We start from the raw sequence: 57671 nt of genomic DNA, 5'->3' as shown, positions 1-57671 counted from the left end.
GTCCTGCGCGGTCTGACCCTTCCCGGGCTGGCCAACACCCACTCGCACGCCTTCCACCGGGCTCTGCGCTCCACCGTCCAGGTGGGTTCGGGGACCTTCTGGACCTGGCGTGACCTGATGTACCGGACGGCCTCCCGGCTCACCCCCGACTCCTACTTCGCGCTGGCCCGTGCGACGTACGCCGAGATGGCGCTGGCCGGCATCACCTGCGTCGGCGAATTCCACTACCTTCACCACGCGCCGGGCGGCACCCCGTACGACAATCCGAACGCGATGGGTGAGGCGCTGATCGCGGCGGCGGCCGAAGCGGGCATCCGCATCACGCTGCTCGACACCGCCTACCTCGCCGCCGGCTTCGGCCGGAAGCCCGACCGGCACCAGCTCCGCTTCTCCGACACCACCGCCGAGGCCTGGGCCGAGCGCGCCTCCCTCCTCAAGGCCGACGGCCAGGCGCTGATCGGCGCGGCCATCCACTCCGTGCGCGCCGTCCCGGCCGCGGAGCTGGCCACCGTCACACGATGGGCGCGGGAGCGCGGCGCCCCGCTCCACGTGCACCTGTCCGAGCAGACCGCGGAGAACGAGGCCTGTCTCGCCGCGCACGGGCGCACCCCCACCCGGCTCCTCGCGGACCACGGGGTCCTCGGGCCGCACACCACGGGCATCCACAACACGCACCTCACGCCCGGGGACATCGAGCTGCTGGGCTCCTCCCGGACCGGCACCTGCATGTGCCCCACCACGGAACGCGACCTCGCCGACGGCATCGGCCCCGCCGCCGCGCTCCAGCGGGCGGGTTCCCCGCTCTCGCTGGGCAGCGACAGCCACGCGGTGATCGACCTCTTCGAGGAGGCCCGGGCGATGGAACTCAACGAACGGCTCCGCACCCACGCCCGGGGCCACTGGACCGCGGCCGCCCTGCTCAGGGCGGCCTCCGCCGACGGTCACGCCGCCCTGGGCCGTCCGGACGCGGGCACGCTCGAACCCGGAGCTCCGGCCGACCTCACGACCATCGCACTGGACTCCGTCAGGACAGCGGGACCGGCGCCCCGGCTGGCAGCCGAAGCGGCTGTATTCGCCGCCTCCGCGGCGGATGTCCGGCACACCGTCGTAGGAGGCAGGCACATCGTCCGGGACGGTCACCACACCCTGGTCGAGGACGTGCCCGGAGCGCTCGCTTCGGCCGTCGCTGCCCTGCGGGCCTGACCGGCCACACGTACCGTGCGAGCCCGCACGCCCTCGTGGGGCTGATCCGCCCCACGCCTCCGACCCGCCCCTCGCGACCGGCCGAACCCGCCGGCACGGCCCGCCCGTCGGGCCGTACGATCCGCCCCGGGACCCGTCCGGCATCTCGGCCGAGGGCCCCCACCCACGACGAAAGCAGCGCCCGGATGACGACGACCGCGGTCACCGACATCGCCGTACTGGTCACCAACGACCCCTCCCTCGACACCGGAACCCCCCTGGGCCTGATCCGCGACGCGGCCGTCGTCATCGAGGGCGAGCGCATCGTCTGGACCGGTGAATCCAGCAAAGCACCCGCCACCGACAACGCCGTCGACGCGGGCGGCCGGGCCATGATCCCCGGCTTCGTCGACTCGCACTCCCACCTGGTCTTCGCGGGAGACCGCACCGACGAGTTCAACGCGCGGATGTCGGGCCGCCCCTACTCCGCGGGCGGCATCCGCACGACCGTGGCCGCCACCCGCGCCGCCTCCGACGAGGAGCTCTCCGCCAACGTCGCCCGCTACCTCGCCGAGGCGCTCCGCCAGGGCACCACCACCCTGGAGACCAAGTCCGGTTACGGCCTCACCGTCGAGGACGAGGCACGCTCCCTGCGCGTCGCCGCCCGCCACACGGACGAGGTGACCTACCTCGGCGCCCACATCGTGTCCCCCGACTACGCCGACGACCCCGCCGGGTACGTCGACCTGGTCACCGGGCCGATGCTGGACGCCTGTGCCCCGTACGCCCGCTGGATCGACGTGTTCTGCGAGCGGGGCGCCTTCGACGGCGACCAGGCCCGCGCGATCCTGACCGCCGGCCTCGCCCGGGGGCTGAGCCCGCGCGTCCACGCCAACCAGCTCGGCCACGGCCCCGGGGTCCAGCTGGCCGTGGAGCTGGGCGCGGCCTCAGCCGACCACTGCACCCACCTCACGGACGCCGACCTCGACGCGCTCGGCCAGGGCGACACGGTCGCCACCCTCCTGCCCGGCGCGGAGTTCTCCACCCGCGCCGACTGGCCCGACGCCCGGCGCCTGCTGGACGCGGGCGCCACGGTCGCCCTGTCCACGGACTGCAACCCGGGCTCCTCCTTCACCTCCTCCATGCCCTTCTGCGTGGCCCTCGCGGTACGGGACATGGGGATGACCCCGGACGAGGCCCTCTGGTCGGCCACCGCCGGGGGCGCCGCCGCCCTGCGCCGTACCGACGTCGGCCGCATCGCCCCGGGCGCCCGCGCCGACCTCGTCCTCCTGGACGCGCCGAGCCACGTCCACCTCGCCTACCGGCCGGGGGTCCCGCTGGTCCACTCCGTGTGGCGGTGCGGCGAGCGGGTCCCGGGAGGCCGGTGACGGCGATCCGCGGCGCGGCGCGGGGGCGGGGCGTACGCGTCGCGCACGGCCCCGCGGCATCGGTGGCGGCGGGGCCCGCCCCTTCCCGAGGAGCGCTCGGACACGCGGAAGGACCCGCCCTTTGCCGGGCGGGTCCTTCCGCGTGGCGCGCCTGTGTGTCCGGGCGCCGGGTCACTCCTCGACGGTGAGACCCTTCCTGAGCTTGACGAGCGTCCGGGAGAGCAGCCGGGACACGTGCATCTGCGAGATGCCGAGCTCCTCGCCGATCTCCGACTGCGTCATGTTGTCCACGAACCGCAGCGAGAGGATCGTGCGGTCGCGCAGCGGCAGGGAGGCGATGAGCGGCTTGAGGGACTCGACGTACTCGATGCCCTCGATGCCGTGGTCCTCGTAGCCCATACGGTCCGCGAGCGCGCCCTCGTGGTCGTCGCTCTCGGACGTGGCGTCCAGTGAGCTCGCGGTGTACGCGTTGCTCGCCGTCATGCCCTCCACGACCTCGTCCTCGCCGATGCCGAGGCGCTCGGCCAACTCGCCCACGGTGGGCGTGCGGTCCAGCCGCTGGGCCAGCTCGTCGCCCGCCTTGGCGAGGTCGAGCCGCAGCTCCTGGAGCCGGCGCGGGACGCGCACGGACCAACTGGTGTCCCGGAAGAACCGCTTGATCTCACCGATGACGGTGGGCATCGCGAACGTCGGGAACTCCACGCCCCGGCTGAGCTGGAAGCGGTCGATCGCCTTGATCAGGCCGATGGTGCCGACCTGGACGATGTCCTCCATCGGCTCGCTGCGGGTGCGGAACCGGGAAGCGGCGAACTTGACCAGGGCGAGGTTGAGTTCGACCAGCGTGTTACGGACGTACGCGTACTCGGGGGTGCCTTCCTCGAGCACCTCGAGCCGCGCGAAGAGCGTCTTCGACAGCGCCCTGGCGTCGACGGCGCCGATGTCGGCGTAGGGCGGGATCTCGGGGAGATCGCCGAGGCCCTGGTCCGGAAGGCCGGCGGTGGTGGCACCGGCCGTGGGGCCGGTGCGGTGGCCGGTGCGCGCGCCGGGTGCGGCGCTCGCAGCGGGAAAGTCTGAATCGGTCGGTCCCTGAGGACATGCCGACGTCGCGAGGTGGGTACGCGATACGTCGAGCCGGGGTGACATGGTCTCCTCCATCGTTCTCGGCATATGGCTGCCGATGCCCCTACGTGTTCCTGCGGTGAAGCGGCGCCTCCGAAGCCGATCGAGCGTCCAGGTGATGTGGTGCCCTCTACCCTTACCCGGTTCCGGGCGCGAGTTACAAGCACCAATTCACCCTGTATGTCCGGTTTGTTGAGTTCTTCGACTACCGTGTGGTGAGGGAAACGCGTAATGTTTCATGGACGTCGGCGGAAGCCACGGAGACGGTCGCGGCAAACGGCGCGGACGGTGTCGGACGGCGAAGAGGGACGGGCATGGACCGCGGGACGGTCGGCAGTGCGAACCGGGGTCGACTACAGGTCGAGGTCCGCACCGAAGGGCTGAGCGAAGTCGTGACGCCGGTGGGTGAGCTCGATCACCACACCGCGGATCTGCTGCGCGAGCCGCTGGAGAGCGCGGTCGAGCAAGGGCGCGTGCGCCTGGTGGTCGACTGCTCGCGCCTCGAATTCTGTGACTCCACAGGGCTCAACGTCCTGCTCGGTGCCCGCCTCCAGGCCGAGGCGGCCGGGGGAGCGGTTCACCTCGCGGGCATGCAGCCCATGGTGGCCCGCGTCTTCGAGATCACGGGTGCGGAGGCGGTCTTCACCGTCCACGCCTCGCTCGAAGACGCCCTGGGTTCCTGACGGCGGGTCTCATGCGCTGCTCCGGTGACCGACGGCTGCCGATCGGCCCGCGTCACGCTTTCGGCGTAGCCGAAGTGGGTGTCGTCGTCGTGCGACAGGGCAGGAGACACCCCGGTGGCGTCCTGGACGCCTCACACTCTGCAACTGACCAGAATCTGTTCGATGGCAACACGGTGAATCGGTGAGGTGAAGCGCTGATGAGCACCACCCGGCAGCATCCGCCGGGCGGCCTCGGCCGCGAGCCGGACGGTACGGGCGCCGCCTCAGCCGTGCCGGCCGACCGGCAGTGGCGCTCCCTCTCGCTGCGGGAGGCGACGGGCATCGTGCCGATGGCCCGGGACTTCGCCCGGCAGGCCCTGCACGACTGGGGCTGGCTCCCCGCGTCCGGGGCCGACCGCAGAGCGGCCGCCGAGGACGTACTGCTGGTCGTCTCCGAGCTCGTGACCAACGCCTGCCTGCACGCCGGCGGGCCCGAGGAGCTCCGTATCGCCTGCTCGCCCAAGGCCCTCCGGGTCGAGGTCGTAGACGGCGGCACCGGCCAGCCCGCGCCCCGTACCCCGCACCGCGCGGGACGGCCCGGGGGGCACGGCATGTTCATCGTGCAGCGGCTCTGCCTGGACTGGGGCGTCTCCCGTACGCCGGACACGCCGGGCAAGACCGTCTGGGCGGAGATCGCGGCGCCCGCCTGACCCCCCGCTCCACCCTAGGCGCGCCGGAACACACCCGGCGCGCTTTTCGCGTGCCCGCTCCGGGCGGCCCCCCCGTACGGCTCCCGCCGGATACGGCCAGGGGCCGCCGCACCCGATCGGTACGACGGCCCCCGGCCGCGAGAAGGCCCACGAAGGGCTCCGCGTCAGCGGACGTTGCCCATGAGCGTCTTGACCTTGCCGCGGTACATGAAGATCGCGACACCCGCGAGGACCGCCAGGGTGGCCTGGAGCGCCACCACCCCGGTGCCGTTGAGCTCCACACCCGCGATGGACAGCAGCCCGGTGGTGCAGTCGCCCGCGGTGACCGCGAGGAACCACACCCCCATCATCTGGCTCGCGTACTTGGCCGGAGCCATCTTCGTGGTGACCGAGAGGCCCACGGGAGAGAGCGTCAGCTCCGCGACGGTCTGCACGAAGTAGATCGCCACCAGCCACATCGCGGCGGCCTTGTGGCCGTCGCCGGCGATCGTCAGCGGCAGCAGGAAGAGGAAGAACGACGCACCGACCAGCACCAGACCGGAGCTGAACTTCACGATCGTGCTCGGCTCCTTGCCCCGCCGGTTCAGCGCCATCCAGAAGGCGGCGAAGACCGGGGCCAGCGCCATGATCAGTACCGGGTTGACCGACTGGTACCACGAGACCGGGAAGTTCCAGCCGAGCACCGAGTTCTCCGCCGAGGAGTCGGCGAAGATCGCCAGGGTCGAGCCGCCCTGGTCGTAGATCATCCAGAAGATGGCGGCGGCCACGAAGAACCAGATGTAGCCGGACATCTTGGCCTGCTCGGTGGCGCTGAGCTCCTTGTCCCGCTTGATGCGGGCCAGGACCATCACCGGGATGACCAGACCGGCCACGGTGATCGGGACCAGCAGCCAGTTCAGCGTGTAGACGCCGGTGACCACCGTGCCGATGTAGAAGACCGCGGCGATGCCCATCCAGATCATGGCCTTGCGCAGCGTGGACGCGCGCTCGTCCGCGGACAGCGGCTTCGGCACGACGAGACTGCGCGGGTCGAGGTGGCGGGTGCCGAGCAGGAACTGGGCGACACCCAGACCCATGCCGAGTGCGGCGAGGGCGAAGCCCAGGTGCCAGTTGACACTCTCGCCCACGGTGCCGATGACCAGCGGCGCGGCGAAGGCACCCATGTTGATGCCCATGTAGAAGATCGTGAAGCCACCGTCACGGCGCGGGTCGTCCGGGCCGTCGTAGAGGTGGCCGACCATCGTGGAGATGTTGGACTTCAGCAGACCGGAGCCGATCGCCACCAGGCCGAGGCCGGCGAAGAAGGTGCCCTCGGTGGGCAGTGCCAGCGTCAGGTGGCCGAGCATGATGACGCCGCCCGCGATGGCGACGGTCTTGCGGGGGCCCCAGACGCGGTCGCCGAACCAGCCGCCGGGCATGGCGAGCAGGTACACCAGCGACAGGTAGACCGAGTAGATCGCCGTGGCCGTGGCGGGGTTCAGGTGAAGCCCGTTGGGAGCGATCAGGTAGAGCGGGAGGAGCGCGCGCATACCGTAGTAGCTGAAGCGCTCCCACATCTCCGTCATGAAGAGAGTGGCCAGGCCGCGGGGGTGGCCGAAGAAGGTCTTCTCGCTACCGGCAGTGCCGGCCGATTCCTTCGTCAGGCTGGACGCCATGGTCGATCCTTGCTGGTCGGGACGCGTCGCCTTGTGAGCGGTGGGCGCCCGGTGGGGGGTAGCCGGCACCGGGACGGTCGCGCCCCACCCCCGACGCCTCGAGGGAATTCGATCCGGCCACCGGCTCCGGAGGGAGCGGGGGCGGAGTCGGGGACCGGCCGTACCGGGATCCACGCCCGGGGCGCGTCCTCGCGCTCCGGGCCCGGCCCATAGGTCATTCACTGGTCGGAGCCGGCGGGAACCGGCCCGCACACAAAAGTGACCCTTGGCGCGAATAGCTGCCCAAAGGTCCTCAGGTGGTGCAACAGGCGTCGAGCCACCATACGACATGACACTCAGGGATATGGAAGGACTTGAGACACGGATCACAGGTCCTGAAGGAACCGAACCCCCCTGTTCAAAGGTGCATGACCGTTTCGTGTCCCTGGCTCGCAGGCCTTGACGAGTACCTCACCCCGAGGCCCCGGTGCGGACTACCATCACCCTCATGACCCGTGTACTGCTCGCCGAGGACGACGCATCCATCTCGGAGCCACTGGCCCGCGCCCTGCGTCGTGAGGGTTACGAGGTCGAGGTCCGCCAGGACGGTCCGACCGCGCTCGACGCCGGACTCCAGGGGGGCATAGACCTGGTCGTGCTCGACCTGGGGCTGCCCGGGATGGACGGCCTGGAGGTCGCCAGACGGCTGCGGGCGGACGGCCACGCCGTGCCGATCCTGGTGCTGACCGCCCGCGCCGACGAGGTCGACACCGTGGTCGGCCTCGACGCCGGAGCCGACGACTACGTCACGAAGCCCTTCCGCCTCGCCGAGCTGCTCGCCCGGGTCCGCGCCCTCCTGCGCCGCGGCGCCGCGGAGACCGCGCCGCAGCCCGCCACGCACGGCGTCAGGATCGACGTCGAGTCGCACCGCGCCTGGATGGGCGAGGAGGAACTCCAGCTCACCGCCAAGGAGTTCGACCTGCTCCGGGTCCTCGTCCGCGACGCCGGCCGGGTCGTCACCCGCGACCAGCTGATGCGCGAGGTCTGGGACACCACCTGGTGGTCCTCCACGAAGACGCTCGACATGCACATCTCCTGGCTCCGCAAGAAGCTCGGGGACGACGCGGCCAACCCCCGTTACATCGCCACCGTGCGGGGCGTCGGCTTCCGGTTCGAGAAGAGCTGACGTACAGAGACAGTCATGCGCCGCCGACTGATCAACTCCACGCTCGCCGTGGTCCTCGTCGTGATCGCCGTCTTCGGCGTCTCCCTCGTCATCGTCGAGACCCGCACCATCAGCAACAGTGCCCAGGAGAGCGTCGACTCCGAGGCGCTGCGGCTGATCAGCGTCGTGGAGAGCCGCCTGCTCGGTGCGGAGCGGATCACCCCCGACGTCCTGTCCGAACAGGTCGACCCGAGCCGCTACGCACGCGTCGAGATCCCCGGACGCGCCCCCATCGAGGTCGGCGAACGCCCCACGGACAGCGTCCTGCGCAGTACGGAGACGGGGGAGGACGGGGAGAAGGTCACCGTCGAGGAGTCCCGCTCGGCCGTGACCCGTGAGGTCGGCCGGACCCTGTTGATCATCGGGGCGGTGGCGCTCCTCGCGATCGTCTCCGCCGTGCTCCTCGCCGTACGCCAGGCCAACCGGCTGACCTCGCCGCTCACCGACCTCGCCGAGACCGCCGAGCGCCTCGGCTCCGGCGACCCCCGCCCCCGGCACAAGCGGTACGGCGTGGCGGAGCTGGACCGGGTGGCCGATGTCCTGGACGCCTCCGCCGAGCGGATCGCCCGGATGCTCACCGCCGAGCGACGTCTCGCCGCCGACGCCTCGCACCAGCTCCGTACCCCGCTGACCGCCCTGTCGATGCGGATCGAGGAGATCTCGGCCACCGACGACCCGGACACGGTGAAGGAGGAGGCGAACATCGCCCTCACCCAGGTCGAGCGGCTCACGGACGTGGTGGAGCGCCTGCTGACCAACTCCCGCGACCCGCGTACCGGCTCCGCGGTCTTCTTCGACCTCGACGAGGTCGTCAAGCAGCAGATCGAGGAGTGGCGCCCCGCCTACCGCAGCGCGGGCCGCGCGGTCGTCTGCTCCGGCAAGCACGGGCTGCGGGCCGTGGGCACCCCGGGTGCCGTCGCCCAGGTGCTCGCCGCGCTGATCGAGAACTCACTGATGCACGGCGGGGGCACGGTCGCGCTGCGCACGCGGGTCACGGGGAACCAGGCCGTCATCGAGGTCACGGACGAGGGCCCCGGCGTACCGGCCGATCTCGGGGCGCGGATCTTCGAGCGGACCATCAGCGGCCGCAACTCCACCGGCATCGGGCTCGCGGTCGCCCGGGACCTCGCGGAGGCGGACGGCGGCCGGCTCGAACTGCTCCAGCAGCAGCCCCCCGTCTTCGCGCTCTTCCTCAGCCGGGTCGCGCCGTCCCACGAGGAAGCCGAACGCCCGGTGCGCTGAGGGTCCGGGGCGTCACCCGTCAGCGGGGCACGGGGCCGTGCGCTACGTCGTCGGCGGGTCGTCGCTGTTCCAGAAATCGTTCCGCTGTGAGCACGGCCTCCTTGGCGGGAAGGGCCTTGAACACCCAGGTGCGGTACGACCAGAAGCGGAACAGGGTCGCGAGGGAGATGCCGACGATCTTGAAGACGTTGCTCTGGACGGGGCTGTTCCAGCCGAAGCCGTAGGTCGCGAGGTACAGCACACCCGTCTCGATCACCGCCCCGACGGCGCTGAACAGCAGGAACAGCGCCAGTTCGCGGGCCCGGCCGGTCTTGTCGCGCTCCCGGTAGGTCCAGTAGCGGAAGCCGACGTAGTTGAACAGGATGGCGACGACCGTCCCCATCAGGCCGGCCCGCACCACCGGAGTGTCCGTGGTGCGCCAGATCAGGTTCGAGACGGCGATGTTCACGACCAGCCCGAAGGCGCCGACCGCGCCGAACTTGGCGACCTCCCGGGCCAGCAGATCAAGCCGGGTCCGCAGTGCGCCCCGTTCGCTCATGTGGTCGCTCAGCCCCGTCCGGTCGGTTTCGTCAACGCGGCCATGCTAACGGCCACCCGCCCGGCGAAGGGCGTGCTCCCCGCCGGGCGGGTGGCCGCGGCCCCCGCCCGCGCGCTGTCCGCCCGCCGCCCGTACGGCCCGGCGACGCCGCCGCCCGCCGGCGGTCCGCAGCCCGTCCCGGGTACGGGAGGACTCCCCGCCGCGGGACGGTCGAAGGACGTTGCGCACGCCGGATACCCTGGAGCCGTGACGTTCCCGGTAGTCGGTATGGTCGGCGGCGGTCAGCTCGCCCGTATGACCCACGAGGCGGGCATCCCCCTCGGGCTGAAGTTCAAGCTGCTCAGTGACACTCCTCAGGATTCGGCCGCCCAGGTGGTGAGCGAAGTCGTCGTCGGCGACTACCGCGACCTGGAGACGCTGCGCGCCTTCGCGCGCGGCTGCGACGTGATCACCTTCGATCACGAGCACGTGCCGACCGAGCACCTGCGCGCACTGGAGGCGGACGGCATCCCCGTCCGCCCCGGCCCCGACGCCCTGGTGCACGCCCAGGACAAGGGGGTGATGCGCGCGAAGCTCACCGAGATCGGCGCACCCTGCCCCCGCCACCGCCTCGTGAAGGACCCGGCCGACGCCGCTGCCTTCGCCGAGGAGACCGGCGGCTTCCCCGTCATACTGAAGACGGTCCGCGGCGGCTACGACGGCAAGGGCGTCTGGGTGGTCCGCTCCGAGGCGGACGCCGCCGAGCCCTTCCGGGCCGGTGTCCCCGTGCTCGCCGAGGAGAAGGTCGACTTCGTACGGGAGCTGGCGGCGAACATCGTCCGCTCGCCGCACGGCCAGGCCGTGGCCTACCCGGTCGTCGAGTCCGTCCAGGTCGACGGCGTCTGCGACACGGTCGTCGCCCCGGCGCCCGAGCTGGACGAGCGGCTGGCCGGCGAGGCCCAGCAGCTCGCCCTGCGGATCGCCGCCGAGCTCGGTGTGGTCGGCCACCTCGCGGTCGAGCTGTTCGAGACCCGTGACGCCGACGGGACCCCCGGCATTCTCGTCAACGAGCTGGCGATGCGCCCCCACAACTCCGGGCACTGGACCCAGGACGGCGCGGTCACCTCGCAGTTCGCCAACCACGTCCGGGCCGTCCTGGACCTGCCGCTCGGCGACCCGCGGCCCCGCGCAACCTGGACGGTCATGTGCAACGTCCTGGGCGGCGACTACCCGGACATGTACCAGGCGTACCTGCACTGCATGGCCCGCGACCCGCAGCTCAAGATCCACATGTACGGCAAGGACGTGAAGCCCGGCCGCAAGGTCGGCCATGTCAACACCTACGGCGACGACCTGGCGGACGTGCGGGAGCGCGCCCGGCACGCGGCCGACTACCTGCGAGGGACGATCACCGAATGACCTCTTCCGGTACCGCACCCAGCCCCGTCATCGGCATCGTCATGGGATCGGACTCCGACTGGCCCGTCATGGAGGCCGCCGCCGAGGCCCTCGACGAGTTCGAGATCCCCTACGAGGTCGACGTCGTCTCCGCCCACCGCATGCCCCGCGAGATGATCGCGTACGGCGAGTCCGCGGCGGACCGCGGGCTCAAGGCGGTCATCGCCGGGGCGGGCGGGGCGGCGCACCTGCCGGGCATGCTGGCCTCGGTGACCCCGCTCCCCGTGATCGGCGTACCGGTGCCGCTGAAGTACCTCGACGGCATGGACAGCCTGCTCTCCATCGTGCAGATGCCCGCCGGAGTCCCCGTCGCCACCGTCTCGGTCGGCGGCGCGCGCAACGCGGGGCTGCTCGCCGCCCGCATCCTCGCCGCGCACGACACGGAGCTGCTGGCGCGGATGAAGGACTTCCAGCAGGAGCTCAACGACCAGGCCACGGAGAAGGGCAAGCGGCTGCGCGCCAAGGTCGAGGGCGCCGACTCGTTCGGCTTCGGGAAGTAGGGAACCGATGAGCAGCGAGTACCACCTGGACCGGGCACGCCGCCTCCTCGCCGACCACCCGGTCGTCGACGGCCACAACGACCTCCCCTGGGCGCTGCGCGAACAGGTCGGTTACGACCTGGACGCCCGGGACATCGCCACCGACCAGAGCGGCGTCCTGCACACCGACATCCCGCGGCTGCGGGCCGGCGGCGTCGGCGCGCAGTTCTGGTCCGTCTACGTCTCCACCCACCTCACCGGGGACGACGCGGTCAGCGCCACGCTGGAACAGATCGACGTGGTCGCCGAGCTGCTGGACCGCCACCCGGCGGACCTGCGGCGCGCGCTGACCGCCGACGACATGGAGAAGGCCCGAGCCGAAGGCCGCATCGCCTCCCTGATGGGCGCCGAGGGCGGCCACTCCATCAACAACTCCCTGGGCACCCTGCGGGCGCTGCACACCCTCGGCGTCCGGTACATGACGCTGACGCACAACGACAACACCGACTGGGCGGACTCGGCGACGGACTCCCCGCGCAGCGGTGGCCTGACGGAGTTCGGCCGCGAGGTCGTACGGGAGATGAACCGCATCGGCATGCTGGTCGACCTCTCCCACGTGGCGGCCACCACCATGCGGGACGCGCTCGCCGTCTCGGTCGCGCCCGTGATCTTCTCGCACTCCTCCGCCCGCGCCGTCTGCGACCACCCGCGCAACGTCCCCGACGACGTGCTGCGGATGCTCGCGGCCAACGGCGGGGTGGCCATGGCCACCTTCGTGCCGAAGTTCGTCCTCCCCGCGGCCGTCGAGTGGACGCTGGCCGCCGACCGCAACATGCGGGAGCACGGCCTGCACCACCTGGACACCACACCGGCCGCCATGCGGGTCCACGCGGACTTCGAGGCGGTCCACCCCCGCCCGCCGGCCACCGTGGCGACGATCGCCGACCACCTCGACCACATGCGCGAGATCGTCGGTGTCGACCACATCGGGATCGGCGGTGACTACGACGGCACGGCGTTCCTCCCGCAGGGCCTGGAGGACGTCTCCGGCTACCCGCGCCTGATCGCGGAACTGCTCGCCCGCGGCTGGTCGGACCAGGACATCGCCAAGCTGACGTGGCAGAACGCGGTACGGGTCCTGCGCGACGCGGAAGCGGTGGCCCGGGACCTGAGCGTCCGGCTGGGCCCGTCCCACGCGACGATCGAGCAGCTGGACGGCCCGCTGCGCTGACCGTGCGGTCCGGACGCGGGGCGGGCGCCCGGCCCGTCGGGCGGTCCTGCAGCGGTGCTCGTGCCGCGACGTTCGTGCTGCGGTGACCGCCCGGCCCGGACGCCTGGCGGGCGTGGGCCCCTCGGTGGTCCCGCCGCGGGGCCTGCCCGGTTCCGGTGCCCGCCCCGGTGGGACCGGGGGACCGGGGGACCGCCCGTCGGCTCAGGCCGTCGGCCGGCCCATCGCCCGGTACGTCCACCCGGCCTCGCGCCACACCAGGGGGTCGAGCGCGTTGCGCCCGTCCAGGACGGTGCGCCGCGCGGCCACCTCGCCCAGCGCCACGACGTCCAGCTCGCGGAACTCGCGCCACTCCGTCAGGTGCAGGACCACGTCCGCCCCGCGCACGGCGTCCAGCGCCGTGTCCGCGTAGCCGAGCGTCGGGAACAGCCGCCGGGCGTTGTCCATCCCCTTGGGGTCGAAGACGGTGACCTGCCCGCCCTGCAGGTGGATCTGGCCGGCCACGTTCAGGGCCGGCGAGTCGCGTACGTCGTCCGAATCCGGCTTGAAGGTCGCGCCCAGCACCGCGACGCGGGTACCCAGGAACGATCCGCCGCCCACGGCCTCCCGGGCGAGCTCCACCATGTGGCCGCGGCGGCGCATGTTGATGGAGTCGACCTCCCGAAGGAAGGTCAGCGCCTGGTCGGCGCCCAGTTCACCGGCGCGCGCCATGAAGGCGCGGATGTCCTTGGGCAGGCAGCCTCCGCCGAAACCGACCCCGGCCCGCAGGAACTTCTTGCCGATCCGCTCGTCGTGGCCGAGGGCCTCCGCGAGCTTCACCACATCGCCGTCGGCGGCCTCGCAGACCTCCGCCATCGCGTTGATGAACGAGATCTTGGTCGCCAGGAAGGAGTTCGCCGAGGTCTTGACCAGCTCCGCCGTCGGGAAGTCGGTCACCACGAACGGCGAGCCCTCACCGACCGGTCCGGCGTACACCTCGCGCAGCAGCTTCTCGGCCCGCTCGCTCTCCACGCCGACGACGATCCGGTCCGGGTGCAGCGTGTCGTTCACCGCGAAGCCCTCGCGCAGGAACTCCGGGTTCCAGGCCAGCTCCACGTCCGTACCCGCGGGGGCGAGTTCGGCCAGCCGCGCGGCCAGCCGGGCCGCGGAGCCCACCGGCACGGTGGACTTGCCCACCACCAGCGCCGGCCGGGTGAGCCGGGGGGCCAGGGATTCGAAGGCGCTGTCCACATAGCTCATGTCGCAGGCGTACTCGCCGTGCTTCTGGGGAGTGTTCACGCAGACGAAGTGCACATCGCCGAAGGCGCCGATCTCCTCCCAGGAGGTGGTGAACCGCAGCCGCCCGGTCGACCCCTCGATGCCGGCCACGTGCTTCCGCAGCATCTCCTCGAGGCCCGGCTCGTACATCGGGACCTTGCCCGCCGAGAGCATCTCGATCTTCTCCGGCACGACGTCGAGGCCGAGGACCTCGAAGCCGAGCTCCGCCATGGCCGCGGCATGGGTGGCCCCGAGGTAGCCGGTGCCGATCACGGTGATCCTGAGGGCCATGGGTGCTCCTGAACGATGCGGACAGACGTGCGGAGCCGAGCATATCCGGGCCGTCCGGGGACCGGTTTTCCGGCGGCCCCGGGGCTGTCGGCAAGCTCACGTGTCCCGCCGGTATGCCGGAGTGAGGACCTGGAACTAAAATTGGGTTACTTAACGGTAGTTAGCATCCCTGGGGAGTGAACGTCTTGGCGGGTTCGACCGACTTCGATCTGTACCGTCCGGCCGAGGAGCACGACATGCTCCGCGAGACGATCCGTTCGCTGGCCGAGGCGAAGATCGCCCCGCACGCCGCCGCGGTCGACGAGGAGGGCCACTTCCCGCAGGAGGCCCTGGACGCCCTGGTCGCCTCGGACCTGCACGCGGTCCACGTCCCGGAGGAGTACGGCGGCGCGGGCGCCGACGCCCTGGCCACGGTCATCGTGATCGAGGAGGTGGCCCGCGCCTGCGCGTCCTCCTCCCTCATCCCGGCCGTGAACAAGCTGGGCTCCCTCCCGGTGATCCTCTCCGGCTCCGAGGAGCTGAAGAAGAAGTACCTGGGCCCGCTCGCCAAGGGCGACGCGATGTTCTCGTACGCCCTCTCCGAGCCGGACGCCGGTTCCGACGCGGCGGGCATGAAGACCAAGGCCGTGCGGGACGGGGACTTCTGGGTCCTCAACGGTGTGAAGCGCTGGATCACGAACGCGGGCGTCTCCGAGTACTACACGGTGATGGCCGTGACCGACCCGGAGAAGCGCTCGAAGGGCATCTCGGCGTTCGTCGTCGAGAAGTCCGACCCGGGTGTCTCCTTCGGCGCCCCGGAGAAGAAGCTCGGCATCAAGGGCTCCCCGACACGGGAGGTCTACCTCGACAACGTCCGCATCCCTGCCGACCGCATGATCGGCGAGGAGGGCACCGGCTTCGCCACGGCGATGAAGACCCTGGACCACACCCGCATCACCATCGCGGCGCAGGCCATCGGCATCGCCCAGGGTGCCCTCGACTACGCCAAGGGCTACGTCCAGGAGCGCAAGCAGTTCGGCAAGCCGATCGCCGACTTCCAGGGCATCCAGTTCATGCTCGCCGACATGGCGATGAAGCTGGAGGCGGCCCGCCAGCTCACCTACGCGGCGGCGGCCAAGTCCGAGCGCCTCGACGGAGACCTCACCTTCTTCGGGGCCGCGGCCAAGTGCTTCGCCTCCGACGTCGCCATGGAGGTCACCACCGACGCCGTCCAGCTCCTCGGCGGCTACGGCTACACCCGCGACTACCCGGTGGAGCGCATGATGCGCGACGCCAAGATCACCCAGATCTACGAGGGCACCAACCAGGTCCAGCGGATCGTCATGGCCCGCAACCTGCCGTAACGGCCCGCGATGCACCGCACTGTGGCCCCCGGTGAATGATGCCGGGGGCCACAGTGCGACCCGTCAGCGTGCGGGCGTCCCCGCCCGGTGACGCGGCCCGTCACGAACGGGGTGTCAGCAGGGGGCGGTCGCCCCGTTGTCGTTCAGGTTGCCGTCCCAGATCCAGCCGTTGATCTGGGTGCCGTCGATGCGCGCGTGCGTCCAGGTGTTGCCCGCGGAGTTGACCACGTAGCAGTGGTAGTACAGCTTCGCGCCGTACACCGTGGCCGTCGTGGCGCAGCCCTCGTTCGGACCCGTGCGCAGCGGCGCGGAACTGCCGGACACGTAGCCGGAGCCGGCGTCCTTGTTCGACCAGGCCGGGTGCGTGCACGCGTCGGCACCGGCGACCGCGGCGCCCGCTGTCGGAGCGGAGACGAGGGTGGCCGAGGCGGCCAGGAGGGGCAGGGCGAGGGCGGTCCACATCTTGCGTCTCATCGTGTTCCCCGTTCGGTGATCGACCGCCCGATTGCGGCCTTCGGTTTCGGACAGGATGTGACGCTAAGTGCTTGAGGGGTTACGGCGGCAGGTCCATATCGGTCATTGGATTGCCGACGGCTGAACGCGGCAGAAAACCGGCGCAACCTTCGAGCCCACATGCCTGTGGCGCGCATGCATCTGTACGGCGGGTGTGCGCGGTCCGACCGGATCGAGCCCCCGTCGGTCACCTGTATGAGGGGGGAAGATCACCTTCCGCCGAGGATTGCGGCCGATCTCGCCGCATGTCGCAAGCGGAGTGCAAAGTTCAGAGGTGCCGGGCCGAGGGCCGCGGTCAGGCGGCCGTGGGCAGGTCCGTTCGGCAGTCGCGGCAGTCGTGGCAGTCGTGGCAGTGGCGGCCGTGGCGGCAGTGGCCGGCGCGGCGGGAGCGGAAGGTGTGGTCGCGGTTCTGGAGCGGAACGAGGATCAGGCCGGGCGCTGCCGCTCGCGACACGATCGTCAGGGAATCCGTCGCGGTGGGCCGTGTGGCTCGGCCGAAAATTCCTGCCGGTTGCACCCGTGGAGCATGGCGTTCCTGGCCGGCTCGGTGAGGGATGCGCGCGGCCGACTCCGGGGGAGATTTCGGTCGCCCCGGATGTGCCGTGGCCGGCAGGTGGGCGGGTCGGGCACCTCGACGGGTGGGGGGCCGCCAGATCAAGGCGTGGCGGGAGGCGGCGGGTATGCGGGCCGGCGAGTTCGGGGCCGCGATCGGATACGGGGAGTACCTGGTCTACAAGGTGGAGGGCGGGCGCCGCATCCCTCGGCCGGAGTTCCTGGACAGGGCGGACGAGGTACTGGGGGCCGGCGGGAAGCTCGCCATGATGAAGGGGGATGTGGCGGAGGTTCGGTACCCCAAGAAGGTGCGGGATCTGGCGGGCGTGGAGGCACGGGCCGTTGAGCTCGCGGCCTACGTGGCACACGGTCTGCACGGCCTACTGCAGACTCCTGGCCATGCGCGGGCGCTGTTCGAGGCCCGGCAACCTCCGTACTCGCAGGACGAGGTGGAACGGATGGTCGCCGCGCGCATGGCTCGGCAGACGATTTTCGACCGGTCACCCGCACCGGCCCTTGGATTCGTGCAGGAAGAGTCGGCCCTCAGACGTCCCATCGGAGGCGTGACGGAGTGGCGGCGACAGCTCGAACGCTTGCTGGAGATCGGGCGGTTGCGCCATGTGACCCTTCAGGTGATGCCTACGTGCCGCGAGGCACACCCCGGTATGCACGGTGACATCACCGTGCTGAAGTTCAAGGACGGTACGGCTGTGGGGCGTTCGCAAGGCGCGTTCAACGGGTGCTCCGTGACCGACGCGAAGCAACTGCGTATCCTCGAACTGAGGTATGGCATCATCCGGGCCGAGGCTCTCACCCCCCGGGAGACTCTGGTCCTCGTCGAGCAAGTGCTGGGAGAGACATGATGCGCAGGACTTCCGCACAAGACGTTTCTGAGCCGGCCTGGTTCAAGAGCAGCTACAGCAGCAACGGCAACGAAGGCGACTGCGTCGAGGTCGCGGCCAACTTCGGCTCCATCCATGTACGCGACTCCAAGAACCTTTCGGTGCCCCCTCTCACCATCGAGTCAGGCGCGTGGGCGGACTTCGTCTCGTCCATGCAGGGAAGCTGAGCGCTCGCGCCCCGAGCCCGTTACTCCTGGCATCGGGACGCGCTGTCGTCGCAAGAGCCCGCTGAGGTGGCCGAACAGCCCGTCCTGCCCCGCGGCGGAGTGGCCGTTTCCTGTCAAGGTGCTGCACGGCACTCCCGTCGGAGCCCACACACTTGTAGCGTCGCGCGGAGATGGTGATCCGCCTGCTCGACCGGCAACGGCACGGTCTCGTGAGCTTCGTCGGCCGTTGTCATGCGATGCCGGTGCGGCCCCCACTGCTCGGAACAGACCGCCGGCATCGGCTGTCCGTGATCACGCCTGTGGGCGGTCGGCCGCTCACGCAGACAACGAGGTGAATGTGAAGAAGTACGCCTTGCGCCTGATCGGCGCATGCGCAGGACTTGTCATGTGCATTGCTACTGCAACGACCGCCACCGCGCACTCCAGTTCCTCCCCGGCGCCGAACGGTGTGTCCCCCTGGCACTACTCGGAATCGTGGACCCTCAGCGGCTCGTGGTACGGCGAGGGCCTGCACGTCGACTACTACAACGGCTCCCACTACAGCGACTACTACGGTCTGGACTTCTCCCTGAAGGGTTCGCCGTGCGGCAAGCGGCTCTACCCCATCTGGGACGGCATGACGGTCGACACCGTCGACCGTACGATCGGCCGCCTCACCATGACCAAGTACATCAACGGGGTGAAGTGGCGCCTCAAGTACATGCACATGGACTCGATCAACGTGAACGTCGGACAGTCGGTCGGCTCGGCCTCACTGCTCGGGTACACCGGCAACAAGGGGCAGTCCTCCGGCTGTCACCTGCACCTGTCCACCCAGCACTGGTCGGGAAGCGCGTGGGTCTCCCACCCGCCGACCTTCTGCGGCCGTACCTACCCGCACGACCACACAACGGCCTGGAAGGGCTGCTGACGCGCAGCCGGTGGTGGGCCGGAGCGCACGGGCGCACAACGCCGCCCGTGCGCTCCGGCCCGGGTGACGGGGCCCCTCGGTCGAGCGGGCCCGCGGTTCAGGGGCCCGTGCGCCTCCCGCCCCGCTTCCGGCGCCACCCCGCTACGGTCTCCCCACCCAAGCCGTTGACCAGGCACGACATCAACGTCCGGCTGGAGTGCCAGGGGGCATCAGGGCCGTGCAAGCCTGACCAGGCGGCCGGCCTGATCCCTACCGCACCAGGAACGGTTCACGGTGTGCTCCTGAGGGGGACGCCGGGCTCAGCACGGGCCCCGTCTTGCGAGTGCACCACCAGACGATCGCGGTGATGACGACGACGGCGAGGGCCGGAAGGAGCAGGGTGGGGGAACCGACTCCGGAAGACCGGTCGGAGAGTTGCCCGCCCAGGTCGACGCGCAGCAGCGACGCGCCGAGCAGGGCGCCCGTATTGAGGATGGCGTGGAGGACGATCGCGATCTCCAGGCCCCCGGTGCGCCAGGTGATGACCGCCAGACAGGTCCACAGGACGAAGTACCAGATGTTGATGTAGAGGTCGGTGGAACCGTGCACAGCCGTGAACAGCACACTCGACACGAGTACCCCGGCGACGAGTCCCGCTCGTGAGCTGCGGGTCCAGCTGCCGATGACGCGGAAGATCAACCCGCGGACACCGTATTCCTCTCCCGTTGTCTGCAGTGGTGTGAGGAGGAGCGTGGCGACGAACATGCCGACGAGGTCGGAGTGCGTCCAGGCCACCTCGGTACTCGGGGCCAGCAGACTGATCAGGTTCACGGCCGCCCAGACGGGGCCGAACACGAGAAGGGCCTTGCCGAACAGGTCGAACCGGAACCGGGAGGTCACCGAGTGCAGTGCGGCGCCGGGCACACCGTAGAGCCAGCGCTGGATGAGCATGCTCCACGGGATGAGCAGGGCGAGTGAGATCATCGAGCCGGCGTGGAAGAGCGGGGTGTAGTCGTCGCCGCCGATGATGGGCGGGGTGTCGCCCATCCGCTGGTCGATGGGGGCGAGCGCCCTGCCGATGACGGTGGGGAAGATGACGAGTCCGGCCAGCAGCAGGACGATCGCGAGAATGCCGCGTCCGATGCGGCGCTTCTCGCCGGCGAGGACGCGGTGGTAGGGCACTCCGCCGGGTACGGCGCGCACGTCGCGCGGCGGGGCGGGCGTGAGGAGCCAGCTGGGTGTGGTCATCGAGTTCATGTGCCTTTCTCCTGGACGGATCAGCGGCCGGCGGCGTCGAGCAGGGGGAGCAGCGCAGCCGGTGGGCGCGCTCCGCGCTTGTCGGCACGGCTCCGGTGCCAGGGTGTTGTTCGGTCACAGCGGCAGGTGGACGGGCGCTCGGAACCACTAGTAGTACACCGTGCTAGTAAGACGCTAGCACGGTGTACTAGTTGTTGCGTAGGGCCCGAGGATCAGGAGAAGTGCGGGGCAAGGGCTCGCGCGAGAGGATCGTGCGCGGGCGTCGGGCCTGCGCAGCGCGGCTGGTTCGGCAGGTGCGGGGTGACGTCCCGGCCCGTTGAACAGGCAAAACAGCAAATTCCGGCCGGAGTGCCAGCTCCTGTTTCGAAGGTGGCGTCGTCTGCCCGAAGGGAAGGTCCGGGGGGGTCCGGTGCGTGCGAGCGCAAGCCGGAGGGCCGTCCCGATATTCGATGTACCGGGATGGTCCCGACGAAGCGGTGAGTGCGCGTGCCAGGCGTCGCCGGGCGGACGGGACTTTCGCAGCGCGGCCTTGGGGAGGGCCCCGGCAGCAGTCACCCCGCGCAGGGCCGCCCGCCCGGATCAGGTACACCGGCCCGTGAAGACGTCTCGGAAAGGGGCAGGGTGCCGGGGAGACGGCGGTGACGGCGCGGCTGAATCCGTCGCCCATGCCACGGGGCCCGGACGGCGAACCGTCCGGGCCCCGTGGCATGGGCGATGTCAGCTTCCCTTGACCGTGACCTTCTCGTCGTTCTTCAGCTGCTCCACGAGCTGCTTGACCTTGGCCTTGTCCCAGATCAGGTTGCCGTTCACGCTCTGACCGGAGAGCGGGATGTTCATCGACGTGCCCTCGCCGCCCGTGACGCCCTTCATCGCGAAGAACATGTTGCCGAGCGACCAGAGGGACATGTCCTTGTCGACGATCAGCGTGTCCAGGCCCGCGCCCATCGTGGGGTAGAGCTTGAACGGGTTGAGGATGGTGGACGGGGTCGCCGTCTGGGAGGCCAGCGCAGCGAGGAACTTCTGCTGGTTCTTCGTGCGGTCCAGGTCGCTGCCCGCGAAGGCGTACCGGGTACGGACGAAGGCGAGCGACTGCTCACCGTCCAGGGTCTGCTTCCCGGCCTGGAAGTCGGCACCGGACTTCTTGTCCTTGAACGCCTTGGGGATGTCCAGCTCCACCCCGCCGATCGCGTCCACGATCTTGGCGAAGCCGGCGAAGCCGATCTCGACGTAGTGGTCGATGCGCAGGCCGGTGTTGAACTCGACCGTGCGGACCAGCAGCTCCGGGCCGTCCTCCGCGTACGCGGCGTTCAGCTTCGTCGTGCGGCCGGTCCCCGCGAACTTCTTGCCGGACTCGGAACCGACGAACGAGGGGATCTCGACGTTCGAGTCACGCGGCAGGGAGACCAGCGTCGGGCCGTTGGAGCCGTCGTGCAGGATCATCATCGAGTCGGTCCGCTTGCCCTCGGCGGAGCCGGTGTGCAGCTTCTTCTTGTCGTCGGCCGTCATGCCCTCGCGGCTGTCGGAGCCGACGATGAGGTAGTTCGTGCCGTCGCCCTCGCCGGGGCGCTCGATGACCTTGGAGAGGTCGACCTCGCGCTTGAGCTTGCCGTCGGCCCAGAAGTACGTGCCGATCGAGACGGCGAGCAGCACCACCACGAGGGAGAGCGTGCCGACCTTGATCCGCCGGCCCCAGTCGGCGGGCGGACGGGGCTGGACGTAACCGCTGTCACCGCCACCGCGGCGCCCGCCGCCGTAACCGCCGCCGCCGTTGCCGCCGTGGCCCTGTCCGCCGCCGTAGACCTGCCCCGTGTTGTAACCGCTGTCGTAACCGGGGGCTTCGTCATACCCCTGCCCCTGCTGCGGGGGGATGCGGGGCGGGGACTGCGGCGGAGCGGAGGGACGCCGGACATGCGGCATCGCGCGGGCGCTCTCGGGATGGGGGCTCGCACTGCCCTGTCCGTAGCGCTCGCCGGGTACGCCGTTCCGCCCATCGGGCCAATCGCTCATGCGCACCAGTGTGCCGTCTCGGCCCACAGCTCTTACAGGGTGTACCGGATTTCGGGCCGGGGCTGTTGCCAAGCTGATGCAATGCAACCGCGGGCGAGCCCCGCACCGAGGCCGCGCACAGGCGTGGGAGGGGGGAGGAGCGGGCGAGGGGCAAGCCTGGCGGGGCGGGGGAAGGAGGCGACGCGGCGCGTCGCCCGCCCGACGACGACGCCGGGCGCCGCCCGTGGGCACGCGACGTCGCCTCGCCCCTGTGCGCGGCCTTTAAGGTGGAGAACATGACAGATCAGGCCCAGCAGCCGGAGGGCGAGGTCCCGGACAAGCCGACCTCGGCCTCCCGGACCACCCTCAGCCACATCATGACCGGCAGTGACACCAACCTCCTGGGCACCGTCCACGGCGGCGTGATCATGAAGCTGGTCGACGACGCGGCGGGTGCCGTCGCCGGCCGGCACTCGGGCGGCCCCGCGGTGACGGCCTCGATGGACGAGATGGTCTTCCTGGAGCCGGTCCGCGTCGGTGACCTTGTTCACGTCCGCGCCCAGGTGAACTGGACCGGCCGCTCCTCGATGGAGGTCGGGGTCCGGGTCATGGCGGAACGCTGGAACGAGTCGACCCCCGCCCAGCAGGTCGGCAGCGCGTACCTGGTGTTCGCCGCGGTCGACGAGGAGGGCAAGCCGCGCCGCGTCCCGCAGGTGGTGCCGGAGACGGAACGCGACAAGCGGCGCTACCAGGAGGCGCAGATCCGCCGCACGCACCGCCTGGCCCGCCGCCGCGCGATCAAGGACCTCCGCGAGAAGCGCGCCGCCGAGGGCATCGACGACTGAGCACCAGGACAACGGGGGCGCCGCGGTGCGGCCGGCGACGGGCAGTACGGCGCACAGCACTTCGCCGAGGGCCGTCCCCGACCTCGCGACGGCGCGGCGCCGTCCTCACGGGCAGACCACCTGGTCGCCCGTCACCGCGTCGAACTCGCCCCGCTGCGGGTCCTCACCCTTCACCCGCCGTACCTCGGTGAAGTCGGCGCCGGCCGTGACCTTCATCGTCCCGCCCTGCCCCTTCACCGCCTTCAGTTCGCAGCCCGGCAGCGCCGCGGCCAGCGACCTCGCGGACCGGTCCCACCGAGGGTCGTACCGGACCAGCGTCCGCTTCACCAGGTCCGGGCCGCCGTTCAGCGGCAGGCGGGTGGTGTCGAAACCGGTGCCGCGCAGGGCCGCGTCCACCTCCTGGCCGAGGCCGTCCCGCGGTGTCCCGTTGTAGACCTGCACCCGGATCTGCTGCGGGGCGACGGCCACGAGGGTGGCCTTGGGCTGCTTCGGCAGGTGCGCGGTGAGCGGCTTGTCCTCCCGCAGTGCCCGGAACAGCTTCCTGGCCTTGGCCGCGTCCCACTTCACCGTGGCGCCGATGCCCTTGACCTGGTAACCGTCCTCCTCCAGCGGCACGGAGGTGAACTCGGACGAGGCGGGCGTGAAGCGGCGCATGGCCTTGCCGAGTTCCAGCATCTGCTCGGTACCGAAACCGCTGTCGGCGCGGACCGAGTCGAGCATCGACGAGGCGACCTGCTGGAACTTCACGGGGTTCATCAGTACGCCACTGCTGGTCACCTGCTTGATCAGCGCGGCCATGAACTTCTGCTGGCGCTGCATGCGGGCCAGGTCCGCGGCTCCGTCGATGTGCCGGGAGCGCACGTACTGCAGCGCCTGGCCGCCGTCCAGCTTGTGGGGGCCCGCGCTCAGGTCGAGACCGGTGTAGGAGTCCTTGAGCGGCTTGGCGGTGCAGATCTCCACCCCGCCCACGGTGTCGACCGTCTTCATGAAGCTGGTGAAGTCCACCTCGAGGTAGTGGTCGATCTTGATGTCCGTCATCTGCTCCACCGTGCGCACGGTCAGCTGCGGGCCGCCCTCGGCGTAGGCGGCGTTGAGCTTCACCGGATGGGGGGAGTGCTGCTTGCCCGTGGTGCGGTCGGTGTGCGCCGGGATCTCGGCGTAGCTGTCGCGCGGCAGGCTGACGACGCTCGCCCGCTGCTTGTCGGCCGAGAGGTGCACGAGCATGAGGGTGTCGGTGCAGTGGCAGGGCGCGCCGCCCAGCCGGTACTTCCTCTTCTCGTCCTCGCTGATCTTGTCGCGGCCGTCGGTTCCGACGAGCAGGAGATTCATGCCGTGGCCGCCCTGGGGGCGGTTCTTCATGTCCTTGAACGGGTCGACCCGGTCGATCCCCGTCTCCAGGCCGCTCACCACCGCATGGCCGATGCCGCCGGCGCCCAGCACCAGCACGGAGAGCCCGGTGGCCACCCGCATGCCCCAGCGGGGTGGCACCTTCCGGCCGCCCGGGAGGCCCGCCCGGCCGGTTCCCCGGCTGCTGCCACGGCCGCCGCCACGGCCGGTGGCCCCCGGCTGCCGAGCGGTTCTGCGCGGCGCGGGGGCGGTGCGGGGACGAGGTGGACGGGGCGATCGGTGCGGCGTGGGCACGAGGGACACCTCCGCGGTTCGAGTGGGACTTTCGCACGGTAGGCCCATACGACTTGCAGACCGGGACGAGACCCGGCGGCGCGCGCCCGTGTCCCCCGTTCGCGGTAACGTGGCGGCCGAATCACGCCGCCTTCCGGGGTGCGAAGCCCCCCGGAGCCTCCGGCACCCCCCGAGGACCCCCCGAGGACCACATGTCTGCCGCGCAGTACCCCGCCGTCTCCGTGATCATGCCGGTGCTCAACGAGGAACGCCATCTCAGGAACTCGGTCCGGCACATCCTGGAACAGGAGTACCCCGGTGAGATGGAGGTCGTGATCGCCCTCGGTCCCTCGGCCGACCGCACCGACGAGATCGCCGCCGAGCTGGTACGGGAGGACTCCCGGGTCCACACCGTGCCCAATCCGACCGGCCGCACCCCCGCCGCGCTCAACGCCGCGATCAAGGCTTCACGTCACCCGATCGTGGTACGGGTCGACGGCCACGGCATGCTTTCGCCGAACTACATCGCCACCGCGGTCCGTCTCCTGGAGGAGACCGGCGCGCAGAACGTCGGCGGCATCATGCACGCCGAGGGGGAGAACGCCTGGGAGGACGCCGTCGCGGCCGCGATGACGTCGAAGATCGGCGTGGGCAACGCCGCCTTCCACACCGGTGGGGAGGCGGGCCCGGCCGAGACCGTGTACCTGGGGGTCTTCCGCCGCGAGGCGCTGGAGCGGGCGGACGGCTACAACGTGGAGTTCATCCGGGCCCAGGACTGGGAGCTGAACTTCCGCATCCGCGAGGCGGGGGGCGTCGTCTGGTTCTCCCCGGAACTGAAGGTGCAGTACCGCCCGCGCCCCAGCGTGCGCGCGCTCGCCAAGCAGTACAAGGACTACGGCCGCTGGCGCCATGTCGTCGCCCGGTACCACGCCGGCTCGATCAACCTCCGGTACCTGGCTCCGCCGACCGCCGTCTGCGCGATAGCCGCGGGCGTCGTCGTCGGTGCCGCCGTGACCCCGTGGGCGTTCCTCGTCCCCGCCGGGTACGTCGCCGCCATCGTGGCCGGGTCCCTGCCCGCGGGCAAGGGCCTTCCGCTGAAGGCGCGGGCGCAGATCCCGGTGGCGCTGGCCACCATGCACATGTCGTGGGGGTACGGCTTCCTGACCAGTCCGCGCTCGCTGGCGAAGAAGGTCATCGCGAGCCGTCGCCCGGCGGTGCGGGAACAGACCGTCTGACGGCCTCCGTACGCAGGAGGGCCCCGCCGGTCGTCGGCGGGGCCCTCCTGCGTACCGGCTCTACCAGGTGTAGCCCGGGTTGACGTGCATGCACGCCTCCTCGTCCTCGCCGTTGAGCGCCTTGGCGGTGTCGGGGGTCTTCTCCTCGGCGCTGGGCGCGGGATAGCTGCCGTCCTCGCGCCAGTCGGCGCCCACGGCCAGCACGATGCCCGAGACGTCGGTCGACTTCTTCACCTGGGACAACGGGATACCGAGGGCCTTGGCGACGGCCTGCGCGTCACCCTCCAGGTCCGCGGAGGGGTAGAACAGGCCGGTACGGGCGGCGGGTTCGACGTCCTGCGCGTCGGTCGTGGCCCGGGCGAAGCCCGCGTCCGTCAGGAGGTCCCTGACGGACGTCGCACGGCCCTTGGCCGGGGCGAGGGAGTCCGTGCCGGTCGCGTTGCGCACGCTGACCGCGATCTCGCCGGTCGGCGCGGCCTGGTCCTTGACGACGGGGGCCTTCCGCTTGGACGCCTTGCCGTCCAGGGGGATGTCCTCCCGGACCATCCGGAACAGCTGCTCGGCGTCGCCCGGCTTGGGGAACACCCTGCCGCTGAGGTTGCCCGTGCCGTAGACGTTCGGCATGGTCGTCATCGTGATGCGCGCGGTCGGGGCCTTCTTGAGCTCCTCGGCGAGGTCGTACAGCTTCTTGACCGTGTCCAGGCCCTTGTCGACCGTCAGCGCGCTGGTGGCCGCCTCGGCGAGGTCCATCAGCTTCCCCGGGTCGGTGAGCTTGGTGCCCTTGCGCAGCTCGCGCACCATCGAGTTCAGGTACTGGTGCTGGGCCTGGGCCCGTCCCAGGTCGGTGTTGTCCTCGAAGCCGTAGCGGGTGCGCAGCCACTGCAGGGCCTGCTTGCCCTTGACGGGCGTGGTGCCCTTCTCCAGCTTCAGACCGGAACCCTTGCCGTCGCTGCTGTGCGAGTAGATGTTGGCGTCGACGCAGACCGGCACACCGCCGACCGCGTCGGCCATCGACACCACCCCCGAGAAGTCGATCATCATGAAGTGGTCGATCGTGATGCCGGTGAGTTCGTACCAGGTGGCCACGGTGCAGCCAGGGCCGCCCCTGCCGAGGCTCTGGTTGGTCTGTACGTTCCCGGTGCTGGCCGCATACACCTTGCCCGTCTCGGGGTCGGTGCACTTCGGCATCTTCAGCATGGTGTCGCGCGGCATGCTGACGACCGAGATGTTGCTGCGGTCGGCGGAGAGGTGGAGCAGCATCTGCACGTCCGCGAGCGGCGCGGCACCGAACGTCTCCTTGGCGCCGCCCAGCTTCTGGTTCTCCTTGGAGTCCCGGGCGTCCGAGCCGATGATCAGGATGTTCAGCGGGGTCTGCCCGGCGGCGTTGGCCTTGTGGTCGGCCATCTTCTTGTCGCCGAGCGTCAGGTCCTCCTTGCGGAGGTTTCCGTTGAGGTGCCTGTAGTAGAGGTAACCGGCGGCGCCGGTGCCGAGTATCAGGAGGGCGAGCACGGAGGCCGTCCAGCGCAGTATGCGTCGCTTGCCGCTCCTGGGAGCACGTCTCGAGCGGCGGACCGGTCCTCCCTGGCGATGCCCGCCCTCCGGCCCGTCCGCCCCTCCACGCCGGCCGTGACCGCCGCGCCCCTCCCCCTCTCCGCCCTCCGGGGCCTCGTCGGCCGGGCCGTCGTGACGGACACGCGACCGCGTCCCCTCCCCGCGCGTACTGCTTCGTCCCACCAGGACCCCCCTGCTGCTCAGACTTTCGCTGTTGCGCCGCGACGCGTCGTCACTTCGCGCACTCCGCCTTGTCGGCGCTGGCCTTCTGTATGTCGTCCGGCGCCTTGGCCGGACCCGCGACGGGTACCCCCGCGCCCTTGAAGTCGGCTCCCAGGGTCAGGACCATCGCCTGACGCCCCTCGGCATCGGCCGTCCCCCGCTTCAGTGCTGTGGCGGGCAGCCCCATCATCGCCGCGAGGGCGCGGGCCTGGTCCGCCTGGTTCGGCGCGTACGCCAGTGTCGTCCGGTCGGTCTTCGACGGGGCGTTCGCCTTGTTGGTGGACCTCGGCACGCCCTGCTCGTTCTGCAGCCAGGTGACCGTCGCCTGGGCGGCCCCCGGGATGTCGCCGCCGTTGAGGACGTCGACGCGTACGTCGGCCGGCGCGGCCTTCGGGCCGTCGAGTGCGGCCGCCTGCTCGGTCCGGGCCGCCTTCTCCTTCTTCTTCACCTCGGTCAGCGAGGTGTCGGAGCGCATCACCGCGAACAGCTGCTGCGACTTCTGCGGGTCCACGACGACGGTGACCGGGGTGGGCTCGGCCGGGTTGTCGATCACGGGCAGCGTCACGAAGGTGATGTTCTTCGTGTCGATCCTGCCGAGCTCCTTGGCGAGCGAGGTCAGCTTCTTGATCGATCCGATGCCGGAATCGACGGTGAGCGCCTTGGTCGCCGCGTCGGCGAGGCGGAAGAGCTTGGACGGATCGGTCAGCGTGTCGTCGGACTTCATCTGCCGGATCATCGAGCCGATGAACTGCTGCTGGACCTTGATGCGGTCGAGGTCGCTCTCGTTGCCGAAGCTGTGCCGGGTGCGGACGAAGGCCAGTGCGTCCTCACCCTCGACGGTGGATTCGCCCGCCGGCAGGTCGAGGTGCGAGTCCTTGTCCTTCACCGCCTTGGCCAGGCAGACCTTGACGCCGCCGACGGCCGTGGAGAGCGTCTTGACGGCGTTGAAGTCGACCATCATGAAGTGGTCGACCGAGAGACCGGTGAGCTCCTTGACCGTACGCATCGTGCAGCCGGGGTCGCGCCCCTCCTGGCCGAGGCTCACGTTGAAGCGGACGTTGCGCGAGCCGGGTATGAGCTTCTCGGAACCGTCCGGCTGCTTGGTGGTGCAGTCCGGGACGTCCGTCATGAGGTCGCGGGGGATGCTCATCGCCGTGGCGTTGGTGCGGTCCGCGGAGACGTGGAAGAGGATGTTGGTGTCGGCGTGGCCGCTACTGCCCTTGTCGCCGTAGCCCTCGTTCCCCTCGCCGGTGCGCTTGTCCGTGCCGATGATCAGGATGTTGAGCGGGCCGTCGGCGGCGACGCTCCTGCTGCCGGCGTCACCGACGTCGACGGTGGCGAGGTTGCCGTTGAACTTCTGGTAGAGCGCGTACGCTCCGGCCGAACCGGCGACGATCACGAAGGCCATGACCCCGCCGGTCCACAGCAGGGCCTTCTTCCGCCGTGACCTGGGGACCGGGCGCTTGCGGCGGCCGGCCGGGGGCGCCGGGGCGCGGCTGCTCCGCGCCGAGCGGCGGTCTCGCTGAGCAGGCACCTCGCTGCCGGAGCCGGAGCGGTCCGTCGTGGGGGGAGATTCGGGCGACTGCCTTCCGGAGTGGTTCAGTCGCAGTTCGTAGTGGCCCGTCCGCGGGTTGAGCACCCACTGGTCGGCGGGATCGATTTCACCCGCCTGTCCACGGCTTTGCGCGTCCACGTCTTCCTGAATCCTTCGTCGGTGTCACGCGAGGCGCCTCCCCCGGCAAGCGCTCGGTCGCTCCCCCCGGTGGTGCGTGGCCTGACGGCCGCAAGCACCGGATCGCGTCACACTATCCGGCCGATTCGGCCATCGGAGACACGCGTGAGCTATTCCACGCCCCTTACAACTGGGCATTCCGCCTATTTCCGCTCCGTTTACCTCTCCTTACTTGAATATCGCTTTACGCATCACACAGGTCGTCGGCCGCATTCGATCCCGAGTAGGTGGGGGACGGCGTCGGGCTCCCGCTCGCGGGAGGCGACGGGACGGCGGACGGGCTCTCGCCGGAGCTGTGACCTGCCTGTGAGTCCCCTGTGCGGATCTCGTCGGCGGGGACCACGGTGACGGGTTCGTCCTCGCGCAGCTGCTCGAACAGCCGGCCGGCGTCGGGCTGGACAAGTTCGTCCCGGCTCGCGTTCCCGCGGTAGGGCTGCCGGGGCACGGTCAGGAACTGCACCTTGTCCGTCGGTACGTTCCGCATTCCGCGCACCAGGTCGTACAGGTCCCGCAGGGAACTCAGCCCCGGGTCGGTGGTGAGTGACTTGGTCGCCGCGTCCAGCACCGGATAGAGCCGCGCCGGGTTCAGCAACACCCCGTTGCTCTGCATCTTGTGGACGAGGGCCCCCAGGAAGCGCTGCTGGCGTTCCATCCGCTCGGTGTCACTGCCGTCGCCGATCGACTTGCGGGCCCGCACGTATCCGAGCGCCTGCTCCCCGTCGAGCCGCTGGCGCCCGGCCGGGAGCCGGAGGTGTGCGTCGGCGTCGTCGACCGGCTTCCTGAGGCAGATGTCCACGCCGTCCACGGCGTCCACCATGTCCTTGAACCCGTTGAAGTCGACGACCATGTGGTGGTCGACGCGAATGCCCGTCATCTTCTCGACGGTGCGGATGGTGCAGGCCGTGCCGCCGAGCTCGAAGGCCCAGTTGAACTGGGCGAACTGCTTCTTCGTGGCCTTCTTGCCGGCCGTGTGGCAGTCGGGGATCTCGACCATCAGGTCGCGCGGCAGCGAGACCGCGGTCGCACTCCTGCGGTCGGCGGCGAGGTGCAGCAGGATCGTGGTGTCCGAGCGCTGGCTGCCGCCGTCGTCGCGGCCGTACCGGCGGTTGTCGCCCGCCCGGGAGTCGGACCCGATGAGCAGGATGTTCTGCGCGTCCCGGGCGATCGGCCTCGGCCGTTCCTTCTCGTACGCCCTGAGCTCGGCGGCGGCGCCCGTGTCGGCCGTGATGTTGCCGTCGAGCTTCTTGTACAGCCACCAGCCGGTCCCGGCGGCCACCAGGACCAGGAACGACGCGGCGAGTGCCGCCCAGCGCACCCAGTGGCTCCTGCGGCCCGGAGGCCCGGCCTGCGGCCGCGCGGCCCAGGTGCCGGTTCCGTCGCCGCCCGCCCCGGCGGGCGGGCCGCCCTGTCCGGCGGCCCCCGACGCGTCCTGCGTCCCGTCCGTGGGCTCGTCCCCGGACGAGTGGTCCGGGCGGTCCGGAGAGCCGGCACTGTCGGTCACGTCTGCGTCCATCCTTCACGTTCGGCGGCGCGCTGGGCCGCCGGTCGCAGAAGTAGACGGCTGAACCTCACGCTTGGTTGTGCCTTCGGGTGGAGTGGTAGGTACCGCCCGATCATGTACCGCCGTGCGTGCTCAGTCCCGGGGGCTCGGCCCGCCGTGGGCCGGACGGGTGGCCCTGGGAGCGCTTGTCATACCGCGCTGCCGGTGATCCGCTCGCTCTCCACACGCCGGGCGAGACCCTCCTCGTCCAGCCGGTCCAGGTGACGGCACAGGACCACCGAGGCCCCCGCGGCCAGCGGAGCGAACAGCCCCGCGGAGAGCCCGTCCCAGGTGTCGTACGTACGGCCTGTCAGCAGCCTCGACCCCGGGGCGAGTCCGAGCTCCGCCGCGTCCTGCCGGGCCCGGGCCACCAGCTGGTCCGCCGTCAGTTCGGTGCCGTCCACGGCCAGAGCGGGAGCGGCGGGATCCACCGGCGCGTACGGGGCGAAGCGGTCTCCCTGGCCCGGTACCTCCACCGCGTAGTCCGCGAACCCGTCCGGTGCCTGCGGGAAACGGCCGCCCAGGGGGCGCAGGGCCAGCGCGACCCGCTCCCCGCGGCACGCGCGCGCCCGTTCCAGCGTGTCCGGCCCGCTGACGACCAGGTCCGCGCCGGCGGGGTCGCCCTGGACATCGGCGACGACGCCGACCGAGGAGCAGGCGAGCAGCCAGACCGCGGACTGCCAGTGGGCCGGGAGCAGCAGGGCGAGCCGGTCACCGGGCTCCGCGGCCAGGTCGCCCTGCAGCAGATTGGCCGTCTTGGCCACCCAATTGGCGAACGTCGCCACCGACAGTTCGACCCGTTCTCCGGTTGCGTCATCGTAGAAAGTGACGAGGGGGCGGGCGGGATCCGCGGCGAGCGCGGATCGCAGCAGGTCGGCGGGGGTGCGATCACTGGCGTTCATCCGGACAAGGGTACGCCGGGCGCGCCGCCGCGGAGGGGCGGGCGGGTGACGCGTACACCGGTTCGGCAGACGGGCCGTCAGGTTCCTTCCGATGCACTCCAGTAGCCGGGGATGCCTGACTCCGCCAAGGATTTCCGGTATGCGTGCACTTCTCTCCACTTCCATCGGCGTCACCTGCGCGGCGGCACTCACCCTCCCGCTCGCCGCGCCCGCGCCGGCCGTCCCCGCTTCCGCCCCGGTCGCCCACGCGCCCGCGGCCACCGCCGCCGAGCCCCTGGGCTCGACGCAGTCCCTGCCCCTGCGACCGCTCACCGGCGCCGCCTCCCGGGCCGCCGGTGAGCCCACCGGCTCCGCGTCACCCTCGTCACCCGCCGGGCAGGGGCTGCGGCGGCTCGACGCCCACCGCTTCTCCCTCGTCGGCGTGGTCTGGGACGACGCCGACACCGAACTGCACGGCACCGTCCAGGTCCGCACCCGGGATGCGGATACCGGCCGGTGGTCCGGCTGGCAGGACCTGGAGACGCACAACGCCGACCACGCCGCCGACGCAGGCAGTCCCGAACGCGAGTCGGGCACGGTCCGCGGCTCCACCGCCCCGCTCTGGGTCGGGGAATCGGACGGTGTCGAGGTACGCGTGCACGGCGAGACCGGCGGGCCGCGCACCGGAGCGGGCGACACCGCGGCGCTCCCCGCAGGCCTGCGGGTGGAGCTCGTCGACCCCGGTGACGACCCGCAGCAGCCGCCGGCCGCCGGCGCCACGACGGCCGTGGCGACCCCCTCCGGCTCAGCCGCCACACCCGCCGTCGCCCCGCAGCAGGGCTCGCTCCCCGAGTCCGCGGGCCTCACGGTGGCCGCGGCCGAGAGCTCCGCGGTCAACGCGGACCTCGCCCCGCTCGGCGCCGCCGAGATCCCTGCCCTGAGCAAGGCCGAGTCCGAGGAGCAGGCCGTCGTCGCGGCGGGTGCCAAACCGTTCGTCGGCCCCCGCCCCCGCATCGTCACCCGCAAGGGCTGGGGCGCCGACGAGAGCCTGCGCGAACGCGCCTTCGCCTACACGAGCACGGTCAAGGCCGCCTTCGTCCACCACAGTGCCACCGGCAACAACTACACCTGCTCCCAGGCGCCCTCGGTCCTGCGCAGCATCTACCGCTACCACGTCAAGAGCAGCGGCTGGCGGGACTTCGGCTACAACTTCGCCGTCGACAAGTGCGGGAACATCTACGAAGGGCGAGCCGGAGGGGTGACGAAGGCGGTCCTCGGGGCGCACACCCTCGGGTTCAACACCAACAGCATGGGCATCGCGGTACTCGGCACGTACAGCTCGAAGAACCCACCCGCCGCCGCGGTGAACGCCATCGCCAAGCTCACCGCCTGGAAGCTCGGACTGTTCGGCCGCAACCCCAAGGGCAAGGTCACGCTCGTCTCCGGCGGCAGCGGCAAGTACAAGAAGGGCGCGAAGGCCAAGCTCAACGTCATCGCCGGCCATCGCGACGGTTTCGCAACCGAATGCCCCGGAAGCCGTCTCTACAAGAAGCTCGGCACGGCCCGGACCGCTTCGGCCGCCCTGCAGGGCCGCTGACCGGGAAAGCTCCGACCGGTCTGCATACACTGGCCAGCCGATACGAGGCCCGGCCCCAGCAGGAAGCAGAGACGGTGCTGTGACAGAGGCAAGAGAAGCGATCCTCCTGGTCGGGGGCAAAGGCACCCGGCTGCGTCCGCTCACGGTGCACACCCCGAAGCCGATGGTGCCGGCGGCGGGCGTCCCGTTCCTCACGCACCAACTGGCGCGCGCCAGGGCGGCGGGGGTGGAGCACATCGTGCTCGCGACCTCCTACCTGGCGGAGGTGTTCGAACCGCACTTCGGTGACGGTTCGTCGCTCGGCCTCTCCATCGAGTACGTCACCGAGCACGAACCGCTCGGTACGGGCGGAGCCATCCGCAACGTGGCGGAGCGGCTGACCTCGGGCCCGGACGACCCCGTACTCATCTTCAACGGGGACATCCTCACCGGCCTCGACATCCGGGCCCTGGTCGCGTCGCACGCCACCTCCGGGGCGGACGTCTCCCTCCACCTCACCAGGGTGGAGGACCCGCGCGCCTTCGGCCTCGTGCCGACGGACGCGACGGGCAGGGTGACGGCCTTCCTGGAGAAGCCGCAGACGCCCGAGGAGATAGTCACCGACCAGATCAACGCGGGGGCGTACATCTTCCGCCGGTCCGTCATCGACACCATCCCGGCCGGCCGGCCCGTCTCGGTGGAGCGTGAGACGTTCCCCGGACTCCTCGCCTCCGGAGCCCACCTCCAGGGCATGGTCGACTCCACGTACTGGCTCGACCTCGGCACCCCGCAGGCGTTCGTACGCGGCTCGGCCGACCTGGTCCTGGGGCGCGCACCCTCCCCCGCGGTGCCCGGCCGCTGCGGCGACCGGCTCGTCCTGCCCACCGCCTCCGTGGCGGTCGACGCCAAGCTCACCGGCGGTACGGTCGTCGGCGAGGGCGCCGTCGTCGGCGAGGGCGCCAGGATCACGGGCTCCACCGTGCTGGCCGGAGCCGTCGTCGAACCCGGCGCTGTGATCAGCGACTCACTGATCGGGTCCGGTGCCCGGATCGGCAGCCGCACGGTCCTCGCGGGCGCCGTGATCGGGGACGGCGCGCAGGTCGGCGCGGACAACGAACTGCGGGACGGCGTACGCGTCTGGTGCGGCGCGGTCCTCCCGGACGCCTCGGTCCGCTTCTCGTCCGACCAGTGAGCGGCCCCGGCCCGTGTCCCGTCCGGACGGCGGACCGGCCCTTCGCCGGGGTCCCCCGCGGCCGGTGAGCGGTTCCCGCCGGCCGTACCCTCGACACAGGCTGTCCCGTTCGTTCCCGCAGGCGCGCGACGACGGGCCGGGCTGTGTTCCGGAAGTGGCGTCGTCCGCCCGGAGGGCAGATCCCGGCGCGTCCGGTGCCTGCGATCGTACGGCGGAGGGTCGCCCCGATACCGGATGGACCGGGACGATCCGGCAGCGCGGCGAGTGCGCGGGCCGGACGCCTCCGGGCGGGGGGACTTCCGACACGCGGCCCACGGCACGTCGCCGCGCTGCCGGCTCGTCCCCGTGCATCCGGTGTGCGGACGATCCTCCGCCGTACGACGCACCGCGTCCGACGCCGCCCGCCGATCCACCGGGAGCGGCGGGACAGCCCCAGGCACCCCCGACGACCGAGGACCGAGGACCGTGGCAGGACGCTTCGCAGCCCGTACCACCGCCGTACCCCGCCGGCAGCCGGCGGCCGCGGCCACGGCCGCGTCCGTCCCGCAGCTGACCCGGACGTGGACGCCCCCGTGGCCGCTGGACGTGCGACTGGTCCTCGGACCGCTGCGGCGGGGCCCCGCCGACCCCGCCTACCGGGCGCTGTCCGACGGCTCGTTCTGGCGGGCCACCCGCACCCCGGCAGGCCCCGGAACCCTCCGCGTCTCGGCGGCCCCGGACGGCCGGATCTCGGCGGCGGCCTGGGGCCCCGGGGCGCAGTGGCTCCTCGACGGACTGCCCGCGCTGCTCGGCGAGGGCGATGCGCCCGACGCCTTCCGCCCGTGCCACCGGCTGCTCGCCGTGACCCACCACCGGCGGCCCGGCCTGCGCCTGCTGCGCACCGGGCTGGTGATGGAGTCGCTGATCCCCTCGATCCTGGAACAGAAGGTCACCACCGACGAGGCCTACCGCGCCTGGCGCCTGCTCGTCCGCACCTACGGCACCCCGGCCCCCGGCCCGGCGGACCCGGCCTTCGGCACGTACGGGCTGTACGTCATGCCGGACGCGCGCACCTGGGCGACGATCCCGTCCTGGGAGTGGCACCGCGCGGGCGTGGACTCCAAGCGGTCGGCGACGATCCTGCGCGCGGTGCGGGTCGCCCGCCGTATGGAGGAGGCGGCGTCGATGGAGCTCCCGGAGGCCATGGCACGGCTGCAGCTGATCCCGGGCATCGGGCCCTGGACCGCGGCGGAGACCCTGCAGCGCTCGAACGGCGCGGCCGACGCGGTCACGGTCGGGGACCTCCACCTGCCGGGGATCGTCGGCCACGCCCTGGCGGGCGACCGGAACGCCGACGACGAGGCCATGCTGGCCCTGCTGGAGCCGTACGCGGGCCAGCGCCACCGCGCGACTCGCCTGATCCTTCTCTCCGGCCGGATCCCGCCCCGCCGGGCCCCCCGCATGACGCCGCGGGACATCGCCCGTCTCTGACGGCCCTCCCGCGGCTCCCGGCGGGCGCGCGGCGACGGCCACGACCCCTCGCCGCGCCGTCGGAAAGCCCTACCGGTCCAGCACGCGGAGAAACCCCCGCCGTGCGACACACCGCGGTCCGGCGCGCGCGGCGGATCCACCGGGACGGGAGCCCGCGGGGCCTCCTTCCGGAGCAGCCCCGTCCGCCCCTCCGGGCAGGCGGGGTTTCCGCACCCGTCCCGGCGTGGCGGCGGGGCCCGTACGTCCTGCCTACCGGACGGTGATGAACGCCCCCGCGTCCCGGGCACCCCGGGCCGGCGGAGCCGTCTTCGCGTGGCCCACGGCCACCGCGCCCAGCGGGTCCCAGCCGGCCGGCAGGTCGAGCACCTCACGCACCACGTCCCGGCAGAACATCGTCGAGGACACCCATGCCGACCCGAGCCGCTCACCCGCGAGTGCGACCAGGAAGTTCTGTACGCCGGCGCCCGCGGCGACCACGAACATCTCGCGCTCCGCGGTGTCCCGGCGCTCGTCCCCGTAGGTGTGCGAGCCGTCCATCACCAGGCAGGGCACCGCGAGGTACGGGGCGTTGCGCAGGACGTCGCCGCGACGCACCCGCCTGGCGATCGACTCCTCGCTCCGGCCGTCGCGGCGCAGGTCCGCGATCCACGCGTCCCGCATGGCGTCGAGGAGCCGGGTACGCGACCGTGCGGACTCCAGCAGGACGAACCGCCATGGCGTCGTGTGGTGCGGTGCCGGGGCCGTCACCGCGGCCGCGACCGCCCGCCGGACGGCGCCGGGATCCACCGGTTCGTCCGTGAACTCCCGCACGGTACGGCGCAGGTGCAGCGCCTCACGGACCGCCTCGGAGGTCCCCAGCCGGAACATGTCGTCGGCCGCGACCCGCACCATCGCCCTGGCGCCGTCCTCCGGGCCGTCCTCGGGGCCGGGGCCGGCCACCACGTGGGCGAGTCCGCGCACCACGGCGACCGGCAGGCCGGCCGCCTTGCCCTTCACCAGGTCACCGGCCGAGGCCAGTTCGTCGGCCGTGGCGACGACGGTGGCGCTCAGCGGATTGCCGTACGTGTCCGTGCCGCCCCGCAGGTCGTCCAGTACCCGGACTCCTGCGGCACCGATGGCCACGTCGGTCAGCCCGTTGCGCCACGGGCGCCCGAAGGTGTCGGTGACGACGACCCCGACCTCGACGCCGAGCGCGTCCCGGAGCCCGTCCCGGATCGACCGGGCCGAGGCGTCCGGGTCCTCGGGGAGCAGCAGTACCGTCCCGGCCGGGGTGTTCGACGCGTCGACGCCCGCGGCGGCCATGACGAGCCCCTGCCGGTTCTCCACGATCCGCAGTGCCCCGCGCCGGGCGACCACCCGGACGGTCTCGGCGTCGATCGCGGCCTCACGGTCGGTGGCCTCGACGATCCGGCCCTCCGCCTTGGAGACGATCTTCGAGGTGACCAGCAGGACGTCCCCGTCGACGAGGCCGGGTTCGGTGGCGGCGATGAGTTTGGCCAGGTCGTCGCCCTCCCGGACCTCGGGCATCCCCGGCAGGGCCCACACGCGGTACGAGGGTGTTCCGTCGCTCATGCCCGGACCTCCTCGGCCAGGGCGAGGGCCTGCCGTGCCATCTCGGCGGTGGCGTCCACGTCCGTCATCATCAGCGGAACGGCACGGCAGCGGATGCCGGCGGCCTCCACCTCGTCGACGGCTCCGGCGTCCACGGTGTCGACGAGCCAGCCGTCCAGCAGCCCGGACCCGTAATGCCGGGCGACGGCCGAGGCCGTCGCCTCGACGCCGACCGCGGCCAGCACCTTGTCGGCCATGCCGCGCACGGGGGCGTTCCCGACGATGGGGGAGAGCCCGACGACGGGCACCCCGGCGTCGGCGATGGCTTCCCGGACGCCGGGTACGGCGAGGATGGTCCCGACGGACACGACCGGGTTGGACGGCGGGAAGACGATGACGTCGGATCCGGCGATGGCGTCGAGGACGCCGGGGGCGGGCTCGGCCTGCTCCGCGCCGACGGGGACGACGGCGTGCGCCGGGACGGAGGCGCGCAGCTTCACCCAGTACTCCTGGAAGTGGATGGCCTTGCGCTCGCCGTCGACATCGACCGCCACATGGGTCTCCACGCGGTCGTCGGACATGGGGAGGAGCCTGACGCCCGGCTTCCACCTGGCGCAAAGCGCCTCGGTGACGGCGCTCAGCGGGTAGCCCGCGGCGAGCATCTGCGTACGGACGATGTGGGTCGCGAAGTCACGGTCGCCGAGCCCGAACCAGTCGGGCCCCACGCCGTACGCCGCGAGTTCGTCCTTGACGTGGAAGCTCTCGTCGGTGCGCCCCCAGCCCTGCTCCTCGTTGATGCCACCGCCGAGGGTGTACATCACGGTGTCCAGGTCGGGGCAGACCTTCAGCCCGAACAGATGAATGTCGTCACCGGTGTTGCCGATGACGGTGATGTCCGCGTCCGGGGCGGCCTGCTTGAGGCCACGCAGAAAACGAGCACCACCGATACCGCCGGCCAGAACCACAATGCGCATACAGACAGTCTGTCAGGCGAAGCCTGGCGTTGTCGGGGTGGTGGTGGGTGACGGGTGGGGCTGTCAGGCGAAGCCTGGCGTTGTCGGGGTGGTGGTGGGTGACGGGTGGGGCTGTCGGGCGGTCAGGGTGTGCTGGGCGCAGCGGGCCGTGTGCATGGGCATGTCGGTGAGGCCCGGGTGGTAGATGTGGAGGCTGACGGCCGGTTCGAGGGAGCTGTTGACGATGTCGTGGGCGTAGCCGGGGGCGAAGACGCGCTGCGAGCCGGAGTGGAGCGCGCGTGTCCCGCGCTCGGTGTGTTCCGTCAACTCGCCCTCCAGGACCGTCAGTACTCCGGAGGACGGGCCGTGGTCGTGGAGTCCGGTGCCCTGACCGGGGACCCAGCTGAGCAGCCACACCTCGTAGCCGAGCGGGGTCGCCTCTGCCGGGTCGGCACCGGGGGCCGGGGGGACCGATTTCAGCCGGTGGTACCAGCGGGTGGTGGCGTCGTACCGGACGAGTGGGGCCCAGCGGGCGCGGTCGGCCGCGATGGTGCGGGCGAGTCCGGCGAACTCGGCCACGGTGGACGGGTGGCGGCGCGGCGGCTGCAGGAGGTGCTGGACCTCGAGGATGTCGCCGGCGATCTGGAGATCGCTGTCGCTGTTCATGGGTGCGGGGGTTCCTCGGCGTGGGGAGGCGCGTGCGGGGGAGGCGTCGCGGGTGCCTGCCGTGCCGCGTGGACGCGGGTGGCGGGCGGGACCGTGGGTGTCGCGGGGACCGGAGGGCTCGGCGAGGAGCCGGGTCGCAGGGAGAACCGGGTCGGATCAGAGCTGGAGCGCCGGGCTCAACAGCTGTGACAGCTCGAACAGCAACAGCGGGCCTGGACAGCCGTACGGAACCCACGGACGTGGGCCGGGTACATCGCTGCGGTCGCTGGCATACGGCCTAGGAGACCGGTTGGGCGGGTGTCCTGTCAACCCGATGCCCGCCGGAGCGGCACTCTTTCACCTCATCCGGTCGGCGAGCAAGAAGAAAGGTTTCAGCGGGCCAGGGGAGGCAAGGTGGCGCAACAACCGGCTTTCCCAACGAGGCAGGACGGCCGTGACCCGAATGTGATCTTGGTCGCTTCGGTGATCGAATCGAAACACCGAGGTGACGCGGGTCGTCTCGCACGGTGAGAGGCCGCATCCGAGGGGACCGGCGGCAGATGTCAGGTTTTTGGTGATTTGCACACTTTCCGCATACGCTTGGTTCCGCAGGGTGAATACCGAGGCCAATAGCAGATCTTCGCTTGACTGGCTCAGAGATACACACTTGTAATTTCACTCGTGTTGTTCCGGCCTCACGTAACGGCCGCATCACGGGGACGCAAGAGACAGACGAGGGGCGCAGATGACCGAGCTGTTCCAGCAACTGCTGGTCGAGGACGCGGACGAAGAACTCGGCTGGCAGGAGCGCGCGCTGTGCGCCCAGACCGACCCCGAGTCCTTCTTTCCCGAGAAGGGCGGGTCGACCCGCGAGGCCAAGAAGGTCTGTCTCGCCTGCGAGGTCCGTTCCGAGTGCCTCGAGTACGCCCTCAACAACGACGAACGCTTCGGTATCTGGGGCGGTCTGTCCGAGCGTGAGCGGCGGCGCCTGAAGAAGGCCGCCATCTGACGCACCACGCGCCCGGCCGCCCGGGCGCCTTCCCTCCCCGCCGGTCAACCGCTCGGCGCGGGGCGCACATTCGTACCGTTAGTGTGGGGCCCCGTCCGAGAGACGCGCCAACGCCCCGCCGGGGCGCGCGTGTACACCGATGCAGCCCCCGGGGGGACGCCCCTCCGGACCCGGCCGGAGGGCCCGTACCTCGATGTCCGTGCACAGCCACCCGGCGGCGCCGAATCCGGCCGCCGCCGCCCCAGAGTTCCCCCGGCACGTCGTCACCGCCGTGCTCGTCTCCCACGACGGCGCACGCTGGCTGCCCGACGTGCTGACCGGGCTGCTCGGGCAGGAACGCCCCGTACAGAACGTCGTCGCCGCCGACACGGGAAGCGCCGACGACTCCGCGCGCCTGGTCTCGGAGGCGCTCGGCGGTGAGCGCGTCCTGCACCTCGCACGCCGTACGAGCTTCGGCACCGCCGTCGACGAGGCGACCCGCACGGCCGGCGTCCTCACCCCCGACGACCTGCCGTACCTCAAGCGCCCCAGCGGCTGGGACCCGGTCAGCAGGAGCTGGCGCGACGACGCCTACGACCTGCCGGACCTCCCGCACGGTGAGCCCGTCCAGTGGCTCTGGCTGCTCCACGACGACAGCGCGCCCGAGCCGGACGCGCTCGCCGAGATGCTCCGCGTCGTCGACACCGACAAGCACGCCGCGATCGTCGGACCCAAACTGCGTGGCTGGTACGACCGCAAGCAGCTCCTCGAGGTCGGCGTCTCCATCGCCAACAGCGGACGCCGCTGGACCGGACTCGACCGGCGCGAGCAGGACCAGGGACAGCACGACCAGGTACGCACCGTGCTCTCCGTCTCCTCCGCCGGCATGCTCGTGCGCCGCGACGTCTGGGAGGAACTCGGCGGCTTCGACCGCAGGCTGCCGCTCATGCGTGACGACGTGGATCTCTGCTGGCGGGCCCACATGGCCGGCCACCGCGTGCTCGTGGCGCCCGACGCGGTTCTGCGGCACGCCGAGGCCTCCGCCAGGGAACGCCGCCCCATCGACTGCGCCGGACGCTCCGTCGCCAGTCCGCACCGCGTCGACAAGGCCGGCGCCGTCTACGCGATGCTCGCCAACGCACGGGGCAGGCAGCTGCCCTGGGCGTTGCTCCGCATCGTCCTCGGCACCCTGCTCCGCACGCTCGCCTACCTCGTCGGCAAGGCACCCGGGCAAGCGCTCGACGAGGTCGCCGGGCTCTTCGGCACCCTGCTGCGCCCCGGGCGGATCCTCGCCGCGCGCCGCGCACGCGGCAAGGGCGGGGTGGACGCCGCCGAGCTGCGGTCCCTCTTCCCGCCGCCCGGCGCGACCGTCCGGGCCACCGTCGAACAGGTCGCGGGCAACTTCGGCAGCCGCACCGACTCCGACTCCGGCGGTTCACGGCACGGAGCCGTGGAATCCGGACCCGGCGGCGACGACGCCGACTTCCTGGAGATCGAGCAGTTCGCCCGGGTCAAGCGCATCGTGCGCAAGCCCGGCCCCGTGCTCTTCGCGCTCCTCCTCCTGGTCTCCCTGGTCGCCTGCCGCGGCCTCCTCAGCGGCGGTGCCCTCGCGGGCGGCGCACTGCTGCCGGCCCCGGCGGACGTCTCCGACCTCTGGGGGCGGTACGCGGACGCCTGGCACACGGTCGGCACCGGTGGCACCCAGACCGCTCCGCCCTACCTCGCGATGGTCGCCGCCCTGTCGGCCCTGTTCCTCGGCTCCACGGGCTTCGCGCTCACCGTGCTGCTGGTCTGCTCCGTCCCGCTCGCCGGGCTCACCGCGTACTTCGCCTCCCGGCCGCTGCTGGAATCCCGGCTGCTGCGAGCCTGGGCGAGCGTCGCCTACGCCTTCCTGCCCGCCGCGACGGGGGCGCTGGCCACAGGCCGCATCGGCACCGCCGTGCTGGCCGTGCTGCTGCCCCTGATCGCCCGCGCCGCCGTCGCGGCGCACGGGATGCGCGGCGACGGCACCACCCGCGGCAGCTGGCGCGCCACCTGGGCGTACACCCTGCTGCTCACCGTCTCCATGGCCTTCACACCGGTCGTCTGGCCGCTCGCGGTCGTCCTCGGGCTCGGGGTCCTGGTCCTGCGCCGCGGTGACATCACCGCGTACGCGCTGCGCTTCCTGGCCACGGTGGGAACGCCGCTGCTGGTCCTCGCGCCCTGGTCGCTGTCGCTGCTGACCGGCCCGTCCGGCTTCCTGAGGGAAGCCGGACGGGACCTGGGCGCGGGAACGGCGACCGCCGTGGACCTGCTCGGCATCAGCCCCGGTGGGCCCAAGGCCGTCGGCGGTGTCCTGCTCCTGGGTGTGGTCCTGGCCGCGCTGGCCGCGCTCCTGCGCGGTGAGCGGCAGTTCGCCGTCCGTGCCGCCTGGGCCACCGCGCTCGTCGGTCTGTTCTTCGCGGGGCTCTCCAACGGGTCCACCTGGGCGGGTCCCGCGACCCTCGTCTACGGCAGCGCGCTGATCGCCGCCGCGCTCGTCGGCGCCGACGGTGCCCGGGTGCGGGTCGCGGAGCTCAGCTTCGGCTGGCGCCAGCCGGTCGCCGCACTGATCGCGCTGGCCGCCGGTATCGCTCCCGTACTGGCCGCGGCGGGCTGGATGATCGGCGGTGCCGCCGGTCCGCTGGAGCGCCGCGACCCGGTCCAGGTGCCCGCCTTCGTCGCGGAGGAGAGCACCACCCGGGACCAGCCGCGGACCTTGGTCCTCGCGGGCTCGTCGCCCGCGGCCGTCTCGTACAGCCTGGTCCGGGGCTCGGGCGCCCGGCTCGGTGACGCCGAGCTCACCGAGGCGGGCGGCGGCAACGCCCACCTGGACAAGGTCGTCGCCAACCTCGTCGCGGGTTCCGGCGCGGACCAGGGCAGCCAGCTCAGCGGCTTCGCGATCCGGTACGTCCTCGTACGCGACGGGGCGCCCCGGGAGATGAACCGGGTGCTGGACGCGACCCCGGGCCTGAGCCGGCTCAGCCAGCTGGACGGCAGCGCCCTGTGGCGGGTCGACCGTCAGGTCTCCCGCGTCATGATCGTGCCTGCCGGTGAGGGCGCAGAGCCGGTGACCGTCGGTTCGCAGCCCGTCGAGGCGCACTCCGAGATCCCCGCAGGCGAGGCCGGCCGGGTGCTGCGGATCGCCGACGGCGCCGATCCGGGCTGGCAGGCCACGCTGGACGGCCGGACGCTCGAGCCCAGGACGCTGGACGGCTGGGCGCAGGGCTTCGCGCTCCCCGCCGAGGGCGGCAGGCTGGACCTCACCTACGAGACCCCGCTCACGCACACCGCCTGGGTCTGGGCCCAGGTCGCGCTCGGCGTCGTGCTGGTGGTCCTGGCCCTGCCGGGCCGTCGCCGGGAGATCGACGACGACCTGCCGGAGGAGACCGAGGCCGTCGCGGCCGAACCGGTCGCGGGCGAGGGACGCCGGGCGCGCAGGCTGCGGGCCGCCGCCCAGGCGGAGGCCGCCACGGCCGGGGAGAACGGTGAGGCCGGCGAGTCCGGTCCACGCGGCGAGACCGATGGGGCGGCCGTCGCGTACGGGGCGTCGCAGGACCCGCGGGGCGAGACCGCCCCGGACGCGGCCGAGCCGGCCCAGGAGGGCTACATCCCGGCGCAGCAGAGCAGCGATCCGTACCCCGCGGGGCCGGACGCGGCCGGCCAGGACGGTACCGACGTGTACGCGGCGGCCGGGCAGACCGGCTACGGGGACGGCGGGTGGGAGGCCCAGCAGTACCAGGGCGCCGGCTACGACCCGTACCAGGCCGCCCAGGAAGCCGGCCAGTACCAGGCCGAGCCCTACTACCGGACCGATCAGTACCAGCAGGGGGCGTACCCCCAGGATCCGTACCAGCAGGACGCCTACCAGCAGCAAGGCGCCTACGATCCGTACGGCTACGCCCAGCAGCAGCCCTACGCCCCGGGAACGGGCGGCGAGGGCGCCCCGTACGACGGGCAGCAGAACACCGCCCCGTACGACGGGCACGACGAGAACCAAGCCCCGGGCCAGGGCCCCTGGCCGCACGGCAACGCATCGCGAGGCGAGTCCGAGTGAAGTCCACCCCCCTGTCCCTCATCGCGGGAGCCGTCGCCCTCGCCGCCGTCACCGGGTTCGCCGCGCTCAACGCGCCCGGCGACACGGGCGCACCGGAGGCGAAGGCCGCAGCCCGGCTGCCCGTGGAGCGCTCCAGCCTGCTCTGCCCGGCTCCCAGCAGTTCGGAGCTGGCGGACACCACGTACACGTCGTTCACCCCCGCGGGGGAGGGCGGCGGGGAGGCCGGCACGGCCGCGCTGACCCGGTCGGTGCCGCCGCCGGCGGACGAGGAGGAGAAGCCGGCGGACAAGGACGAGGAGAAGGACTCCGAGAAGGCGAAGAAGGAGGCGGGCAAGCCCGTCGTAGCCCTGGAGGAGTCCGGCAAGCCGGTCACCGCCGAGACCTCCGCGTCCGACGCCCCCGCCCTGATCGGCACGGCCACCGGCCGGCTGGCCCCGGGCTGGACCGCCCAGCAGACGACCATGACCTCGGCGGGCGACGCACGCGGTCTCCTCGGCGTCAGCTGCACCGCCCCGGACACGGACTTCTGGTTCCCGGGCGCGAGCACGTCGGAGGGCCGCCAGGACTACGTCCACCTGACCAACCCGGACGACACCGCCGCCGTGGCCGACATCGAGCTGTACGGACCCGAGGGCCCTCTCAAGTCCGATGCCGCCGAAGGCATCACGGTCCCGCCCGGGGGGAGCGTCCCGCTGCTCGTCTCCACGCTCACCACCGAGGCCGTGGACGACGTGACGGTCCACGTGACCACCCGGGCCGGCCGCGTCGGCGCGGTCGTCAGGGTCGGCGACGAGAAGGCGGGCAGTGACTGGCTGGCCGCCTCCGCCGATCCGGCGGGCGCCCTGGTCCTGCCCGGCATCCCCGCCGACGCCACCTCCGTACGCCTGGTGGCCTTCGCGCCGGGTGAGGCCGACGCCGATGTGAAGGTCCAACTCCTTGGCAAGAACGCGACGTTCTCACCGGCCGGCAACGACACCCTGCACATCAAGTCGCAGATGACCGCGAGCGTCGACCTCAAGGACGTCACCCGGAAGGAGCCCGGCTCGCTCCGGCTGACCCCCGAGACCGGCAGCGGCACACCGATCGTCGCCGCGCTGCGCGTGGTGCGCGGCACCGGTGCGAAGCAGGAGATCGCGTACATTCCGGCGACCGGGCCCGTGGGCCCGCGGGCGAGCGTCGCCGACAACCGGGCGAAGGGTTCGGTGCTGTCCCTGACCGCGCCGGGTGCGACGGCGAAGGTCAAGGTGACGGCGTCCGCGGGCAGCGAGGGCGGGGAGAGCACCGTCACGTCGTACACGGTCAAGGGCGGGACGACCCTCGAAGTCGTCCCCGAGGCCCCGTCCGGGCTCAAGGGCGCCTACGCGCTGACCGTGGAGCCGGAGTCGGGCGGTCCCGTCCACGCGGCCCGCACGCTCACCGTCCCGGAGAACGGCATCGACATGTTCACGGTGCAGACGATGCCGGACGACAGGGGCACGGTCGCGGTACCCGCCGCGGAGCAGGATCTGTCGGTCCTCGACCGCTGAGGCGTCCCGGGCGCTCCGGACAGGTGCGGGACGGCGCTCAGGGTCCGCGGGCGGTCGCGGCCTGCGGCCGGGCCGGTCCCGGTGGCTGACCCCTCGCCCGCAGCGGGCGGGGGGTCAGTCCTGCCCGTACCGCGGGTCGACCGACTCGGGGGAGAGGCCGAGCAGCTCGGCGACCTGCTCCACCACGACCTCGTGCACGAGCAGGGCGCGCTCGTCGCGGCCCTTCGCGCGGATCTCGACGGGGCGCCGGTAGACGACGATCTGCGCGGGCCGCCCCTTCACGGCGGACACCGCACGGCCGAGCGGTACCGTCTCCTCCAGCGACCCCGGCACGTCCAGCACCAGGAAGTCGACGTCCGTCAGCTGGGGCCAGCGCCGCTCCAGCCGCTCCACGGAATCCTGGACCAGGTCGCGGAAGCTCTCCGCCCTGCTGACGGACAGCGGCACCTGGGGCGGGGCGACCGGTCCGCGCATGCCGCGGCCGTGACGGTCGCGGCGGCGGGGGCGTGGCTCGGACGGGTGGGAAGGTACGGGACTGTCCATCACCGACGCAGCGTAACTCTCCTACGGTCCTGCGGATCACGGCTGCTCCGGGTGCCGTTCCCGTGTCCACATCTGAACATTCCGGCCAGCGAAGAGTCCGGATCCGGACTCTCGTCCGATCGCCGACTCCTCGCCGAACGCCCGCTCATGTTCCCCCGGCGGTAGGCACGGACGCGTTCCACCTCCGCGCGGACCGGCTGCCACGCAGGTCGGGGCGGCCGTGCAGAAACGATTCGGGCTGTGCGTCACCGGGCGACACGTTCAGGCAACCTGGGGGAGAGTCGTCGCAGCCCGCTCAAGAGTGCGGTACCGTCCAACATCGTGAGCCCTGTACGTCGCTGTTCGCGAACCGCGTGCGGCCGTCCCGCCGTCGCGACACTGACGTACGTCTATGCCGACTCGACCGCGGTCCTCGGCCCGCTCGCCACCTATGCCGAGCCCCATTGCTACGACCTCTGTGCCGAGCACGGTGAGCGGCTCACGGCGCCCCGGGGCTGGGAGGTCGTCCGGCTCACCGACCCCTCCGGGCCCACGCATCCCAGCGGTGACGACCTGGAGGCCCTCGCCAACGCCGTACGGGAAGCGGCCCGGCCTCACGACCGCGCGCCTCAGGCGGGTGGGCGGGGGCCCCGTGCGGCCGACCCGGTGGAGGTCGCGCGCCGTGGCCATCTCCGGGTGCTGCGCTCTCCGGAACCCTGACACCCGCCGGGGCCACCGCTGTCTCCCACCCGGCCGCCGAGACCGGGATCCCCTCCGCCGTTCCCGCGCGGGCGCACCACCGACCCGTCGTCCGGGGCACGGCGCCGGATGCTCCCCCGGCGGATGCCGCAGGGCCGACGGGTAGTTTGGGCGGTCCGTAAAGACCCCAGGAGGACCGGCCGTGGTTGCTGACCTGTCGCAGCTCGTGAAGGCGTACGACGTGCGCGGAGTGGTGCCCGACCAGTGGGACGAGCCGCTCGCCGAACTGTTCGGCGCCGCTTTCGTCCAGGTCACGGACGCGGACGCCCTCGTCGTCGGCCACGACATGCGGCCCTCCTCGCCCGGTCTGGCCGCGGCCTTCGCCCGCGGTGCGACGGCACGCGGAGCCGACGTGACCCTCATCGGACTCTGCTCGACCGACCAGCTGTACTACGCCTCGGGGGCGCTGGACCTCCCCGGGGCGATGTTCACCGCCTCGCACAACCCGGCGCAGTACAACGGCATCAAGATGTGCCGCGCCGGAGCCGCCCCCGTCGGCCAGGACACCGGCCTGACCGAGATCCGCACGCTCGTCGAGGACTGGTCGCAGCACGGCGCCCCGGAGACGGCCGCCGCCCCGGGCGTGGTCACCGAGCGCGACACCCTCGCCGACTACGCGGCGCATCTGCTGGGCCTCGTCGACCTCGCCGGGATCCGCCCCCTCAAGGTCGTCGTGGACGCGGGCAACGGCATGGGCGGGCACACCGTCCCGACCGTGTTCGCCGGTCTCCCGCTCGACCTCGTCCCGATGTACTTCGAACTGGACGGCACCTTCCCCCACCACGAGGCCAACCCGCTCGACCCCAGGAACATCGTCGACCTCCAGGCCCGCGTCCTCGCCGAGGGTGCCGACCTCGGTCTCGCCTTCGACGGCGACGCCGACCGCTGTTTCGTCGTCGACGAGCGCGGCGAGGGCGTCTCGCCCTCGGCGATCACCGCTCTGGTCGCCGCGCGGGAGCTCGCGCGCAACGGCGGCACGGGCACGGTCATCCACAACCTGATCACCTCCTGGTCGGTCCCCGAGGTCGTCCGCGAGAGCGGCGGCAAGCCCGTCCGTACCCGCGTCGGCCACTCCTTCATCAAGGCGGAGATGGCCGAGCACGGGGCGATCTTCGGCGGTGAGCACTCCGCTCACTACTACTTCCGCGACTTCTGGAACGCCGACACGGGCATGCTGGCCGCCCTCCACGTCCTGGCCGCACTCGGTGGCCAGGAGGGACCCCTTTCCGGGCTCGTCGACCGCTACGACCGCTACGCGGGCTCCGGCGAGATCAACTCCACCGTCGCCGACCAGGTGGGCCGGCTGGAGGCGATCAGGGAGGCGTACGGGAGCCGCGACGACGTGAGCCTCGACGACCTCGACGGCCTCACGGTGACGAGCACCGACTGGTGGTTCAACCTCCGCGCTTCGAACACGGAACCGCTGCTGCGTCTGAACGTCGAGGCCCGCGACCCCAGGACGATGACGGCGGTACGCGACGAGGTCCTGGCCCTGGTCCGCGCCTGAGGGCTGTCCTTCGCACGGGGGCGGTGCCGCGGCGGGTGCTCCCGGGGGCGGTGGCAGTGGTTCTCCGGTGGTGCGGGTGGCGGGTGCTCCTGGGGGTCGGTGGTTCATCGGCGGCCCGCGGCCCGCAAGCCGTGCCGGCCGGAGGCGTGGCGCTCCGGAGTGCGCCCCGGCGCGGGCTCCTGGGTGCCGTCCGGTCCTCGAGGCACCCGGGAGCCGCCCGCCGCGCCGCCCCCGCCCTGCCCGCACCGGCGTATACGCGGCCGGCCAGGACCTGCCGGGCCGCATCCCTCCCGGCCCGGCGGTAGGCTGACGACGCCCCAGCGCGCGGACCCCGACCGGTCCGCACCCGATCCGTACCGGCGCCGCGGACCTCGCACGGCCCGCGCCGATCCGTACCGCATGCTCGAAGGGACCCACCCCATGCCGCTCGAAGCCGGCCTCCTGGAGATCCTCGCCTGCCCGGCCTGCCACGCCGCGCTCGACGACCGGTCCGCAGCCGACGACCCCGAGCTGGTCTGCACCGGCGCGGACTGCGGCCTGGCCTACCCGGTACGGGACGGCATCCCGGTCCTGCTCGTCGACGAGGCCCGCCGCCCCGCGTGACGACGGGACGCGCGTACGTCCGTACCTGATCAGCACGGTGATCGGAGGCCCACCGCCATGCTCGACGAGTCGTTGCTCGACGCCCCGGACGCCCTGGCCCGGGCCGACCGGCGCGGTCTGCTCCGCGGAGCGGCCGAGGCCGGTGCCCGGGTCCGCACCGCCGCCCGGCACGCCTCCGAGGCGGGCATCGGGGGCCTCGCTCCGGAGGGGCGGCCGCGCGCCGTCCTCGTCGCGGGGCCGGGTACCGCCGCACGCGGTGTCGCCGACCTGATCGGCGCCCTCGCGGGCGCCGCCGCGCCCGTCACCCGGGTCCGCCCCACCGGAGTCGCCGCCGCCGCCGGAGCCCTGCGCTGGGCGCTGCCCGGCTGGGCAGGGCCGGTGGACCTGCTGCTCATCGCCACGGCGGACGGCTCGGAGCCCGGCCTCTCCCTCCTCGCCGAGCAGGCGTACCGCCGCGGCTGCACGGTCGTCGCCGTCGCCCCCGTCCGTTCGCCGCTGCGCGAGGCCGTCGACGGCGTCCACGGACTGGTCGTGCCGATGGCCGCCGCTCCGTACGGGGAGTACGACGCCGAGACCTCGGCCGCCGGCCCCGGCACGCTCTGGGCCCTGCTCACACCGCTGCTGGCCCTGCTGGACCGGGTGGGCCTGGTCGACGCGTCCGCCGAGGAGCTGCAGAAGGTCGCCGACCGGCTCGACCGCACCGCCGAACGCTGCGGCCCGGCCATCGCCACGTACAGCAACCCGGCCAAGACCCTGGCCGCGGAACTGGCCGACAGCCTGCCGCTCGTCTGGACCGAGGGCGAGACCGCCGGACCGGCCGGGCGCCGCTTCGCCGCGGTCCTGGCCGAGCTGGCCGGCCGCCCGGCACTGGTGGCGGAGCTTCCCGAGGCACTTCCCTCCCACGGGGCCCTGCTCGCGGGAGCGTTCGCGGCGGGGGCCGATCCCGACGACTTCTTCCGTGACCGTGTGGACGAGCCCGAAGCGATGCGGGCCCGCGTCGTCCTGCTCCGCGACCGGCCGGCCGGTGGGCTCACCGCGGCGCCCGCGGCACGGGAGCTGGCTCTCGGCCACGAGACGGCCATCAGCGAGATCGAACCCGAGGAGGGCGGTGTGCTCGAAGCCTTCGCCGAACTCCTCGCCATCACCGACTTCGCCGCCGTCTACCTCGCCCTCGCCTCGGACAACCGGGTGTGACGGGCTCCCCCGGGGGCGTCACCGCCGTACGCGAGCGGGTCCCCGGCGCCTGCCGAGCCCCTCGGCCTGTGCCGCACCTCCGGGCCGGCCGGGAGGTGCCGGCCGTTCCCGCTGCTGTGCCCGACCCGCCCGCCCCCCTACCTCCCACGCACCGTTCGGGGCACCCTCCGGCCCCGTCACCCACACATCCGACGAGGACGAATCTCCATGGACCGGCTCTCCAACACCGTGCGCCCCTACGCCTGGGGCTCCACCACGGCCCTTCCTGAGCTGCTCGGCAAGGCCCCCACCGGCGAACCGCAGGCCGAGATGTGGATGGGCGCCCACCCGGGAGCACCCTCCCGCCTCACCCGCCCCTCGGGTGGCGCGGAACAGGCCCTCACCGAGGTCATCGCGGCCGATCCCGAACGTGAACTCGGCCCGGCGGCCGTGCGCGCCTTCGGCCCACGCCTCCCCTTCCTGCTCAAGCTGCTCGCGGCCGGGGCCCCGCTCTCCCTCCAGGTCCACCCCGACCTCGCGCAGGCTCAGGAGGGATACGCCGACGAGGAGCGCCGGGGCGTTCCGATCGACGCGCCGCAGCGCACGTACAAGGACGCCAACCACAAGCCCGAACTGATCTGCGCGCTCACCCCGTTCGACGGGCTCTGCGGCTTCCGCAGGCCGGCCGAGGCCGCGGACCTGATGGCCGCACTCGGCGTCGACTCCCTGAAGCCGTACGTCGACCTGCTCCGTGCCCGCCCGGAGGAGGCGGCGCTCCGCGAGGTGCTGACCGCGGTGCTCACGGCCGATCCGGTGGAGATGGCCGGCACGGTCGGCGAGGCGGCGGAAGCCGCCGGACGGCTCGGCGGTGCCCACGCCCCGTACGCGCAGATCGCCCACCACTACCCCGGGGACCCGGGCGTCATCGCGGCCATGCTCCTCAACTACGTACAACTGCAGCCCGGTGAGGCGATGTTCCTCGGGGCCGGTGTGCCCCACGCGTATCTGGGTGGCCTCGGGGTCGAGATCATGGCCAACTCCGACAACGTGCTGCGCTGCGGCCTGACGCCCAAGCACGTGGACGTGAGCGAACTCCTGCGCATCGTCCGCTTCGAGCCGACCGAGCCCGGCATCCTGCGGCCCGAGGCGGCGCCCTCCGGGGAGGAGCTGTACGAGACACCGGTCGACGAGTTCCGCCTCTCGCGCTACGTCCTGCCCGCGGGTGGGGCTCCCGTCGACCTGACGGCGGCCGCCCCGCAGATCCTGTTGTGCACGGCGGGCGCGCCGTCGGTGGGCGAGCTGACGCTCGCGGCCGGGGAATCGGTCTTCGTCCCGGCGGACGAAACGGTCGAAGTGTCCGGTAACGGAACGCTGTTCCGCGCGACCGTGGTGGTCTGACGTACCGTCCGCACCAGCGGCTGCAACAATGTCGGGCCGTACCGCGGCGCCCGTGCCGCAGCAACCGATGAAGGGACACCAGGCACCCATGAGCGCGTCAGGCGGAACCAAGGCGATCGTGGCGGCACTCGCCGCCAACCTCGCGATCGCGGTGGCCAAATTCGTGGCGTTCCTGTTCAGTGGCTCGTCGTCGATGCTCGCGGAGAGCGTCCACTCGCTCGCGGACTCGGGCAACCAGGGGCTCCTGCTGCTCGGCGGCAAGAAGGCACAGCGCGAGGCGACTCCCCAGCACCCCTTCGGTTACGGGCGCGAGCGGTACATCTACGCCTTCCTCGTCTCGATCGTGCTGTTCTCGGTCGGTGGCATGTTCGCCATCTACGAGGGCTACGAGAAGATCAAGCACCCGCACGAGATCGAGGCCTGGTACTGGCCGGTCGGCGTGCTCGTCTTCGCGATCATCGCGGAGGGCTTCTCCTTCCGTACGGCCATCGCCGAGTCCAACCTGACCCGTGGCACGCTGTCCTGGACGCAGTTCGTCCGCCGCGCCAAGGCTCCCGAGCTCCCGGTGGTCCTCCTCGAGGACCTCGGCGCGCTCGTCGGTCTGCTGCTGGCCCTCGGGGGCGTCGGCCTGGCCCTGGGCACCGGCAACGGCGTGTGGGACGGGATCGGCACCCTCTGCATCGGTGTCCTGCTGATCGTCATCGCCGTCGTGCTGGCCGCCGAGACGAAGTCGCTGCTGCTCGGTGAGGCGGCCGGTGTCGAGGACGTCGAGAAGATCAAGGCCGCCGTCGTCGACGAGGACACCGTCACCCGCATCATCCACATGCGGACGCTCCACCTCGGCCCGGAGGAACTGCTGGTCGCCGCCAAGATCGCGGTACGGCACGACGAGTCCGCCGCCGAGGTCGCAGAGGCCATCAACGCCGCGGAGGCCCGCATCCGGGCGGCCGTCCCGATCGCCCGGGTCATCTACCTCGAGCCCGACATCTACAGCGAGGAAGCGGCCGCCGCGGGAGTCAACCCGGGTAAGGCCCCGGGCGGGCCGGCCCCGGACGGCCCGGACGCCGCGGCCTCTCCCTCTGCTCCTTCCGAACCGACGGAATCCGGCCACTGACCCGTCGGAGATGAGCCCCGGACGGCCCCGAGACGCTTCCCGATGCCCGCATGGGCTGGGGCTCGCTGGGCCGTTCGGTGTAGATTCGTCTCAGTACCAGACGTCGCTGCTGATGGCGGTCGATCGGCCCGCGGGTGCGGGCCGGCCGAGGGAGAGAGGGCCTCCGACGGTCTGCACTGTGATCGCCCGGGCATTCGTATGCCCGTGGCTCCGCAGCCAGCCAGCCCACCCTCGACCCATCACGAGGAGCAGCCCGTTATGACGACGGCAGCCAACCGCCAGGACTTCAAGGTCGCCGACCTCTCCCTCGCCGCCTTCGGCCGCAAGGAGATCACCCTCGCCGAGCACGAGATGCCCGGCCTGATGTCGATCCGCAAGGAGTACGCCGCCACGCAGCCGCTGGCCGGCGCCCGCATCACCGGTTCGCTGCACATGACGGTGCAGACCGCCGTGCTCATCGAGACCCTCGTCGCCCTGGGCGCCGAGGTCCGCTGGGCGTCCTGCAACATCTTCTCCACGCAGGACCACGCCGCGGCCGCTATCGCGGTCGGACCGAACGGCACCCCGGAGGCCCCCGCCGGAGTCCCGGTCTTCGCCTGGAAGGGCGAGTCCCTGGAGGAGTACTGGTGGTGCACGGAGCAGGCTCTGACCTGGCCCAACACCCCCACCGGTGGTCCGAACATGATTCTCGACGACGGTGGCGACGCCACCCTCCTCGTCCACAAGGGCGTCGAGTTCGAGAAGGCCGGTTCCGCCCCGGACCCGTCGACCGCGGACAGCGAGGAGTACGCCCACATCCTCACCCTGCTGAACCGGACCCTCGGTGAGTCCCCGCAGAAGTGGACCCAGCTGGCGTCCGAGATCCGCGGTGTGACCGAGGAGACGACGACCGGTGTGCACCGGCTGTACGAGATGCACCGCGACGGCACCCTCCTTTTCCCGGCGATCAACGTCAACGACGCGGTCACCAAGTCGAAGTTCGACAACAAGTACGGCTGCCGCCACTCGCTGATCGACGGCATCAACCGCGCCACCGACGTCCTGATCGGCGGCAAGACCGCCGTCGTCTGCGGCTACGGAGACGTGGGCAAGGGCTGCGCGGAGTCCCTGCGCGGCCAGGGCGCCCGGGTGATCATCACGGAGATCGACCCGATCTGCGCCCTGCAGGCCGCGATGGACGGATACCAGGTCACCACCCTCGACGACGTCGTGGAGACCGCGGACATCTTCGTCACGACGACGGGCAACAAGGACATCATCATGGCCAGTGACATGGCCCGGATGAAGCACCAGGCCATCGTCGGGAACATCGGCCACTTCGACAACGAGATCGACATGGCCGGCCTGGCCAAGATCGACGGCATCGTCAAGGACGAGGTCAAGCCGCAGGTGCACACCTGGACGTTCCCTGAAGGCAAGGTCCTCATCGTGCTGTCCGAGGGCCGCCTGCTGAACCTCGGCAACGCCACCGGTCACCCCTCGTTCGTCATGTCCAACTCGTTCGCGGACCAGACCCTGGCCCAGATCGAGCTGTACACCAAGCCCGAGGCGTACCCCACCGACGTCTACGTGCTGCCGAAGCACCTGGACGAGAAGGTCGCCCGCCTGCACCTGGACGCGCTGGGCGTGAAGCTCACGACTCTGCGTCCCGAGCAGGCCGACTACATCGGTGTCCCCGTGGACGGCCCGTACAAGTCCGACCTCTACCGCTACTGAGCCGCCCGCCGGCCACCGGCCGGCGCGCCCTCACAGCGGCAGATCCGAGCGCAGGCCCCCGCACCCCCGTGCCGGGGGCCTGCCCCGTTATCGCACCCGCACAGCGCGAGGAACCCGAAGGACCCCATGCCCCGCGGCCGTTATTCGCTCCATGATCTCCATGACCACACCCCCCTCGGCGAAGAACACTTCCAGTGCGCCCCCGGCCCGTCCGGCTGGCGCTACGTCTCCCGGTCCACCACCCCCGCCGGAGACCATCTCGGCTCCGTCGATCTGGCCCTGGACGAACTCGGCCGCCCCATCCGCCTCGAACTGCACGCCGCGAGCTGGCAGATCCGCGGCGCCGCCCTGGACGGGGTCACCTGGGTACGCACCGATCCGACCGGCGTCCACGCCACCGAGGGCAACGTCCGCGCCCACACCTTCTCCGGCACCTCCCCCGCCTTCCTCGTCGCCACGGCCCGGCTCCTGCGCCTCACCCCCGGTTCCCCCGCGACCCGGATCCGGCTGGTCACCTTCACCGACCCGGTGCTCGCCCCCCGTACCGTCGACCAGTCCTGGGCCCTGGTGAACAGTGAAGCGCACGCCACTGACAACGGCCCCCTGATCGTGGACGAGTACCAGGTCGACACGTTGGACACGGGCGATCGGCACACCGTCCACATCGCCGGTGACGTGGTCCTGGCCGCCCCCGGGATCGAGCTCGAGGATTTGGAGTCCCCGCCGTCGGACGCAGGGCGTTAGGCAGGCGGAACGAACCCGGTCCCGGCCGTGGCGGAGCTGTCCCGCGTGGCCCGCGGCGCGTGCGCGGGCGGCCCGGCCACCGGAGTCGCCGGCGCGGCGGGGGCGAGCGTGGCCGGACCGGCAGGGAAGCCGGCGGGCACCGCCCCGGTCCGCTGTACCGGAGGCGTCCCGCCGGAGGCGGCCGCGCTCCCGGGCGTGGGTGCGCCGCGGCCCGCGGCAGCGGCCACGCGCCGGACATCCCGCGCCTGCCGCTCGTTCACCACGGCCGCGAGATAGGCCGGCGCGGGCACCCCCTGCGGCACCGGGGTGCCCGTACCGGCGGCGAGGTCCGAGGACAGCCGCTCGGCCATCGCCCGCCCCACTTCGGCATCGAGCTCGCGCATCCGCGTCAGGTACTGCCGTATCGCCAGCCAGAGGCCGTCCGGGACGGCCGACAGGTCCAGCTGCGCGAAGCGGCCCACGAGCCAGGGCGGGGGCGGGGGCACGGCGGCGGCCCGCCCGGCCGGTACGCGTTCCCGTATGACGACCGTGCCCGCGAACACGTCACCGAGCCGCCGCCCGCGTGCCGACACCAGGGACGAGACGCAGGCGACGGCGCCGAACGTCCCCAGGATCTCCACCACCCCCATCGCCCCGCGGACCAGCGAGTGCCGGAACCTGATCGGTCCGCCGTCGTCCCGCACCACGCGCAGACCGCAGGCCATCTTCCCCAGGGAACGGCCGTGGCTGAGCGTCTCGACCGCGATCGGCCCTCCCACGAGCACCAGGAGGAACGTGGCGACCGCGACGGCCGCGGTCGCCGCCTCGTCGAGCGTCACGCTCGCCACCGCCAGCCCGACCGACACGAGTACGAACGTGGTCAGGAGCACCGCGAGATCGATGGCGATCGCCAACGCCCGGCTCGGCAGCCTGGCCGGCTGCAGTCCCAGTACGACCGCGTCTCCGGTCACGAGCTCATCCATGGCCACCCCACCCATCGCCGGCCTTACCTGCCCCTCGGACCCATCAGTCTGCCAAGCTGACCGGCAGCGCGCCGTAGTAGGGACCCGTACGCACCCAGGCCTGGAGCAGCAGCCGACCATGGATCTCGACGTCTTCGTGACCACCCACCGCACCGAGTGGGACCGCCTCGACCACCTCCTGCACCGCGGCCGCAGTCTGACCGGCGCAGAGGCGGACGAACTCGTCGACCTGTACCAGCGCACCGCCACGCATCTGTCGTTGATCCGGTCCAGCGCCCCGGATCCGTCGTTGACCGTCCGTCTCACGCAGCTGGTGGCGCGGGCCCGTTCCACGGTGACGGGCACCCGACGTGCTTCGTGGCGCGACGTGGCCCGCTTCCTGAGCGCGGGGTTTCCCGCGGCTGTCTACCGTTCGCGCCACTGGTGGGTTCCCACGGCCGTCCTCTCCACCCTGCTGGCAGCCGTCATCGGCGGGTGGATCGGCACGCATCCGGAGGTCCAGGCAGCGATCGGAGCCCCCGACGACCTCCGCAGCATGACGCGGCCCGGCGGGGAGTACGAGACCTACTACTCCAGTCATCCCGCTGCCTCGTTCGCAGCCCAGGTCTGGACGAACAACGCCCAGGCGGCCGCGATGTGCCTGGTCCTGGGCGCCTTCCTCTGTGTTCCGGTGATCTGGATCCTCTTCGTCAACGTCCTCAACCTCGGTGTGGGCATCGGTCTGATGTCGTCGGCGGGCCGCCTCGACACCTTCCTCGGGCTGGTCCTGCCGCACGGCCTGCTCGAACTCACCGCCGTCTTCGTCGCGGCGGGCACCGGTCTCCGCCTCGGCTGGACGGTCGTCGACCCGGGGCCACGGACGCGCAGGGACGCACTGGCACGGGAGGGCCGCGCTGCCCTGGGTATGGCCATCGGTCTGGCCCTGGTCCTGTTCGTCTCCGGTGTCATAGAAGGCTTCGTCACCCCGTCCGGCCTTCCCACCTGGGGCCGGATCACCATCGGCGTCGTCGCCGAGCTGGCCTTCCTCGGGTATGTCTACGTCCTGGGCGGGCGGGCGGCCCGGGCCGGCGAGACGGGCGACATCGACCCGGCCGAACGGAGCGCGGAGCTGCCCTCCGCGAGCTGACGACCCGGCCGCCGCTGACGGACCGCCCCCCTCCCCACGACGGATGTGCGTCGGGCGTCGCTGACCTGCTAGTCTCACCACGCCCACAAAAAACTGTTGACACGGTTCGTGTGGGGAGGTAGATTTTAACGGTTCCAACGAACTGGACATGTCCAGCAAGGAACGGCTAAAGTTCATTTCGCTCACGCCGAGGGCAAGATCCTCGCGGAGCCGATCGATTCTTCATCTTTCAAGCAGTGAGCCGATTAGGTTCGGTGAAATTGCTTCTGATAAAGTCGAGTCAGCCGAAAGGCAAAGGCCCTCCGCAGGCCACTGGAATCGAATTCGAACCGGAAACGGAACGGAAAAGAGTCTGGTAGAGTCGGAATCGCCGGAAAGGGAAACGCGAAAGCGAGGAACTGGAAAGCAGCCCGCTTCGACCGGGAATCGGACACGAAAGAGTCT

Annotated in this window: 48 protein-coding genes (1 of these 48 running past the window's edge); 30 read left to right on the top strand and 18 right to left on the bottom strand. The window is 71.7% G+C overall.

Annotation, left to right across the window (positions count from 1 at the left end; all coding sequences use genetic code 11):
* Positions 1–1203, top strand: partial view of a formimidoylglutamate deiminase gene (locus tag BA175_RS27950; RefSeq protein ID WP_069174356.1) — the 3' portion only. 165 nt of this gene lie to the left of the window's left edge; 1203 of the gene's 1368 nt are visible here — the last part of the coding sequence; the start codon falls outside the window, past its left edge; its stop codon occupies positions 1201–1203.
* Between the two features lie 185 nt (positions 1204–1388).
* A complete protein-coding gene (gene hutI / locus BA175_RS27945) occupies positions 1389–2570 on the top strand; it encodes an imidazolonepropionase (RefSeq protein WP_069174355.1) in 1182 nt (393 codons plus the stop codon).
* A 171-nt stretch (positions 2571–2741) separates the two neighbouring features.
* On the opposite strand, the gene BA175_RS27940 is transcribed toward hutI, so the two are convergent.
* Complete coding sequence (locus BA175_RS27940; RefSeq protein WP_069174545.1) at positions 2742–3713, bottom strand: RNA polymerase sigma factor SigF; 972 nt, start codon at positions 3711–3713, stop codon at positions 2742–2744.
* A 290-nt stretch (positions 3714–4003) separates the two neighbouring features.
* Between BA175_RS27940 and BA175_RS27935 the strand changes: the two genes are divergently transcribed.
* Together BA175_RS27935 and BA175_RS27930 are read left to right on the top strand one after the other, a co-directional pair.
* Positions 4004–4372 (top strand): STAS domain-containing protein, encoded by a 369-nt coding sequence (locus BA175_RS27935; RefSeq protein WP_069174354.1) that lies wholly within the window; start codon positions 4004–4006, stop codon positions 4370–4372.
* Between the two features lie 197 nt (positions 4373–4569).
* Positions 4570–5061 (top strand): ATP-binding protein, encoded by a 492-nt coding sequence (locus BA175_RS27930; protein WP_069174353.1) that lies wholly within the window; start codon positions 4570–4572, stop codon positions 5059–5061.
* Positions 5062–5225: 164 nt separating this feature from the next.
* Here the strand turns inward: BA175_RS27930 and BA175_RS27925 are convergent, their stop codons facing one another.
* Positions 5226–6716 carry an oligopeptide:H+ symporter gene (locus BA175_RS27925; protein WP_069174352.1) on the bottom strand — a complete coding sequence of 497 codons (1491 nt, stop codon included), beginning with the start codon at positions 6714–6716 and terminating at the stop codon, positions 5226–5228.
* Between the two features lie 487 nt (positions 6717–7203).
* Here BA175_RS27925 and BA175_RS27920 point away from each other — a divergent pair, with 487 nt between their 5' ends.
* Positions 7204–7881, top strand: coding sequence for a response regulator transcription factor (locus tag BA175_RS27920; RefSeq protein ID WP_069174351.1), 678 nt, complete (start codon positions 7204–7206; stop codon positions 7879–7881).
* 15 nt (positions 7882–7896) lie between these two features.
* Positions 7897–9162: an ATP-binding protein gene (locus tag BA175_RS27915; RefSeq protein ID WP_069174350.1), complete on the top strand. Its 1266-nt coding sequence runs from the start codon at positions 7897–7899 to the stop codon at positions 9160–9162.
* A gap of 19 nt (positions 9163–9181) precedes the next feature.
* Here BA175_RS27915 and BA175_RS27910 read toward each other — a convergent pair whose 3' ends face one another.
* Entirely contained in the window at positions 9182–9700 is a 519-nt protein-coding gene (locus BA175_RS27910; RefSeq protein ID WP_069174349.1) for a GtrA family protein, read from the bottom strand.
* A 267-nt stretch (positions 9701–9967) separates the two neighbouring features.
* Between BA175_RS27910 and BA175_RS27905 the strand changes: the two genes are divergently transcribed.
* Genes BA175_RS27905 through BA175_RS27895 form a run of 3 tightly spaced genes read left to right on the top strand, consistent with a single transcriptional unit; the run spans position 9968 to position 12847 of the window.
* On the top strand, positions 9968–11098 hold the full coding sequence (locus BA175_RS27905) for a 5-(carboxyamino)imidazole ribonucleotide synthase (RefSeq protein WP_069174348.1): 1131 nt from the start codon (positions 9968–9970) through the stop codon (positions 11096–11098).
* Entirely contained in the window at positions 11095–11637 is a 543-nt protein-coding gene (gene purE, locus BA175_RS27900; RefSeq protein WP_069174347.1) for a 5-(carboxyamino)imidazole ribonucleotide mutase, read from the top strand. The genes BA175_RS27905 and purE overlap by 4 nt, the downstream gene beginning before the upstream one ends.
* Before the next feature lie 7 nt (positions 11638–11644).
* A complete protein-coding gene (locus BA175_RS27895; RefSeq protein WP_069174346.1) occupies positions 11645–12847 on the top strand; it encodes a dipeptidase in 1203 nt (400 codons plus the stop codon).
* A 201-nt stretch (positions 12848–13048) separates the two neighbouring features.
* Here BA175_RS27895 and BA175_RS27890 read toward each other — a convergent pair whose 3' ends face one another.
* Positions 13049–14392, bottom strand: coding sequence for a UDP-glucose dehydrogenase family protein (locus BA175_RS27890; protein ID WP_069174345.1), 1344 nt, complete (start codon positions 14390–14392; stop codon positions 13049–13051).
* Between the two features lie 185 nt (positions 14393–14577).
* On the opposite strand from BA175_RS27890, the gene BA175_RS27885 reads away from it, so the two are divergent.
* Entirely contained in the window at positions 14578–15735 is a 1158-nt protein-coding gene (locus BA175_RS27885) for an acyl-CoA dehydrogenase (RefSeq protein WP_069174344.1), read from the top strand.
* Positions 15736–15849: 114 nt separating this feature from the next.
* Here BA175_RS27885 and BA175_RS27880 read toward each other — a convergent pair whose 3' ends face one another.
* Positions 15850–16209 (bottom strand): hypothetical protein, encoded by a 360-nt coding sequence (locus BA175_RS27880; RefSeq protein ID WP_069174343.1) that lies wholly within the window; start codon positions 16207–16209, stop codon positions 15850–15852.
* A 334-nt stretch (positions 16210–16543) separates the two neighbouring features.
* Complete coding sequence (locus BA175_RS31335) at positions 16544–16702, bottom strand: hypothetical protein (protein WP_175420945.1); 159 nt, start codon at positions 16700–16702, stop codon at positions 16544–16546.
* A gap of 100 nt (positions 16703–16802) precedes the next feature.
* On the opposite strand from BA175_RS31335, the gene BA175_RS27875 reads away from it, so the two are divergent.
* The 3 genes from BA175_RS27875 to BA175_RS27865 all read left to right on the top strand — a co-directional run bounded on the left by BA175_RS27875 (position 16803) and on the right by BA175_RS27865 (position 18779).
* Complete coding sequence (locus BA175_RS27875) at positions 16803–17663, top strand: helix-turn-helix domain-containing protein (RefSeq protein ID WP_069174342.1); 861 nt, start codon at positions 16803–16805, stop codon at positions 17661–17663.
* Positions 17660–17869, top strand: a complete 210-nt coding sequence (locus BA175_RS27870; protein ID WP_069174341.1) for a DUF397 domain-containing protein — start codon at positions 17660–17662, stop codon at positions 17867–17869. The genes BA175_RS27875 and BA175_RS27870 overlap by 4 nt, the downstream gene beginning before the upstream one ends.
* Before the next feature lie 385 nt (positions 17870–18254).
* Positions 18255–18779: a M23 family metallopeptidase gene (locus BA175_RS27865; RefSeq protein WP_069174340.1), complete on the top strand. Its 525-nt coding sequence runs from the start codon at positions 18255–18257 to the stop codon at positions 18777–18779.
* A gap of 249 nt (positions 18780–19028) precedes the next feature.
* Here BA175_RS27865 and BA175_RS27860 read toward each other — a convergent pair whose 3' ends face one another.
* On the bottom strand, positions 19029–20015 hold the full coding sequence (locus BA175_RS27860) for a CPBP family intramembrane glutamic endopeptidase (RefSeq protein ID WP_069174339.1): 987 nt from the start codon (positions 20013–20015) through the stop codon (positions 19029–19031).
* Positions 20016–20732: 717 nt separating this feature from the next.
* The gene (locus BA175_RS27855; RefSeq protein ID WP_079159848.1) at positions 20733–22022 is read right to left on the bottom strand and encodes an LCP family protein; all 1290 of its coding nucleotides are present in this window, start codon (positions 22020–22022) and stop codon (positions 20733–20735) included.
* A gap of 275 nt (positions 22023–22297) precedes the next feature.
* Between BA175_RS27855 and BA175_RS27850 the strand changes: the two genes are divergently transcribed.
* Positions 22298–22846 (top strand): acyl-CoA thioesterase, encoded by a 549-nt coding sequence (locus BA175_RS27850; RefSeq protein ID WP_069174337.1) that lies wholly within the window; start codon positions 22298–22300, stop codon positions 22844–22846.
* 105 nt (positions 22847–22951) lie between these two features.
* Here BA175_RS27850 and BA175_RS27845 read toward each other — a convergent pair whose 3' ends face one another.
* Entirely contained in the window at positions 22952–24487 is a 1536-nt protein-coding gene (locus tag BA175_RS27845; RefSeq protein WP_438947379.1) for an LCP family protein, read from the bottom strand.
* Between the two features lie 191 nt (positions 24488–24678).
* Here BA175_RS27845 and BA175_RS27840 point away from each other — a divergent pair, with 191 nt between their 5' ends.
* On the top strand, positions 24679–25701 hold the full coding sequence (locus BA175_RS27840; protein ID WP_069174335.1) for a glycosyltransferase family 2 protein: 1023 nt from the start codon (positions 24679–24681) through the stop codon (positions 25699–25701).
* 60 nt (positions 25702–25761) lie between these two features.
* Here BA175_RS27840 and BA175_RS27835 read toward each other — a convergent pair whose 3' ends face one another.
* From BA175_RS27835 to BA175_RS27820, 4 genes are all read right to left on the bottom strand, one after another.
* Positions 25762–27435: an LCP family protein gene (locus BA175_RS27835; RefSeq protein ID WP_069174334.1), complete on the bottom strand. Its 1674-nt coding sequence runs from the start codon at positions 27433–27435 to the stop codon at positions 25762–25764.
* 49 nt (positions 27436–27484) lie between these two features.
* Positions 27485–29167: an LCP family protein gene (locus tag BA175_RS27830; protein WP_069174333.1), complete on the bottom strand. Its 1683-nt coding sequence runs from the start codon at positions 29165–29167 to the stop codon at positions 27485–27487.
* 223 nt (positions 29168–29390) lie between these two features.
* Positions 29391–30719 (bottom strand): LCP family protein, encoded by a 1329-nt coding sequence (locus tag BA175_RS27825; RefSeq protein ID WP_069174332.1) that lies wholly within the window; start codon positions 30717–30719, stop codon positions 29391–29393.
* A gap of 176 nt (positions 30720–30895) precedes the next feature.
* The gene (locus BA175_RS27820) at positions 30896–31648 is read right to left on the bottom strand and encodes a TIGR03089 family protein (protein WP_069174331.1); all 753 of its coding nucleotides are present in this window, start codon (positions 31646–31648) and stop codon (positions 30896–30898) included.
* 139 nt (positions 31649–31787) lie between these two features.
* Here BA175_RS27820 and BA175_RS27815 point away from each other — a divergent pair, with 139 nt between their 5' ends.
* The 3 genes from BA175_RS27815 (at position 31788) to BA175_RS27805 (ending at position 35865) form a co-directional block, all read left to right on the top strand.
* Positions 31788–33224 carry an N-acetylmuramoyl-L-alanine amidase gene (locus BA175_RS27815; protein ID WP_069174330.1) on the top strand — a complete coding sequence of 479 codons (1437 nt, stop codon included), beginning with the start codon at positions 31788–31790 and terminating at the stop codon, positions 33222–33224.
* Between the two features lie 79 nt (positions 33225–33303).
* Positions 33304–34395 (top strand): nucleotidyltransferase family protein, encoded by a 1092-nt coding sequence (locus BA175_RS27810; RefSeq protein ID WP_069174329.1) that lies wholly within the window; start codon positions 33304–33306, stop codon positions 34393–34395.
* A gap of 465 nt (positions 34396–34860) precedes the next feature.
* Entirely contained in the window at positions 34861–35865 is a 1005-nt protein-coding gene (locus BA175_RS27805) for a DNA-3-methyladenine glycosylase family protein (protein ID WP_069174328.1), read from the top strand.
* A gap of 249 nt (positions 35866–36114) precedes the next feature.
* Here BA175_RS27805 and BA175_RS27800 read toward each other — a convergent pair whose 3' ends face one another.
* The 3 genes from BA175_RS27800 to BA175_RS27790 all read right to left on the bottom strand — a co-directional run bounded on the left by BA175_RS27800 (position 36115) and on the right by BA175_RS27790 (position 39035).
* Positions 36115–37437 (bottom strand): coenzyme F420-0:L-glutamate ligase, encoded by a 1323-nt coding sequence (locus BA175_RS27800; protein WP_069174327.1) that lies wholly within the window; start codon positions 37435–37437, stop codon positions 36115–36117.
* Positions 37434–38390 (bottom strand): 2-phospho-L-lactate transferase, encoded by a 957-nt coding sequence (cofD, locus tag BA175_RS27795; protein ID WP_069174326.1) that lies wholly within the window; start codon positions 38388–38390, stop codon positions 37434–37436. The genes BA175_RS27800 and cofD overlap by 4 nt, the downstream gene beginning before the upstream one ends.
* 63 nt (positions 38391–38453) lie before the next feature.
* A complete protein-coding gene (locus BA175_RS27790; RefSeq protein WP_069174325.1) occupies positions 38454–39035 on the bottom strand; it encodes a cysteine dioxygenase in 582 nt (193 codons plus the stop codon).
* 724 nt (positions 39036–39759) lie between these two features.
* Between BA175_RS27790 and BA175_RS27785 the strand changes: the two genes are divergently transcribed.
* From BA175_RS27785 to BA175_RS27775, 3 genes are all read left to right on the top strand, one after another.
* Positions 39760–40023: a WhiB family transcriptional regulator gene (locus tag BA175_RS27785; RefSeq protein WP_031093859.1), complete on the top strand. Its 264-nt coding sequence runs from the start codon at positions 39760–39762 to the stop codon at positions 40021–40023.
* Between the two features lie 193 nt (positions 40024–40216).
* The gene (locus BA175_RS27780; RefSeq protein ID WP_069174324.1) at positions 40217–44077 is read left to right on the top strand and encodes a glycosyltransferase family 2 protein; all 3861 of its coding nucleotides are present in this window, start codon (positions 40217–40219) and stop codon (positions 44075–44077) included.
* Complete coding sequence (locus BA175_RS27775) at positions 44074–45603, top strand: DUF5719 family protein (protein ID WP_069174323.1); 1530 nt, start codon at positions 44074–44076, stop codon at positions 45601–45603. The genes BA175_RS27780 and BA175_RS27775 overlap by 4 nt, the downstream gene beginning before the upstream one ends.
* 114 nt (positions 45604–45717) lie before the next feature.
* Here BA175_RS27775 and BA175_RS27770 read toward each other — a convergent pair whose 3' ends face one another.
* Positions 45718–46146: a metallopeptidase family protein gene (locus BA175_RS27770; protein ID WP_069174322.1), complete on the bottom strand. Its 429-nt coding sequence runs from the start codon at positions 46144–46146 to the stop codon at positions 45718–45720.
* A 270-nt stretch (positions 46147–46416) separates the two neighbouring features.
* On the opposite strand from BA175_RS27770, the gene BA175_RS27765 reads away from it, so the two are divergent.
* The 8 genes from BA175_RS27765 (at position 46417) to BA175_RS27730 (ending at position 55139) form a co-directional block, all read left to right on the top strand.
* Complete coding sequence (locus BA175_RS27765; RefSeq protein ID WP_079159873.1) at positions 46417–46845, top strand: DUF3499 domain-containing protein; 429 nt, start codon at positions 46417–46419, stop codon at positions 46843–46845.
* Positions 46846–47026: 181 nt separating this feature from the next.
* Complete coding sequence (locus BA175_RS27760) at positions 47027–48391, top strand: phosphomannomutase/phosphoglucomutase (RefSeq protein WP_069174320.1); 1365 nt, start codon at positions 47027–47029, stop codon at positions 48389–48391.
* 420 nt (positions 48392–48811) lie between these two features.
* A complete protein-coding gene (locus BA175_RS27755) occupies positions 48812–48994 on the top strand; it encodes a Trm112 family protein (protein WP_069174319.1) in 183 nt (60 codons plus the stop codon).
* A 57-nt stretch (positions 48995–49051) separates the two neighbouring features.
* Positions 49052–50188, top strand: a complete 1137-nt coding sequence (locus BA175_RS27750; protein WP_069174318.1) for an SIS domain-containing protein — start codon at positions 49052–49054, stop codon at positions 50186–50188.
* A 207-nt stretch (positions 50189–50395) separates the two neighbouring features.
* On the top strand, positions 50396–51565 hold the full coding sequence (gene manA / locus BA175_RS27745; RefSeq protein WP_069174317.1) for a mannose-6-phosphate isomerase, class I: 1170 nt from the start codon (positions 50396–50398) through the stop codon (positions 51563–51565).
* Positions 51566–51653: 88 nt separating this feature from the next.
* Positions 51654–52679 carry a cation diffusion facilitator family transporter gene (locus tag BA175_RS27740; protein ID WP_069174316.1) on the top strand — a complete coding sequence of 342 codons (1026 nt, stop codon included), beginning with the start codon at positions 51654–51656 and terminating at the stop codon, positions 52677–52679.
* A gap of 258 nt (positions 52680–52937) precedes the next feature.
* Positions 52938–54395 carry an adenosylhomocysteinase gene (gene ahcY, locus BA175_RS27735; protein WP_069174315.1) on the top strand — a complete coding sequence of 486 codons (1458 nt, stop codon included), beginning with the start codon at positions 52938–52940 and terminating at the stop codon, positions 54393–54395.
* A 126-nt stretch (positions 54396–54521) separates the two neighbouring features.
* Positions 54522–55139 (top strand): hypothetical protein, encoded by a 618-nt coding sequence (locus BA175_RS27730; RefSeq protein ID WP_069174314.1) that lies wholly within the window; start codon positions 54522–54524, stop codon positions 55137–55139.
* On the opposite strand, the gene BA175_RS27725 is transcribed toward BA175_RS27730, so the two are convergent.
* A complete protein-coding gene (locus BA175_RS27725; RefSeq protein WP_079159872.1) occupies positions 55136–56101 on the bottom strand; it encodes an RDD family protein in 966 nt (321 codons plus the stop codon). The genes BA175_RS27730 and BA175_RS27725 overlap by 4 nt on opposite strands.
* A 118-nt stretch (positions 56102–56219) precedes the next feature.
* Here BA175_RS27725 and BA175_RS27720 point away from each other — a divergent pair, with 118 nt between their 5' ends.
* Positions 56220–57227, top strand: coding sequence for a stage II sporulation protein M (locus BA175_RS27720; protein ID WP_069174313.1), 1008 nt, complete (start codon positions 56220–56222; stop codon positions 57225–57227).
* Positions 57228–57671: the final 444 nt, after the last annotated feature.

The sequence above is a fragment of the Streptomyces griseus genome, assembly GCF_001715295.1.
Classification (GTDB): domain Bacteria; phylum Actinomycetota; class Actinomycetes; order Streptomycetales; family Streptomycetaceae; genus Streptomyces; species Streptomyces griseus_G.
The sequence above is the reverse complement of the archived record's forward strand: the minus strand, read 5'-3'. Positions and strand labels throughout refer to the sequence as shown.

What these genes read in the sequence shown, in the direction of transcription:
- BA175_RS27815 (WP_069174330.1), top strand. Translation starts at nt 31,788, where the DNA reads ATGCGTGCACTTCTCTCCACTTCCATCGGCGTCACCTGCGCGGCGGCA.
- BA175_RS27875 (WP_069174342.1), top strand. Translation starts at nt 16,803, where the DNA reads ATGCGCGCGGCCGACTCCGGGGGAGATTTCGGTCGCCCCGGATGTGCC.
- BA175_RS27790 (WP_069174325.1), bottom strand. Translation starts at nt 39,035, where the DNA reads ATGAACAGCGACAGCGATCTCCAGATCGCCGGCGACATCCTCGAGGTC.
- BA175_RS27930 (WP_069174353.1), top strand. Translation starts at nt 4,570, where the DNA reads ATGAGCACCACCCGGCAGCATCCGCCGGGCGGCCTCGGCCGCGAGCCG.
- BA175_RS27920 (WP_069174351.1), top strand. Translation starts at nt 7,204, where the DNA reads ATGACCCGTGTACTGCTCGCCGAGGACGACGCATCCATCTCGGAGCCA.
- cofD (WP_069174326.1), bottom strand. Translation starts at nt 38,390, where the DNA reads ATGCGCATTGTGGTTCTGGCCGGCGGTATCGGTGGTGCTCGTTTTCTG.
- BA175_RS27785 (WP_031093859.1), top strand. Translation starts at nt 39,760, where the DNA reads ATGACCGAGCTGTTCCAGCAACTGCTGGTCGAGGACGCGGACGAAGAA.
- manA (WP_069174317.1), top strand. Translation starts at nt 50,396, where the DNA reads ATGGACCGGCTCTCCAACACCGTGCGCCCCTACGCCTGGGGCTCCACC.
- ahcY (WP_069174315.1), top strand. Translation starts at nt 52,938, where the DNA reads ATGACGACGGCAGCCAACCGCCAGGACTTCAAGGTCGCCGACCTCTCC.
- BA175_RS27740 (WP_069174316.1), top strand. Translation starts at nt 51,654, where the DNA reads ATGAGCGCGTCAGGCGGAACCAAGGCGATCGTGGCGGCACTCGCCGCC.
- BA175_RS27755 (WP_069174319.1), top strand. Translation starts at nt 48,812, where the DNA reads ATGCCGCTCGAAGCCGGCCTCCTGGAGATCCTCGCCTGCCCGGCCTGC.
- BA175_RS27915 (WP_069174350.1), top strand. Translation starts at nt 7,897, where the DNA reads ATGCGCCGCCGACTGATCAACTCCACGCTCGCCGTGGTCCTCGTCGTG.
- BA175_RS27940 (WP_069174545.1), bottom strand. Translation starts at nt 3,713, where the DNA reads ATGTCACCCCGGCTCGACGTATCGCGTACCCACCTCGCGACGTCGGCA.
- BA175_RS27905 (WP_069174348.1), top strand. Translation starts at nt 9,968, where the DNA reads ATGGTCGGCGGCGGTCAGCTCGCCCGTATGACCCACGAGGCGGGCATC.
- BA175_RS27910 (WP_069174349.1), bottom strand. Translation starts at nt 9,700, where the DNA reads ATGAGCGAACGGGGCGCACTGCGGACCCGGCTTGATCTGCTGGCCCGG.
- purE (WP_069174347.1), top strand. Translation starts at nt 11,095, where the DNA reads ATGACCTCTTCCGGTACCGCACCCAGCCCCGTCATCGGCATCGTCATG.
- BA175_RS27780 (WP_069174324.1), top strand. Translation starts at nt 40,217, where the DNA reads ATGTCCGTGCACAGCCACCCGGCGGCGCCGAATCCGGCCGCCGCCGCC.
- BA175_RS27870 (WP_069174341.1), top strand. Translation starts at nt 17,660, where the DNA reads ATGATGCGCAGGACTTCCGCACAAGACGTTTCTGAGCCGGCCTGGTTC.
- BA175_RS27855 (WP_079159848.1), bottom strand. Translation starts at nt 22,022, where the DNA reads ATGAGCGATTGGCCCGATGGGCGGAACGGCGTACCCGGCGAGCGCTAC.
- BA175_RS27895 (WP_069174346.1), top strand. Translation starts at nt 11,645, where the DNA reads ATGAGCAGCGAGTACCACCTGGACCGGGCACGCCGCCTCCTCGCCGAC.
- hutI (WP_069174355.1), top strand. Translation starts at nt 1,389, where the DNA reads ATGACGACGACCGCGGTCACCGACATCGCCGTACTGGTCACCAACGAC.
- BA175_RS27860 (WP_069174339.1), bottom strand. Translation starts at nt 20,015, where the DNA reads ATGAACTCGATGACCACACCCAGCTGGCTCCTCACGCCCGCCCCGCCG.
- BA175_RS27890 (WP_069174345.1), bottom strand. Translation starts at nt 14,392, where the DNA reads ATGGCCCTCAGGATCACCGTGATCGGCACCGGCTACCTCGGGGCCACC.
- BA175_RS27935 (WP_069174354.1), top strand. Translation starts at nt 4,004, where the DNA reads ATGGACCGCGGGACGGTCGGCAGTGCGAACCGGGGTCGACTACAGGTC.
- BA175_RS27720 (WP_069174313.1), top strand. Translation starts at nt 56,220, where the DNA reads ATGGATCTCGACGTCTTCGTGACCACCCACCGCACCGAGTGGGACCGC.
- BA175_RS27800 (WP_069174327.1), bottom strand. Translation starts at nt 37,437, where the DNA reads ATGAGCGACGGAACACCCTCGTACCGCGTGTGGGCCCTGCCGGGGATG.
- BA175_RS27880 (WP_069174343.1), bottom strand. Translation starts at nt 16,209, where the DNA reads ATGAGACGCAAGATGTGGACCGCCCTCGCCCTGCCCCTCCTGGCCGCC.
- BA175_RS27820 (WP_069174331.1), bottom strand. Translation starts at nt 31,648, where the DNA reads ATGAACGCCAGTGATCGCACCCCCGCCGACCTGCTGCGATCCGCGCTC.
- BA175_RS27925 (WP_069174352.1), bottom strand. Translation starts at nt 6,716, where the DNA reads ATGGCGTCCAGCCTGACGAAGGAATCGGCCGGCACTGCCGGTAGCGAG.
- BA175_RS27750 (WP_069174318.1), top strand. Translation starts at nt 49,052, where the DNA reads ATGCTCGACGAGTCGTTGCTCGACGCCCCGGACGCCCTGGCCCGGGCC.
- BA175_RS27840 (WP_069174335.1), top strand. Translation starts at nt 24,679, where the DNA reads ATGTCTGCCGCGCAGTACCCCGCCGTCTCCGTGATCATGCCGGTGCTC.
- BA175_RS27730 (WP_069174314.1), top strand. Translation starts at nt 54,522, where the DNA reads ATGCCCCGCGGCCGTTATTCGCTCCATGATCTCCATGACCACACCCCC.
- BA175_RS27770 (WP_069174322.1), bottom strand. Translation starts at nt 46,146, where the DNA reads ATGGACAGTCCCGTACCTTCCCACCCGTCCGAGCCACGCCCCCGCCGC.
- BA175_RS27850 (WP_069174337.1), top strand. Translation starts at nt 22,298, where the DNA reads ATGACAGATCAGGCCCAGCAGCCGGAGGGCGAGGTCCCGGACAAGCCG.
- BA175_RS27865 (WP_069174340.1), top strand. Translation starts at nt 18,255, where the DNA reads ATGTGCATTGCTACTGCAACGACCGCCACCGCGCACTCCAGTTCCTCC.
- BA175_RS27725 (WP_079159872.1), bottom strand. Translation starts at nt 56,101, where the DNA reads ATGGATGAGCTCGTGACCGGAGACGCGGTCGTACTGGGACTGCAGCCG.
- BA175_RS27825 (WP_069174332.1), bottom strand. Translation starts at nt 30,719, where the DNA reads ATGGACGCAGACGTGACCGACAGTGCCGGCTCTCCGGACCGCCCGGAC.